This window comes from Nocardiopsis sp. N85, from assembly GCF_028882275.1.
Taxonomy (GTDB): domain Bacteria; phylum Actinomycetota; class Actinomycetes; order Streptosporangiales; family Streptosporangiaceae; genus Nocardiopsis; species Nocardiopsis lambiniae.
This window is the reverse complement of sequence record NZ_JARBUT010000033.1, coordinates 1-41,346: the sequence shown is the minus strand read 5'-3', so window position 1 is coordinate 41,346 and position 41,346 is coordinate 1. Positions and strand designations below refer to the sequence as shown.

Here is a 41,346-nt window from a genome sequence, read left to right as displayed (position 1 = left end):
CGCCCACGATCTGGCGGTGGTGCGTCAGGTGAGCGACCGCGTCGCGGTCATGCGCAAGGGCGAACTGGTGGAACTCGACGACAGCGACGCCATCTACGAGAACCCGCGGAGCGACTACACCCGTCGACTCCTCAACGCCGCCCCCGTGTTGGACCCCGACGAGGCGCGCGAACTACGCGCCGCACGGGTCCGCGAACGCGCGGCCGGGGTCTGAGGCCCCGCGCCGGTCGGGTCTCCCCGACCGGCGCGGACGGTCGGAACGGGTCGCGGCGCCCGGCCGGGCGCCGCGACCCGGTGGCGCGGTTCCCCGGCCCGGTCCAGCCGGGCGACCCGCTCGTGGGTCACGTCGAAGCCCTCGTGACCATTCCGTCCCTCGGCGAACGACGGGCCGGGGCCCTCGTCCGGTCCGAGGAGCACGTCCATGTCGCGCTCGTCGGTGACGAACGGCGGCTCCAGGTCGGTCTTCTCGAATTCCCGTGGGGTCGAGGCTCAGGTCAGGCCTCGCAGCAGGGCCCGCAGGCCGTAGTGGAAGCGGGCGGCGGTCTCGGCGGCGCCCGGCGCGTCCTCGTCGTCCTGGTGGCGGACCTGGTGGACGACCGCGCCCAGGCAGTAGGAGTACAGGGCGTCGGTGGCGCGGTCGAGGTCGTCGGTCGGCACCCCGGCCTCGGTGAAGGCGCGGTGCGCCAAGGCGCGGGCCGCCGTGTCGGCGGGGGTGGCCGGGGCGCGGTGCACCAGGAGGGACAGCGCTCCGGAGTACTCCAGCAGCCGTGCCCGGTAGTCGTCGGCCCAGGAGACCAGGCGTTCGTCCCAAGGACGGGTGTCGGTCTCCTCCTCGGTGGTCTCCTCGGGGATCTCCTCCTCGGTGTCCTCGACGCCCTCGACGGGGGAGTCGCCCGTCGAACCCGGCGAGGTCACGTAGGCGGCGATCGCGTTGAAGAGCTGCTCCTTGCCGAGGGGGAAATGATGGTAGATGGCCATGGCCTCCACCTCCAGGGCATCGCCCAACCGGCGCATCGACAATCCGCCCAGGCCGCGTCCGGCGATGATGTGGAGCGCTTCCAGGATGATGCGTTCCCGGCTGAGCCCCGCGTAGTTCCTGCTCACTTGTGTCCTTTCGGAAGTATTCGTCACCCAATGTGGCTGTTCCGGCGCGTGGAGGCCGTCATCGACGCGCGATCCGGGTCGCCTCATGATCTTCGTCACGGCTAGAGTGCCCTGCAACGGTGTACCAGGTGATCGGAGTGGGCGATGGGACTCGGCGGACGCAGCGCGGCGCAGGTACGGGAGAGCCTGATGGCCGACCGTGAGACGGCCGCGCGGTTGGACGATCTGTTGCGGGAGGTGGCGGCGGCCCAGACGGCGTTGGACGACGCCCGGGCGGCGGACGCCCCCGTGGAGGAACTGCACGAGCGAGGGCTGGTGCTGGACGCCGCGCTCACCGAGGCGATGCGGGCCGCCTACGCCCGCGAGCGCGTACTGATCGGCCCGAAGGGCTACGAGGACCGCCTCCAGCGGCGCAAGCGACTGGCCCGCCCCGAGGTGCGTCAGGCCACCGAGGTCGCCGAGCGGCTGCTCACGGTGCGCGAGACCCATCGCCTGCACGGCGTGCAGCGGGTCCCCCCGCAGGTCCGCCGAGCCTGAGACGACCGGCCCCGCGCCCCCGGGGGCGCGGGGCCGGACACGCACGGTAGTTTGGGGCCGGAACGGGTATGGGGCCCGCAGTCACGAACACCGAACGTGGGGAGCGCAGGAGGAGATGGCGGATTTCATCCGCGTCGACCCGACGTCGAAGGTACCGCCCTACGAGCAGATCCGGACGACCGTGGCCATGGCGGCCGCCGCCGGTGAACTCCCGGTCGGGTACCGGTTGCCGACGGTGCGCGCGCTGGCCGGACGACTGTCGGTGGCGGTCAACACCGTGGCCCGCGCCTACCGCGAACTGGAGCAGGCCGGGGTGGTGGAGACCCGGGGCCGCTCGGGGACGTTCATCGCGGCGGCCGGCGACGACCAGCGCGCGGAGGCCCTGGCGGCCGCGCGCGCCTACGCGGAGGTGATCTCCAGGGTCGGCTTGGACCACGACGAGGCCGTGGAGATCCTGCGCGCCGCACTGGGTTCCGTCCAGCCCCAGGGGTGAAGGCCGTCCGGGTGAGGCCGATCAGCGGCGCAGACCCACCACGGAGATGATGTAGAAGACGATCAAACCGAGCCAGACGGCGGCCAGGGAAGCGGCCCCGCCCACCACACCGGCCGCGATCCCCGTGATGGGTATGCTCACCCCCAGGCAGACCAGGGACAGCACCATGCGCGCCGTGTTGGAGGGCACTCCCACCTTGGCCGGGCGCTCCTCCCGCCGCCTGTGGTCCAGGTGACGACGGACGCTGGTGTCGATGGCCTCGTCGATCCGCTCGACCAGGGAGGCGGCCAGGGCCTCGTCGTATTCGGGCCCGAGTTCGCGCCCGGCGCGCAGCGTGGCGGCGATGTCGGCCTGGTGGCGGGATGTGCTGTCGGTCATCCGTCCATGGTGGCATCCCCGGTGTGCCCGGATCGATCCACCGGAGCCGATTCCAGGGATCGTTCCGGGAAAACCCTGAGGACACGTCCGAAGGGCCGCCCTCCACGCGGGAGGGCGGCCCTTCGGACGTTTTCGCTCAGCTCGCGAAGTCGAGCAACTGCTGGGCCCGGCTGGGGTGGCGCAGCTTGGACAGCGACTGCTTCTCCAGCTGCCGGATCCGCTCGCGGGTCAGTCCCAGGTGTTTGCCGATCTCGTCCAGGGTGCGCGGTCGGCCGTCCATGAGGCCGAAGCGCAGGGACATGATGGTCGCCTCGCGGGGTTCCAGGTCCGACAGCGCGTTGCGCAGCTGGTCGGCCATGAGCTGACGGTCGACCACCTCGGAGGCCTCCGAGGCGTCCACGTCCTCGATGAGATCGCCGATGCGGGTCTCACCGTCCTCACCGATGGTGGAGTCCAGGCTGATGGGCTGACGGGTGACCCGCAGCAGCTCCTCGATCTGGGCCGGGGTCTTGTCCAGCTCCAGGGCCAGTTCCTCGGGGGTGGGCTCGCGGCCCAGGGCCTGGTGCATGTCGCGTTCCAGGCGGCTGACCTTGCTCAGCAGTTCGAGTACGTGGACGGGCAGCCGGATGGTGCGCGCCGAGTCGGCGAAACCGCGCTGGATGGCCTGGCGGATCCACCACATGGCGTAGGTGGAGAACTTGAAGCCCTTGGTGTAGTCGAACTTCTCCACGGCGCGGATGAGGCCGAGATTGCCCTCCTGGACCACGTCCAGCAGGGACATGCCCCGATCGCTGTACTTCTTGGCCACCGACACCACCAGGCGCAGGTTGGCCTCCAGCATGTGGGACTTGGCCGCGCGCCCGTCCTCGGCGATCCACTCCAGCTCCGCGCGTTCGACCTCGGCCATCTCCACGGAGGAGGAGTCGATCTCGCCGTGCAGACCCAGGCGGTACTCCGCGTAGAGACCGGCCTCCACCCGCTTGGCCAGCTCGACCTCCTGCTCCGCGTTGAGCAGCGGTCGACGCCCGATGGCCTTGAGGTAGGTGTGGACGGAGTCGCCCATGGCGGGGGACTGGTCGTCCAGATCGGCCTCGCCGGTCTCGGGATCGACGGTGGCCTGAGTGGTCTCGGTCTTCTGGGTGCGCCGTGTGGTGCGGGTCTTCCTCCGGGGGGAGGGACCGGTGCGCGGTGCGACCTTGCCGGATACGGCCTTGGGTGCCTCGTCGGTGTCGGGCACCGTCGCGATGAGAGTGTCTTCGAGCACGTCGTCCTCGGCGTCGGGTTCGGCCACCGGCACGGAATCCTCGCCCCCGTTGGCGAGTCGGACCCCGTTCTCGGTGAGTTCACGCAGGATGGCACGGCCGTCGCCGGCGGAGACTCCGGCCGCGGAGAAGGCGGTGCGCAGTTCGGAGAGGGACACGTGTCCCTGGGCGCGTCCGCGGGTGAGCAGGTCGGTCAGTGCCGTGTGGTCGGCCGCGAACGGAGCGGTGCCGTCGGTGGCCGTGGCGGTGGGTGCCGAGCGGGTCCGGGCAGTGCTCGTCATCTGGGCACCTCCCTCCCTTCCATGACGTGTGGCACGTGGCGGAGGATTCCCGCCGACTGGACGCGCCAATATGTCCAACGTGTCGGGGTGTCAAATGTTCCCCGTCTCGATTGGATATCTTTCGAAGTGACATGGATCACCGCGCCTTCGGTGGCGAACGGTGGGAGGAAGCGAGTATGAGAACCCGCTCGGGCCGCCGTCCGCCGACACGCGGAGCCGGTCGCGGTGGAGGGCGCAGGGGCGTGGACGGGTGGACTCGTGGCTGTCGCCAACTGCGGACCTCCTTGACAGAGGGGCCGTGGGATCCGGGCACTCGGCCGACCCGGATACACAGGTAGACGCAGGGCGGGCCGGGGAAGTTCCCCGACCATCGGATATGTCCGATCTATCGGTTCCGTTCGGTGCCCTCGGCGTCCACTCCGCGCCCGCGTCGCAACGCCACCAGGTCCGGTTTGCCCGAGGCCAGCATCGGCAGCCGGTCCCGCACCTCCACCTCCCGCGGGGCGGCGTAGGCCGGCAGCCGCTCGCGCACCAGGGCGCGGACGCGCTCCAGGGTGGGCGGGTCCGCCGGGTCCGCCGCCACCACCACCGCGCACACCCGTTCGCCCCACTCGGGGTCGGGCCGTCCCACCACCACCGACTCGGCCACCGCCGGGTCGGCCGCGATGAGCGCGTTGACCGGGCCGGGCACGACCTTGTGGCCTCCGGTGTTGATCACCTCGTCCATCCGGCCCAGGACCGTCAACCGGTCCCGTTCCCACCGGCCCAGGTCGTTGGTGCGCAGTACCCGGCGTCCGTCGGCGTCCGTGATCGGGCCCTCGACCGGGGCGACCCCCGGCGCGGTGCGGTAGCGGGTGAGCAGGGTCGGGCCGGACAACAGCACCCGACCCGAACCGTCCCCCGCGGGCTCCTCGATCTCCACCCCCACACCGTCCAGGGGGACCCCGTCGTAGACGCACCCGCCGCAGGTCTCGCTCATGCCGTAGGTGGTGACCACGCGGCCGCCGGCGGCGCGGGCCGCCGCCAACAGCCCCGGGTCGGCCGCCGCCCCGCCCAGCAGGATCACCCCGAACGCCGACAGGTCCACCCCGGCCGCCACCAGCCGCCGCAACTGGGTGGGCACCAGGGACACGTGCGGGTGGATCCCCGCGGCCAGGGAGGCGGCCTCCGAGAAGGGGGCGTGCACCGCCTCGGTGCCCATGACCAGGGCGCGCAGCATCACCTGGAGGCCGGAGATGTGCCCGGCGGGCAGCACGCACAGCCAGGAGTCGCCCGGTCGGGCCCCGATCCGCGCCACCGACGCCTCCGCCGATGCGCGCAGGGCCGCCGCCGACAGCTCCACGCCCTTGGGCGCACCGGTGGACCCGGAGGTCGTGACGACCAGGGCGGTCCCCGGGGCGGCGCGTACGCCGTCGGCCAGCGGGCTCTCGCCCCCGGGTGTCAGGATCGAGGAGGGGCGCATCGCCGTGAGCAGTTCCCCGACCCGCGCGTCGGGGGTGCCGGCCGGTACGGGCATCAACGCGGGCCCTCGACCGGCCAGTGCCTCGGCCAACAGCTCGGACAGTCTGCCCGGTTCCAGGCCGACGGCGGCGCGCAGGTCGGGGCCGTCGCCGGGGACGGGTTTCGGGTTCGGGACCTCGGAAGGGTTCGCGGATGCCACGGGGCACAAGACTACGCCCGACGTGCCGTCGGGGGGCGTACCCGGTCATCGCGGTCGGCCTGGCAGAATGCGTAGGGTTGACGCGGGGTTCGCCTCCGGATTCCCACGAATCCGGGCGTCCATCCGTCCCAGTGTCCCGTGAGGAGAAGCAGTAGCCGTGAGCAGCGTGATCGACTGGCAGCGGTCGGGCGAGTATTCCGACATCATCTACGAGACCGCGGAGGGCATCGCCAAGATCACGATCAACCGGCCCGAACGGCACAACGCCTTCCGGCCCCAGACCCTGTTCGAGTTGCAGCAGGCGTTCAACATCGCCCGCGACGACTCCGAGGTCGGCGTGATCATCTTCACCGGTGCCGGGGACCAGGCGTTCTGCTCCGGCGGGGACCAGAAGATCCGTGGCGACGACGGCTACATCGGCGACGACGCCGTGGCCCGCCAGGGCATCGGCCGGCTCAACGTCCTGGACCTCCAGGTGCAGATCCGTCGCCTGCCCAAGCCGGTCATCTGCATGGTCGCCGGATGGTCCATCGGCGGCGGCAACGTCCTCCAGGTGTGCTGCGACCTGACCATCGCGGCCGACAACGCCAAGTTCGGCCAGACCGGCCCCAAGGTCGGCTCCTTCGACGGCGGCTACGGTTCCTGGCTGCTGGCCGAGACCGTGGGTCTGAAGAAGGCCCGCGAGATCTGGTACCTGTGCCGTCAGTACAGCGCCCAGGAGGCGCTCGACATGGGCATGATCAACACCGTGGTGCCGCTGGCCGACCTGGAGAAGGAGACCGTCTCCTGGGCCCGCGAGCTGCTGGAGAAGTCGCCGCTGGCGCTGCGCATGCTCAAGGGCGCCATCAACGCCGTCAGCGACGGCGCGGCCGGCATGCAGCAGTTCGCCGGTGACGCCACCATGCTCTACTACATGAGCGAAGAGGCCCAGGAAGGCCGGGACGCCTTCAAGGAGAAGCGCCGTCCGGAGTTCGAGAAGTTCCCGCGCCGCCCGTGACACCGATCGCCGATCCCCCCGCGGAGACCGGACCCGGAGCGGGCCGGGCCTTCGCCGTCGGTCTGCGCAACCGGTTCCGCGGCATCACCGTGCGCGAGGGCATGCTGGTGCGCGGACCCGCCGGGTGGGGCGAGTTCTCGCCCTTCGCCGAGTACGGTCCGCGTGAGTGCGCCCGCTGGTGGGCGGCCTGTCACGAGGCCGCCCATCACGGGTGGCCCGCCCCGGTGCGCGATCGGGTCGCGGTCAACGTCACCGTCCCGGCCGTGGACCCCGAGCGGGCCCGCGCGATCGTCGCGGCGGGCGGTTGTGCCACCGCCAAGGTCAAGGTCGCCGAGAAGGGGCGGGATCCGGCCGAGGACCTGGCCCGGGTCGAGGCCGTCCGCGACGCCATCGGCCCCTCGGGGAAGGTGCGCGTGGACGCCAACGGCGCCTGGGACGTCGACACCGCGGTGCGGATGATCCGCGCCTTGGACGCCTACGACCTGGAGTACGTCGAGCAGCCCTGCGTCACCCTGGACGAGCTCGCCGAGGTGCGCCGCCGGGTCGACGTGCCGATCGCCGCCGACGAGTCGATCCGCCGTGCCGAGGACCCCCTCAAGGTCCGCGCCGCCGACGCCGCCGACATCGTCGTGCTCAAGGTGCAGCCCCTGGGCGGGGTGCGCGCCGCGCTACGGGTGGCCGAGGCGTGCGGGCTGCCCGTGGTGGTCTCCAGCGCGGTCGAGACCTCGGTGGGTCTGGCCGCCGGGGTGGCGCTGGCCGCCGCCCTGCCCGAACTGCCCTACGCGTGCGGGCTGGCCACCATGCAGATGCTCACCGCCGACGTCACCGCCGAGCCGTTGCTGCCCGACAACGGGTACCTTCCGGTACGCCCGGTGAAGGTGGACGAGGAGCGGCTGCGCGCGGTGGAGATCGCCCCCGCCGGCTGGCGCGCCCGCGCCGAGGCGGCCATCGCGGCGGCCGACGGCGGCTGACCCGCCCGGGACGCGGATCACAGCCCGGGGCGTTCGCCGTTCGCCCCCGAACGGGGTTCACTGGAAGGTGCGCTCCCGTGAGATGAGGGGTGCGATGCGGTACATCGGCACCCTGCGGTGATACTTGGTACACACCTTGACGAACGAAAGCGTTGTGGATGAATCCGTCTACCGCCCTGGCGCGGGTCCTCGTCGATGAACTGGCCCGCTGCGGCCTGGCCGAGGCCGTGGTCGCGCCGGGGTCGCGCTCGACGCCGCTCGCGCTCGCCCTGGTCTCCCACCCCGGGATCCGGGTGCACGTGCGCGTGGACGAGCGGTCGGCGTCCTTCCTGGCGCTGGGGCTGGCCAGGACCTCCCGGCGCCCCGTGGCCGTGGTGTGCACCTCCGGCACCGCCGCGGCCAATTTCCATCCCGCGGTGCTGGAGGCCGACGAGAGCGGTGTCCCGCTGCTGCTGCTCACCGCCGACCGGCCGCCGGAGCTGCGCGCCACCGGCGCCAACCAGACCGTGGACCAGATCGGCCTGTACGGCGGCGCGGTGCGCATGTTCGCCGAGGTCGGCACGCCCGACCCGGTGCCGGGCATGGTCGCCTACTGGCGTTCGCTGATCGGTCGCGCCTGGGGCGCGGCCCGGGGAGGACGGCCGGGGCCGGTCCACCTCAACGTCGCCTTCCGCGACCCGCTCACCCCCGACGGCCTCGGCGGGGAATGGATCGAACCGTTGGAGGGCCGTGTCGACGGCGCGCCGTGGATCTCCCGTCCCGGTCCCGTCGCCGAGCCGGTCCCGTTCGTCCTGCCCGACGTCGAACGCGGCGTGATCGTCTGCGGGGACGGGGACTACGACCCGGTGCCGTTCCTGGCCCTGGCCGAGCTGACCGGATGGCCGCTGCTGGCCGAACCCACCTCCAACGCCCGGCGGGTGGGCGCGGTCTCCACCTACCGCCACCTGCTCGCCTCACCCTCGATCGTCTCCGGTCCCGTCCCGGACCTGGTGGTCAGCGCGGGCCGCCCCAACCTGTCCCGGCAGACCCTGGCGTTCCTGCGCCGGGCCCGGCGTCACGTGGTCGTCACCGCCGGCGTGCTGGGCGACGCCCGCGCGGCGCTCGCCGACGGGTTCGCCGACCCGGCGCGCACCGCCACCGACGTGGTGGCCGCCGTCGAGGCCCCGGCCGACCTGTCCTTCGACGAACCGCGCCGTACCGACTGGTCCCGGTGGTGGTGGCGCGCCGAGTCGGCCGCCCGCGCCGCCCTGGACGCGGTGCTGGACGAGGAGGAGACGCTCACCGAGCCGCGTCTGGCCCGCGACCTGTCCTCCCATCTGCCCGCCGGGTCCCTGCTGTTCGCCGGGTCGAGCATGCCCGTCCGCGATCTGGACTCCACCATGCGCGCCCGCTGCGGGGTGCGCCTGGTCGGCAACCGGGGCGTCAGCGGTATCGACGGCACGGTGTCCACGGCGATCGGCGCGGCCCTGGCACACCAGGCCGCCGACCGGTCGGCCGGGGCGTTCGCCCTGCTGGGCGACCTGGCGGTGCTGCACGACCAGAACGGGCTCATCATCGGCCCCGGCGAGCCGCGCCCGGACCTGGCGATCGTGGTGGTCAACAACGACGGCGGCGGTATCTTCTCCGGTCTGGAGCAGGCCGGGCACCCCGACTTCGAGCGGGTCTTCGGGACCCCGCACGGGGTGTCGATGGAGCGGGTGGCGGCCATGGCCGACGTGCCCTACATCCACCTGGAGTGGGCCACCGACCTGCCCAAGGCGCTGCTCGGGGAGGGGGTGCGCGTCGTGGAGGTGCGCACCGACCGCGCCGAGGCCGCGGTGCTGCGCCGCCGCCTCCAGGAATCGGTGGACACCGCCCTCGCCGAGGCCCTGTAGCCCTGTGTTCTTCGCGCCCCGCCGGACCCGGTCCGGCGGGGCGTTCCGTACGAGGTCCCGGTGCTCCTTCGGCGCATTCGGGCGCCGTGGATGAGGGTGAGGGGGAGAAGGGCCGGGAGGGGTGGCGGACCGGGCCCGTCCGCTTGCGTGAACCGACGGTGCGTCGGACCGCGCTAGCCTGGGCGGTACGAGCGCCGACGGCATCGGGAGAAGGAGCCGTGGAGTCCAAGGACGGGCAGGGCACCGGTACACGGGCGGGTCCGCGTATCTCCCTGCTCGGAGGGTTCGGCCTCTCCGACGGCCATGTCGACGTCGCCATCGCGGAGGGACCCCAACGGCTGATCGCGTTCCTGGCCCTGCGCAAGAAGCCGGTGCGGCGCACCCTCGCCGCCGGGGCGCTGTGGCCCGGATCCAGCCCGGACCACGCGCACTCCAGCCTGCGCTCGACCCTGGCGCGGCTCGACGACGCAGCGCGCTCGGCCCTGGAGGTCACCGCCTCCAAGCTCGGGATCGCCGACCGGATCACGGTCGACCTGTGGGAGTCGGAGGCGCTCGCGCGTCGGCTGATCGGTCCGCACGAGTCCCTGAAGGTGCACCACTCGGCCGCCGCCGACGTGAGCGCCCTGTCGTCCGACGTCCTTCCGGACCGGTACGAGGACTGGGTGATCGTCGAGGCCGAGGCATGGCGCCAGCGGCGCCTGCACGCGCTGGAGGCGCTCACCGACGACCTGCGGGCCGAGGGTGCTTTCGGCGACGCGGTCGCGGCCGCCCAGGCCGCCATCAAGGCCGACGGTCTGAGGGAGAGCCCGCGCGCGGCGCTGATCCGGGTCCACCTCGCGGAGGGGAACGTCTCCGAGGCGCTGCGGGAGTTCTCGCGGTACCGCGAGCTGTTGCTGAGGGAGCTCGGCCTGGAGCCGACACCCCGCCTGCGGGACCTGCTCGACGGGAGCGGGTAACGGCAGGGTCACGCCCGGCCCCGCACGATGGGTGCATGGACATTCACCGGACGGGTCTCATGGTCCTCAGAGTCTGGGTGGAGGAGGGCTCCGAGCGACCTCTGCGCGTCGACGTCCGCCAGACCTCCGATCCGGCACTGGGTTTCCGTGGTGAACGGACCCTGACCGACGTCGACCACGTCCTCGCCGTCGTACGCAGGTTCCTGGAGTCGGGTGGGTCGAACGCCCCCGTCGTGCCAGAGGGGGACTGACGGCCGACCGGCCGACCTTCGGTTCCGTCACCCGTGTCGCGCCACCGTCACGCCGCTGTCACGCCCGTCACGGACCATGGGACCGGGCCGGTGGTCGAGGACCGAGAGGTCCGGCCGGGCCGCTCACCCCCGTGACGGCCGCCCCCTCAGCCCCTTGCAGGCAGGCGGGCGGGCCGCCCCGGGAACGCGCCCATGGGGGACACGACTGTTTCGCGCCCCATCGTCACACGGCCGAGTGCGAAGGAGGGACGGTGCAGGGTGAGAACACAGGACGCGCACGACCGGACGCGCGACGCCCCGGGTAACGCCGCAGCGCGACCACCCCGGATCCCGACGGCGGGTCGGTATGCCGTCGCGGCCCGGGTCTGGCTGGAACTCAAGGAGGGGCATGTCGGCCTGCTCGCCGCGGCCATGGCCTTCAAGGCGCTGCTCGCTCTGTTCCCCGCCCTGCTCGCCGCAGTCAGCGTCTTCGGGATCCTCGCCGATCCGGACGAGCTCACCGACCAGATCCGGGACTGGATGACCGTCGTCCCGGATGAGGTGGGCGTGCTGATCGGGGACCAGCTCACCGCCATCGCCGAGACCGAGACCGGAGCGCTCGGGTTCACGTTCGCCACCTCCCTGCTCGTCGCCCTGTGGAGCGCGTCGGGGGGCATGGCGGGCATGATGGAGGGGTGTAACACGGCCTACGACGAGGTGGACGACCGTTCCTTCGTCGTCAAGCGCGGCATCGCCCTGCTCCTGGCCCTGGGCGTGGGTACCTTCGCCTTCGTCGTGGTCGGCCTGATCACCGTGCTTCCGACACTGCTCGACACCATCGGCCTGGGCGGCGCCGCTGCGCTCGCGATCCGGATAGGCCAGTGGCCCCTGCTCGCGGCCGTGACCGTGGTAGGGCTGGGCGTCATCTACCGGGTGGCGCTCCACCGCCGGTCGCCGTCGGCGCGCCGGCTCACACCGGGTGCGGTCATCGCCACGGCCCTGTGGCTGGCCGGTTCCGGGCTGTTCGCGTTCTTCGTGCAGCGGTTCGGCGACTTCGGTGCGACCTACGGAGCGATCGCCGGGGTCATCGTGCTGATGATGTGGCTGTGGCTGTCGTCGCTCGTCATGCTGCTCGGGGCCACGATCAACGCGGAGCTCGAACGCCGGCCCGGAGCGGACACCACCACCGGTGACCGGCACACGATCGGTGAACGCGGCGCCGAGCCGGCGGACGCCACGCCGGGCGGGTGCCGGCTCGAAGAGCACTGACCGGACACGGCCGACCACGACCGACGCCACGGCCTGTCAGGCCGTGGCGTCGCGGGACTCTCACCCGAACCGCTCCGGACGGCTCGACGAGCCGTCCCCGGAGAGATGACACAGGGTCATCAGGGGCGCCGGAGGCCCCTGCTGCGGCTGACGGCCCACCGCTCGGGACAGAGGCCCGTCGGGTGGGCTGAGGAGGGTTCGCGGCCGCCGCGCTCACGCTTTTCGGATCTCGGAGGTGATGCCTCCGGGCGTGGCCGACGGGACGTCTGTGACTACCGGCGCCGTCTGCTCAGGCCGTAGCCGCCACCGCCGAGTAGGAGGAGGACGACGACGATGAGGATGATCCAACCGAGGGTGCTCATGAGACTGTTCCTGTCCGTACAGGTGAGACCTGTAGCGATCTGCGGTCGTGTGGTTCCGGGTGCCCGGGGCGTTCTCAGTGTCTTCCCTCTGCCGTGACCACGCCGTGATCGTCGCGTGACCGTGTCCGTGCCGTCGCGCTCCGGTGTCCCACCGGAGCGCGCGCCCGGGCCCCCGACCTCCGTTTTCCGGCGATCTCGCGCGTCGCGATGAGTTCCGCGGTGTTCGGTGGTCATACCGTCGAACCCGGAACCGAGGAGGACCTCCGATGCGCAACGTGATCTGCTCCATGGCCGTCTCGCTCGACGGCTACATCGTCGGGCCGGACGGCGGATTCAACTGGTCGGTGCCCGACCGGGAGGTCTTCGAGCTCGCCACCGACGAGGTGCGCCGGGTCGGCGTCCACCTGCTGGGGCGGCGGCTGTACGAGACGATGGTGTACTGGGAGACGGTCGACCAGAACCCGGAGCACGACCACTCGACGCGTGAGTTCGCCGAGATCTGGCGGGCGCTGCCCAAGGTGGTCTTCTCCACCACGCTCTCCGAAGTGCGGGGCAACACCCGCCTGGCCTCGGGAGGCCTGGCGGAGGAGATCGAGCGGCTGAGGGCCGAGCCGGGGGAGGGCGACATCGCGATCGGCGGCGCCACCCTGGCCGCCGAGGCTGCCGCGCTGGGACTGATCGACGAGTACCGGATCCGGGTCTACCCGGTTCTGGTCGGGGGCGGTATCCCGTTCTTCCCCCGGGCCGAGCGCCACGTGGACCTCGACCTCGTCGAGTCCCGCACCGTCGGTTCGACGGTGGTCTACCTCCGCTACCGCGTGGTCCGCTGACCGGCTCCTCCGCTGAGCCCGGGGGAAAGCACGTCGGCCGCCGCGGGTGTTGGTCGAAGAGGTGTCGCCGGTTTCCTCGGCTCACCGGATCTTCGTCTTGTCCTCGGCGCGGCTGTCGATCACGCTAGGCTTCGTGGGGTGACCGACACCTTGATTCGCACCAGGTTCGCGCCTTCCCCGACCGGCATGTTCCACGTGGGCAACGCCCGGTCCCTGCTGCTGAACTGGGTGGTCGCGCGACAATTCGGCGGCACCATGGTGCTTCGGGTCGAGGACACCGACGCCGCCCGCTCCCGCCCCGAGTGGACCGAGGGCATCCTGTCCGCGATGGCCTGGCTCGGTGTGGACGCAAGCCAGTACGAGGGTCCCTACTCCCAGACCGACTACGCCGACAAGCACACCGAGGCCGCTCAGCGCCTGTTGAAGGAAGGGCTGGCCTACTACTGCGACTGCACCCGAGAGCAGGTTCAGGCCCGCCGCGATAACCCCAATCTGGGCTACGACGGCTTCTGTCGCGACCGGGCACTGGAGGCCGGACCCGGCCGCGCGCTGCGCTTCCGTGTCCCCGAGGGTGAGCCCACGGTCGTGGACGACCGGATTCGGGGCCGCGTGGAGTTTCCGCACGAGGCCTTGGAGGACTTCGTGATCGCCCGTGCCGACGGCACTGCGCTGTTCGTGCTGGCCAACGTGGTCGACGATGTCGAGATGGGTATCACCCACGTCATCCGGGGTGAGGAGCACCTGTCCAACACCCCCAAGCAGCAGCTGTTGTGGGAGGCGCTGGGGCACGCTCCGCCGGTGTGGGCGCACGCCCCGGTGCTGGTGAACGAGAAGCGGCAGAAGCTGTCCAAGCGCCGTGACAAGGTCGCCATGGAGTCCTACCGGGACGAGGGATACCTGCCCGAGGCGATGATCAACTACCTGATGTTGCTGGGCTGGGCACCGGGCGAGGACCGGGAGATCATGCCCATCGAGGAGATGATCCCGCTCTTTTCGCTGTCGGATGTGAACTCCTCGCCCGCGTTCTTCGACGAAAAGAAGCTGCGCGCTTTTAACGGCGACTACATCCGTGCCTTGGCCGTGGAGGAGTTCATCGCTTGCTGCGCCCCCTATCTGGAGGAGGAACGGGCGCCGTGGAGGGGCGAGGACTTCGACGCCGAGGTGTTCGCGCAGATCGCCCCGCTGGCGCAGAGCCGGGTGGCGGTGCTGAGCGAGATCGTGCCGAACGTGGACTTTTTGTTCTTGGACGCTCCGGTCTTCGATGAGAAGAGCTGGGACAAGGCCATGAAGCCCGGTATCGGTGCGGAGATGCTCACGTCCGCGATCGCCTCCTTTTCCGATGCGTCGCTGACATGGGAGGCGGAGCCTCTGAAGGGGGCTTTGGAGCAGGTAGGTGCCGCTCACGGGCTCAAGCTCGGGAAGGCTCAGGCCCCGGTTCGGGTGGCGGTCACTGGCCGCACGGTCGGATTGCCGTTGTTCGAGTCTCTGGAGCTGCTGGGCCGCGAGCGCACGCTGGTGCGGTTGCGGGCGGCGTTGGAGCGGCTCAACTCCTGAGCGGCCGAGGCCAGACGGCAGGCCACCAGATGTGAGGGGAAAACCTCCAGAAGGTCACGGGCGCGGGGTCCGTCGCGCTGACCGGTGAGCACCCAGCGCACCGTGTTCGGAGGCGGGCCCGGGGGTGCTCCGCGTGCCCAGGCGTCCAGCCATGGCCAGGTGTCCTCAGCACGGTCGGGCGGCGACTCGTATTCGATCTGCTCTTCGGTGAGCGCCCGGCACAAGCGGGTCTGCTGCAGGAGTGGGCGCGGGTGGTGCCGGACCACCCACTCGATGACATGCGCTGGGGCACTCGGGCAGTACTCGTCGAGTTCTTGCCGGGCCAGAGCCGGGGCGAGGGCGGCGGACAGTTTCCGGTCCAAGGAAGCCAGGCGAGGTTCGTCCAGCAAGCCGTCCCCGTGCCGGGGGAGGACCGGACGGAGCTGTTCCACGAGCCCGGGAAAGTCGGTCGACTGAGCCGCCGGCTGTTGCCGGGTCAGATACGGTTCGACCAGGAAGCAGCGCAGAGCCGAGGGGCGCACGCCCCGTTCGAGCAGGTCTGCGACCCGCGTCACGGGGGTCTTCTTCTCCAGCAGTTTGGGCAGGAACAGATGAGCTGGAGCCGATCCGCCGTCGGTCAAGGCCCAGTGCAGGCGGGCCTGGACGGCCGTGGCGTCTTTCTTGTCGGTGCCTCGCACGATCAGTGTTGTGCGCTGGTCGATGTCGTCGACGACCGTGGCCAGGTGCCACAGGACCCGCCCGTCACGGCGTATTAGAGGGATCATCCGCTGTGCCGGTGAAAGGGGCACGGACTTGTTCACGGTCGCGGAGGCTGTCAGTGCCTCGGGGGAGACACCTCGCGCGGTCATCCACCGGTCCACGGCGGTCACGTCGAGACAGGGAACTCCGCCCCTGGTCACGAGAACTCGCCTGTCTTCCAACCTCTGGAGTGCTCGCCGATATCGGTCACCGCGGTGACTCTGGCGCAAGGCCGACTCTGCGGACGCGGTGGGTATCCGGGCCACCCGCCGGATCTCGTGGAGGAGCGCGCTCCGATGTTCGTCGCGTCTGCGCAGACCATCGCTGTCGTCCCAGCGGATCGCTACGTGGACCGGGACACCGAGGTTGCGGGCGGCTCCGTGAGCCAGGAGCGCCGTGAGCAGGTGGGTGCGCAGCACCCCGACACGGAAGGAAACGTGGTTGGGGGAGATGCCCAAGCGTGTCCGGACGCCCCGGGAGAACACGGCGCTCATCGCCGGATGTGTGAACCAGGGGGGTGAGTCCGCCATGGGTCACCCTCCGTCCAGAACGCCGCACCACAGGGGCACGGTGGAGACCGTCCGGTGGGGGTGCCCGTGGCCGAACCTGCCGCCTTCCCCGAACTCCTCCCCGTGGTCGGCGCAGACCACCACCAGCGGGCGCCGCGTGCCCAGACGGGAGAACAGATCTCCCAGACGTGCGTCGGCCCATTCCAGAGCCCGTTTCTGCATGGCCAGGAGAACCCCGATGTCCTCGGCGGTCAGGCCTTCGTGCCCGGATGTGTTTCTCTGGGAGTCGTGCAAGCGGTAGAGGACTTCGAGTAACTTTTGGGCGCGGTCCGTGAGCGGATTGTCCGGTGTGGTGTAGGGGATGTGGGTGCTGGGGCAGTTGACGAACAGGAAGAACCGGTCGGCCTCCAGGCACAGGTCCGTCAGCGGGCCGGTGTAGGCCAGAGTGAGGTTCGCGTCGCGGTCCACCACCCGTGTCGCCGGTGTGACCGGGGTCCGGGAAGGCCGACCGAAGTAGTGGAACTCTGGGAACAGGGCCGGAAGGCTGTTGGCGGGGTCGGAGGAATCGAAGAAGGTGACCCCGCCCGCCCCGACTACCCGGTAACCCTTGTGCTCGTAGTGCTCCATCAGAGTCGACCCCTCGAAGGGGACGGCCACGCGGCGCTCGGTGGAGCGAGCCGCACCGGAGCGCCAGATCATGTTCCAATGGCGCCCGTTGATGGAGAAGGGTCCCGAGACGGGCCGGGGGAGGAACCCGTTGAACAGTCCTGCGTGGGCGGGAAGCGTGTACGTTCCTGGGCTCTCGGCCCGAACCAACGGGCCCAGACGGTCGAGATTCGGTGTGTGCGCCTGCACCGCGACGTCGTACCGGCAGGAGTCCAGGGTGACGAGGATGACGCTGCGTTGGGCCAGATCGGTGCCGTTCATCGGCTCTCACACTTCCAGGACGAGCGCCGGGTCGCGGAACCGCTCGATCGGAGACAGCGAGAGCAGACGCTCGGAGAGCGCGGGGAGCCCGCTCAAGGTCTCGGCCGCCAACCCCTCGATGCTGGTGCGGTCACGGCTACCGGCCCGGTACGCCGTACGCACACCCACGAACGACGGGTCGTCCAGCCGGTCCCCGTTACGCGACACCAGTACCACCGCATTGGGGATACCGAGTTCGCCGTGGATGCGGGAGGCCAGCTGTTCGGCCGCGAGCGTGTAGAGCTTGCCGGTGTGATGCATCGGGTTCTTCCCGGCCGGAGCCTCGATTCCGCCGCCTCCCCGGGAGGAGATGACACCGTTGGCCTTGTTGCCGCGCCCCACGAGACCGCAGTCGCCCTTGCCCAGCGAGGTCCCGAAGGGGGCCAGGTAGGCACCCTGGCCGTGGTCCTTGGTGTTGACGCTCATCCGGGTCAACCAGGGGTGCTCGCGCACGACCGGGTGAGCTTCGACGAACGCGGTCAGTCTGTCCTGTGCCTCTGTGATCAGGGCCCGGTACTCCTGCCGGGAGGGGGCGGCTTCAGGGCGTACCGGAAGGCAGACCGTCGTCTCCAAGACGTCCGACGCCCGGACGATCATGACCTTGACGTCGGACCCCAACCCGTCCAGGTCCGCCTTGAACGCAGGACTGTTGACGTGGTTCTCGATGTCGATGGCCAGCAGATCGACGGGGTCCGCCGGGGCGTAGGCGTTACAGAACGCGGTGTCATTGGCCACCTCGTTCTTTCCATGGACGCCGCTCTTCCCTGCCTCAGCAGGGCGGTAGAACGAGGCCGGGTGGTCCGCACCGACACCGGCGGTGTTCTCCGAAACAGTGCGCAGGTACAGGAGGATGTCTCTCCCGACCGACTCCACCAGGACCTCCTCGACCGTTGCCGTGAACAGATCCTCGATCGGGAGGGCCTCAGCGCCGATCGAGCGTGTCATCTTGCCGAACAGGTAGGCGGTGACGGGCTTGCGTACCGTGTAGGTGCCAAAGGTGACCTCGGACTCCGCTCCGATCAGGGCCACCTTGTCCACCCAATGGTTGGGGACGAATCCGAAGCGATTGATCCCGTGACGTGAGTAACGTCGGGAGAATTCCTCAGCGATGAGGTCTGCAAGGGAATCCGGATGGCCGATTCCCTTGCGTTCGACCACGTTGAAACCTGTGGTGGTCGTGGTCAAGGCGTTATCGCAATGCCAGGTGATGCGCATGATCTTCTCCAGAACGTGAACACCTATGGGGGAAGCCTCCTGAGAAGGGGAAAATGATCCTTCTCCGGGATCCGACGGGATGTTAGGAAGGTAAGGCCGAGATCTTCGAGGGACCCGGAAAGAAAATCCGGGGTCTTTCGAGAAGGAGATCCATGACCTCCCATCCCCTCCACCAGTTCAGTCCCGGCCAGCGTGTCGCCTGGTACAGGATCCGCCGCGGTGTCTCTCAGGAGGTTCTTGCCGGCTTGGTCGGACGCACCGCCGACTGGTTGGGCAAGATCGAGAACGATCGGGCGCCGCTGGACAGGCTCTCGGTGATCAGGTCGCTGGCCGATGCCCTCGACGTATCGGTGATCGACCTCATAGGTGACACGAGGGAAGACCGTGACGCGTGCCAGCGGAGCCGTCAGGTGGAGGCCGTTCGCTCTGTCCTCATGGACTACAGGTACGGAGTCGCTCGATTTTCACTGGATCAGCGCGATGAACGACCACCCGAACTGCGTTTCCTTCGCCAGGAGGTGGAAACGGTCATGGACGCCTATCAGGCCTCCAACTATCAGCGAGTGTTGCGCAGGCTTCCGGACCTTCTGGCGCGGACCCATGCGGCGGAGCGTTCCTACACGGGAGAACGCCGGAAGACGGCGCAGGCGCTGCTCGCCCTCGCATCACAGTCCTGTGCCATGGTCCTCACGAAACTCGGCGAGACCGATCTTGCTTGGATCGCGACCGAACGGGGACTGAACGCGGCCTTCGATTGTGGAGATCCGGCTGTACAAGGTTCCCTGATGAGGTCGGGTGTGCACTCGCTCCACTCGCGCGGGCAGTACCAGACCGCGATTTCCATGGCGGACGATGCCGCTTCGTACCTGCGGGGTGCACAGTGCCGCCATACGAGGACCCCTCGCATGCTCTCTGTTTACGGCACCCTGCTGCTACCGGCGGCCGTGGCCGCGGCGCGCAGCGGCGACCGGGCAACAGCCAACGCCTATCTGGAAGAAGCCGGGAAGATAGCCGGGCGGCTGGGAAGGGACGCCAACCACCTGTGGACGGCCTTCGGGCCGACCAACGTTGCTCTCCACCGTGTGACCATCGCGGGCAGTTCGGACGATCCTTACGCCGTTCTCAGGTTGGGAAGCGGGATCGACACGGCCGGGCTGCCGACCGAGAGACGAGTCCGACACCTCTTCGAACTCGCGCAGGCCATGACCGCCGTCAACAGGATCTCTTCGGCCGTCGAACGCTTACTGGAAGCGGAGGGATTGTCCATCTTCCACGTTCACCACCACATGATGAGCCACCAGATCGTAGTGCGCTTGATGCGCACCAAGGACGGTCGCAGGGATCGGCGGCTGGCTGCTCTGGCACACCGGATGGGCGTTGTCTGACGCGGGCCCGTTAGTGTCGGGGCATGGTCTCTGATCCCACGGAATCCTTCTCCCGCCCCCGGGTCGCAGCCGGTGTCCTGTTCTTCGACCATCTCGACAGAGTCATGATGGTGGTCCCCTCCTACAAGGACTACCGGGACATCCCCGGCGGCTACATCGAGCACGGAGAGACACCGAGCCAGGCCGCCGCCCGGGAGGTGAAGGAGGAACTAGGGATCACCCCACCCCTCGGACGACTCCTGGTCGTCGACTGGGCACCCAACCGGTCCGAGGGGGACAAACAGCTCTTCGTCTTCGACGGGGGAGTCCTCGACCAGGAATGGTTGGACCGGATCGTCCTCGACCCGGGCGAACTGACCGGGTACGGATTCCACGACGTGGACTCGGTCGCAGGGGCGACGATTCCCCGGCTCGCACGCAGGATCACCCACGGTGTGCGCGCCCGCGAAGAGGGCACGATGGTCTACCTGGAGAACGGAGAGGTTCTCCCGTAGGACATCGCTGATGGCACGTATTTTGTTCGCCCTACGGGGCTCACCCGGGTGTGAGCGCGGATCGCCGAAACATCCCGCCATGCCCGGTCGTATCGGCAAAGGGAGGTCAGGGGCGCGTAGAAGAGCGACGTGACGGATTTCCAGGAAACCGGTCCGTGGACCCGGGCGCGGTGACCCGAGAGAGTGTCCCCGGTCTCGGGGGCGAGGAACGTCGGGACTCCGAGCCGGATCATCCCGCCGACCAGTGCGACAGTGAACGCGTCCTGACGCCCAAGGCCGTTTTTTGGGTGTTGTTGGACGACCAGAGGCGTGCCGGGGCCGCGTCCGGCGGAAGCAGGCTCACACCGGTGCCGAGCCGGCGGAGATCCACGCGCACCGGCTCACGGGTCAGCTCCTCCAGCACGTCGGCGCCCCGCCGGGTCGGACCCGACGGGACACCGCCGCATCAACCCCGCTCGAAGTGGCGGCGCCGCTCGAAGTCGCTCACGGTGGCCGAGAACGCCGCCAGCTCCGCCCGCCCCGCCGCGGCGTAGTGGCGGACGATGTCGGGACCGAACACCGACCGGGCGATCTCACTCTCCTCCCAGGCGAGGACCGCCTCCTCCAGGGAGGCGGGCAGCCGGGGCAGATCGGCCGCACCGGCGTCACCCGCCGTGGGCTCGGGCAGCGGTAGCTCCCGGTCGATCCCGTACAGCCCCGCGGCGATGATCGCCGCCACCGACAGGTACGGGTTGGCGTCCCCGCCCGGTACCCGGAACTCGATGCGCGCCGACTCCCCCTGCCCCACCACCCGCACCGGGCAGGTGCGGTTGTCCAGCCCCCACGCGATGGAGCTGGGCGCGTACGCCTGCGGCGACAACCTCTTGAACGAGTTCACGTTGGGCGCGTGCAGCAACGAGAACTCCCGCATGCACGCCAACTGTCCCGCCACGAAGTGCTCCATGTGCTCGGACATCCCGTACCGGCCCGACCCCGACCCGTCGTCGGCGAACACCGGCGTGCCCGTCCCGTCGCGCAGCGACAGGTGCACGTGGCAGGAGTTGCCCTCGCCCCCGTCGTACTTGGCCATGAACGTCAGCGCCACCCCGGCCTGGGCGGCCAGCGCCTTGGCCCCCGCCTTGTACACGACGTGGTTGTCGCAGGTGCGCAGCGCGTCGTCGTAGCGGAACACGATCTCGTACTGCCCCGGATGGCACTCGCCGCGCGCCGACTCCACCCGCATCCCCGTGCGCTCCATCGCGGTCCGGATCCGCCGTACGAACGGGTCGATCTCGGTGACCTCGGGCAGCGCGTAGTCGGAGTTGAACCGTGTCGCCGTGGTCAGCCCCCGGTAGTCGCCCTCGAACGCCTCCTGGTAGGAGTCGCGGAAGACCAGGAACTCCAGCTCGGTCCCCGCCAGCGCCCGCCATCCGCGTTCGGCCAGCCGGTCCAGCTGGGCCTTGAGCACCTGGCGCGGCGCCACCGGTACCGGTCGCCCGTCGGCGTCCAGGGCGTCGCCGAGCACGAGCGCGGTGCCCGGGTCCCAGGGCAGGTACCGCAGGGTGCCCGGGTCGGGCACGATCGCGAAGTCGCCCAGGCCGCCGCCCCACGGATCGGTGGCGTACCCCGGCCGCGATTCCATCTCCACGTCGGTGGCCAGCAGGTACAGGCAGGCGTCGAAGCCGTGCTCCAGGACGCGTTCGGCGAAGTCGCGCGGCGCCACCCGGCTGCCCTGGACCCGTCCCTGGAGGTCGGGCAGGGCGACGATGACGTCGGTGATCCCCCCCGACTCCACGTCGGCGCGCAACCGCTCCAGGGGGACCGGGAACGGCGGCGGGGGAGGGGAGGGTGGCAGCGTCTCGAACAGGGGCGGCAGGCCGTCGCCGATCAGCGGGTTCACGCCGTCTCCTCGGTGGTGAGCAGCGGGTTGGGGATCGCCGGGGCGTCCAGGTGGAACTCGGCGTCGCGTTCGGCGCGGTCGTGGTAGCCGCCGCCGAGCAGCCGCTCCCGGTTCAGGCACACCCGCTCGAACTCCGGTGCGAGCAGGTCGAACAGCGCGAACCGGTCGGCCAGCTCGGGGAACTCGGCCTGGTAGCGGTCGACCTCGGCGCGCGCCAACGCCCAGAACCGCTCCTCGGGCAGTCCCAGGTGTTCGTCCATCAGCGGTGCCAGGTAGCGGAAGTGGCCGACGAACAGGGACTTGACCACCGAGGAGGTGAGTTCGCGGGCGTCGAAGCGCATGAGCACGCCCAGCGCCTCGTCGGGCAGACCGGCGTATTCGGGCAGGTCGGTGTCCAGGAGCTTCATGTCGTCCACGAAGTCCTTGACGGCCAGCCGCGCCGGCCGGTCGTGCGCGTCGTAGACGACGATCGCGTTCTCCCCGTGCGGGTTGAACGCCACCCCGTACCGGTAGAGCAGGTGCAGGATGGGCGGCAGGACCGCGCCGAACAGCGCGGCCGTCCACGATTCGGCGTCCAGCCCGGAGCGCTTCACCAGCTCGGCCGTGAACGCACGGCCCTCCCCGTCCACGTGCAACAGGGCGGCCAGGGTGCGGGCCCGTTCGCCGGTGTCCAGGCGTTCGCCCACCGGTTCGCGCCACAGGGCGCCCAGGAGCTGCCGGTGCCGGTAGGGGGCGTCGGGGATGTCCTCCAGCACCGGGTGGCGCACCGCGACGGCGGCCACCTCGCCGGGCAGGATCACCCGGTGGCGCTCGGCCAGGAACGCGTCCCGGGCGTGCAGGGCGTGCACCCACCCGGTGCTGACCGGGGCGGCCCGGCACAGCTCCGTGGGGATGCCCCGGTAGACCATGGTGTTGAGGATGGCCAGCGACAGCTTGACGTTGAACCGGTCCGGGCGGGTGAGGTTGGTGAACGTGCGGATGGACTGCTGGGGCAGGTAGTCGTCCTCGGCCTCGCCGAGCGGGACGATCAGTCGGTGGGCGAGTTCGGCGGCGAACAGCGGCACCACCACCTCGTCCCACTGCCAGGGGTGGACCGGCAGCCACACGTACTCCTCGGGCCGCACCCCGGCCGCCGTCAGCCGTTCGGTGAACCGTGCGGTGACCGCCGCGCCCAACTCGCGCGAGCGCAGCGTCTCCGCCTCCAGGCCGGACACCCCGTGGTACTCCGCCAGGGAGGTGTGCACGGCGATCCACGGCAGCCGGGCCGGGCGTCGCGCCTCGGGTGGGAAGTCCGCGCGGTCGCGGGCCGAGAACCCCACCCGGCCCTTGTTGGCGAAGATCCACGGGTGGCCGGTCTGGTGTCCCTCCAACGCGGCGTAGGGCAGGTCGGCCAGCTCGGCGGCGCCCACCCGCTCCACCGCCAGGCGGGCGTCGGCGGACAGGGTCGCGTTCAGCTCCCCGACGGTGAAGGCCTCCACGGCCGGGTCCACGATCCCGGCCCCGCCCAGGTCGCGCAGGAGCGCGAACGGGGACGCCGGGGCGTCGTTCCCGTCGGGGCCGGTGCGCACGGCCGTGCCGGGCCGCACCCGCCACCCGTCCATGGTGGTGCGCCGTCCCGCGAACCGGTAGCGGGCACCGCCCACGTCGGCCCGCCATCGGCCGGGTCCCTCGGCCACGGGGGCCAGCGCGTACTCGAAGCACAGTTCGGCGAGCATCTTGGCGACCAGGTGGTCGCAGGCCCGGTCCCAGTGCTCGGCGGTGAGCTCGGCGGGCACCGGCAGGGGTGCGGCGGACGTGTCGGTCAAGGGGTTCACTCCTGCTCCTCGGGGACGGCCAACGGGTTGTCGACCAGGCCGTGCATGACGTCGAACTCGGCGTCGCGTTCGGCGCGCTCGTGGAAGCCGCCGCCCATGAGCTGCTCGCGGTTGAGGGCCACCCGACCCACCTTCGGGGCCAGCAGGTCGAACCAGGCGAAGCGCTCGGCCAGCTCGGGGAAGCGCGCGTGGTAGGCCAGTACCTGCGCGCGGGCCAGTGCCCACAGCCGTTCCCCGGGCACGCCCAGGTCGTGGTCGACGATGTCGGCGAGGAAGCGCAGGTGCCCGGCGCAGATCGCGGACAGCACCGAGTGCGCCAGCTCCTCCGGCTTCCACCGGTGCAGCACCGACCGCACGTGCTCGGGGATCTCGGCGTACTCGGGCAGGTCGAAGGGGAGCAGTTCGACGTCCGAGCCGAAGTCCTTGAGCGCGATGCGCACCGGTACCTCGTTCTCGTCCAGGATGAGCACCACGTTCTCCCCGTGCGGGGTGAAGGAGGCGCCGTACCGGTACAGGTAGTGCAGGACGGGCGGGAACAGGGCGGAGACGAACCGCTCCAGCCACGCCTCGACGCCGAGCCCGGAGCGTTCGATCAGTTCGGCGACCAGGGGGCGGCCGTCGGAGCCCCTGAGGAGCAGGCAGGCCATGGTCCGGGCGCGCTCGCCCTCGCGCAGGTGCAGGTGGATCGGCTCGCGCCAGATGGTGCCCAGGAGTTCGTGGAACCGGTAGGGGGCCTGGGGCATGGCGGCGAACACCGGGTGCGGCACGGTCGCCGAGGCGCGCTCGGCCAGCATCACCACCCCCGTCTCGGCGAAGAAGTCGTCGCGTTCGGCGAGGTCGCGCAGCCAGGCGCTGGTGTGCGGGGCGCATCCGGTCTGGGTGCCGGACAGGCCGCGCCACACCAGGGTGTTGCGGATCATCAGCGGCACCTTGACGTTGAGCCGGTCGGGCCGGTCCAGGTTCATCAGGGTGCGGATGGACTGGAAGGGCCGGTAGCGGTCGCGGCTCTCGCCCAGCCGGACGACCCGGCCCAGGGCGAGTTCGCCGGCGAACAGCGGCGCGATGACCTCGTCCCACTGGAAGGGGTGGACCGGGACCCACAGGTACCGGTCGGGGTCGCCGCCGCGCTCACGGATCCTCGCGGCGAACCCCGCGCGCTGGTCGTCGTCGAGTTCGGCGGCCAGGAGCGCGGCCCGGTCGGTGCCCGCCATGGCCTGGAACCGGCCCAGGTCGGGATGGACGGCGATCCACACCAGACGGAACGCGCCGCGGGCCTCGGGGGTGTAGCGGGCGGCGTCGTCGGCGGAGAACCCGAGCCTGCCCTTGTTGACGAAGATGCAGGGGTGGCCGGTCTGGTAGCCCTCCAGGTCCTCGTAGGGCAGGTCGACCAGGTCGGCGGCCGGGAGGGCGGCGGCCAGCAGGCGCGCGTCGGCGGCGTGGGTGGCCAGCAGGTCGCGCACCACCTCGGCCAGGGAGTCGCCGGGCAGGCCCACGGTCCGCTGGGCGTCGGTGACGAACCGGGTGGGGTCCCAGGCCGGTTCGGCGCCCTCGTCGTCCACGCGGACGAAGGAGTCGGGGTCCGCGTGCCAGGACCCGAACCCGCCGCGCCGGGCGGTGAAGGTGTAGACGACGCCGTCGTCCACGGGCAGCCGCCAGGCGGGGGAGCCGCCGGGGGCGTCGCCGGTGGGTGAGGGGACGATCATCTCCTCGTAGGCCATCTCGCCCACCATGTGGGCGAGCAGGCGACGCCCGGCCCGGCGCCACGGGTCGGCGTCGTGGGTGTGCTGTGCGTTCTCAGACATGGTGCGGTCTTTCGGTGGGGTGCGCGGTGGAGGGGACGGTGGTCGTCGGCCGGCCGGTGAAGGACAGGAGGAGGGCCAGGGCGGCGAACAGTCCCGCCCCGGCCAGCAGCGGCAGCCCCAGCCCGGCCCCGGCCAGGGCGGTGGCGGCCACCGGGCTGATCAGGGTCGCGGCGACCCGCACGGTGGCCACGATCGAGAACGCCGGCCCGGCCGTGCCGGTGGCGGAGAACACCCGCAGGTCCAGGGCGATGTGTCCCAGGCCCAGTCCGACGCCGAAGACGATCCGGCCCAGGGCCAGCAGGGCGAGGTCGTCGGTGAGGAACTGTCCGGCCAGCCCGGCGGCGGCCGCCAGGCACGCCACCGGTAGCAGGGCCCGGCCCAGCAGGGCGTGGGCCCGGCCGGCCAGCGGCAGCACCGCCAGCACGGAGATCTGCGGCAGGAGGAAGAGGAGGGCGGCGGCCGTGGTGCCGATGCCGCCGTCCTCCACGTAGAGGGTGAAGAAGGGCCGCACGATGAGCCGGGCGATCTCCACCGCCAGCACGATCGCGCTCACCGTGACGATCGCCGTCACGGCACCGGGGGCCGTGCCGGGGACCGTCTTCGTCCCGGCGGTCGCCGCGTCGGCGGTGTCGGTGACGGCGGGACCGGTCCTCCCCCCGGGCAGCCGCCGGTGACACAGCACCGCCAGGGCGACGTACAGCAGCGCGCAGGCGGCGATACCCCACCGGGGCTGGGGCAGGGCCATGATCCCCGCGCCGATGAGGGTCGCCACCACGGTGCCGCCGTTGATGACGTAGGCGAACACGGTGACGTCGCGGACCCGGTCGGTGCCGGTGCCCACGAACGCCGGGTAGGCCAGGGTGAACGCCATCGTGACCGCGACCTGCGCCGCCGACAGCACCAGGAACACCGGGTAGGTCGGCGAGACGGCCAGCGCCACCTCCAGTACCGCCGCCACCCCCAGGGACCCCAGCACCAGGGACGACAGGGAGAACCGCCGGGCGATCAGCCCCCACAGGGGCATGGCCACCAGCGCGGTCACCCGGCACACCCAGATGTACACGCCGGTGGCCGCCGGGTCGGTGACCCCGAACAGGCGCTCGAACAACTGCGGATAGAACGGGCTCAACGCCACGTCGCCGACGAGGTGCAGGAGGACGACCAGCAGGTACAGCCGGCGGAAGGCCGGCCCGCTCACCGCCCCGCCCCGGTCGGTGCGCCGAAGGACGTGAACGCCGTCCGCTCCGGCAGCCGGTACACGGGACGTCCGGCGATGGAGTTGAGGATGACGGCCGCCCGCCAGGCGCCGAGCCCCAGGTCGGGGGCGCCCACGCCGTGGGTGTGCAGTTCGGCGTTCTGCACGTGGACGGGCGCGGTCAGCGTCGGGTCGGTGACCAGGCGCAGGTCCTCGTCGATGAGCGGACGTCCCCGGTCGTCGGTCTCGATCAGCTTGGCGATGGGCGCCAGGAAGTCGGGGGAGCGCTGGGCGTACCCGGAGGCGGAGATCACCGCGCCGGTGCGCACGGTGAACTCGGCGTCCTGCTCGCGGTGGCGGAAGCGCAGCGCGAACCCGTCCCCGTCGGCCTCGGCCGCCAGCAGCTCGCAGTGGGCGCGCAGGTCGACGCCGACCTCGGCGCCGGCGATCCCGCGCTCGTAGAGCACGTCGTGGATCTCGGCGATGGTGTCGCCGCTGATGCCCTTGTACAGCTGCCACTGGGCGGGCACCACCCGGTCCCTGGTCTCCTGGGGCAGGCCGTGGAAGTAGCGGGTGTAGTCGGGGGTGAAGTGCTCCAGGCCGAGCTTGGAGTACTCCATGGGCGCGAACGCCGGGGAGCGGGTCAGCCAGTGCACCGCGCTCTCGCGGTGATCGGCGGAGCGCAGCAGGTCCAGGAACACCTCGGCGCCGGACTGGCCCGATCCCAGGACGGTGATGTCGTCCACCCCGGCCAGGTGGGCGGCCTTGTCGAGGTACTCGGCGGCGTGGAGGACCCGGTCGCCCACCAGGGGGCGCAGCGGCTCGGGCAGGACCGGTTCGGTACCGATGCCCAGGACCAGGGCGCGGCCGCGCGTGCGGGTCACGGTCCCCTCGCCGTCGACGTGCTCCACGGTGAACACCCCGGCCTCGTGGTGGACGGCGGTCACACGGGCGTCGAACCGGCACGAGTCCAGCGAGCGGGCCACCCAGCGGCAGTAGTCGTCGTACTCGCGGCGCGGCACGTGGAAGTGCTCGGAGAAGTAGAACGGGAACAACCGGTCGTGTTCGCGCAGGTAGGACAGGAACGACCAGGGGCTGGTGGGGTCGACCAGGCTGACCAGGTCGGCGAGGAAGGGCACCTGGAGGCGGGCGCCCTCCAACAGCAGGCCCGGGTGCCAGGAGAACGTGGGTCGGGCCTCCAGGAACCGCGCGTCGAAACCGGGGACGCCGTCGGCCAGGGCGGCCAGGGCCAGGTTGAACGGGCCCAGTCCGACGCCCACCAGGTCGTGCGGCACGTCGTCCCCGGGGGTGGGGGAACGGAGATCGGTGCTGGTCAACGGGACTCCTTCAGGGCGGCCGCCTCGGTGTCGCCGGCGGTGACGACCTCGGCGAGCAGGGCGGCGGTGTCGTCGACGGTGGTGTCGGGGTTGAGCAGGGTGAGCTTGAGCCACACCCGGCCGTCGATGCGGGTCCGGCCCACCACGGCCCGACCTTCCTCCAGGAGGCGACGGCGCAGCCGGGCGTTGACCTCGTCGGAGTCGGCGCCGGCGTCGTAGCGGAACACCACGGTGGTCAGGGAGGGGGTGGTGGCCAGGTGGAGGCGGGGGTGGGCGGTGACCCGGGCGGCGGTGCGCAGGGTCAGGTCCCGGCAGGCGTCCACGAGACGTCCCAGTCCGTCGGTGCCCAGGACGCGCAGGGTGACGGCGATCTTGAACACGTCGGCACGGCGGGTGGTGCGCAGCGAGTAGCCGAGCAGGCTGGGGTAACCGGCCTCCTCGTCGTCGGTGGGGTTGAGGTAGTCCACCGACCGGGACAGCGGCGCGAACAGGGCGCGTTCGCGGGTGAGCAGAACGCCGGCGGCCACCGGCTGCCAGCCGAGTTTGTGCAGGTCGAGGCTGACCGAGTGGGCCCGGTCCAGCCCGGCGAGCAGTCCGCGCAGGCGGCGGGAGAACAACAGCCCGCCGCCGTAGGCGGCGTCCACGTGCAGCCACACCCCGTACTCGCGGGCGATGTGGGCGATCGCGCCCAGGGAGTCGATGCCGCCCAGGTCGGTGGTGCCGGCGGTGGCGACGATCGCGACGGGGAGGTCGCCGTCGGCGCGCAGGGTGTCCAGGGCCTCGCGCAGGGCGCGGGGGCGCATCCGGTGGTGGGAGTCGACGTCCACGGTGACGACCGCGTCCTCGCCCAGCCCCAGCAGGGCCGCCGAGCGTTGGACGGAGAAGTGGGCGGCGGCCCCGCACAGGACGCGCGGGCGCGCGCCCGCGGCGGCCCGGGCGACCCCGTGCCGGACCGGGTCGCGTTCGGGGCCCGCCAGGGCGTGGTCGCGGGCCAGCAGCAGGGCGGTGAGGTTGGACTCGGTGCCGCCGGAGGTGACGACGCCGCCGGCGATCTCGGGGTCGTATCCGGCCAGTCCGGCGAGTTCGCCGATGACCTGGGTCTCCATGGCGGTCGCGGCGGGCGCCTGGTCCCAGGAGTCCATGGACTGGTTCAGGGCGGAGGCGACGGCGTCGGCGGCCACGGCCACGGCCAGCGGCGGGCAGTGCAGATGGGCGGCGCAGCGCGGATGGGCGGGGTCGGCGGCGTTGACCGCCAAGGCGTGGGTGAGCCGGGTGAGGACCCGTTCGGCCGGGCCGGGGGCACGCGGGTCGCCCCCGGGGGTGGAGGCCGGGGGGCCCAGGGCGGCCCGCACGGCCTCGGCCACCTGGTGGGGGGTGCGGGCGGGCAGCGGACCGTCGCGTTCGTCGCGGGCCCGGGTCAGCGCCTCGGCGGCGGACGCCACGAGCGCGGCCACGGCCTCCGGGCCGCCGGGGGCGCCGGCCAGGCCGTCGGCCAGGAGGGTGGAGGCGTCGGTGGGGACGGTGAGGCCGTCGGGCCTCCAGGTCACGGTGTCGCCACCGGGAGTGAGGGTCATGGGGCGTCGGGCTCCTGTTCTCTCTCCGAAGCGGGTCGGGACGCGCGCGGACGAGGACGTGGTGGGGGAGTCCCGGGCCACGGGGCCCGGTGATGGGGTTCGCCGGACCGAGGGGTCAGCGCAGGGGCATGATCAGGGCGTGGTGGCGGCGCCAGCCCGGGTGGGGCTCGACGTCGCCGACGTGGGTCCAGCCGTTGCGCAGGGTCAGGTCCAGGGCGTGGGCGTTGGTCTCGGCGACCAGCCCGGCGACGCGCTCCTCGGTCCGGCCCCGGATGAGGAAGGGGAAGGCGCGTTCGACGATGCCGCTGCGGCGGAAGGCCGTGGGGACGAGGGCCTCGCACATGGCGAAGGTGCGGCCCGGGCGCTCCGCGGTCATCTCATCGGCGTCCACCCCGGGCAGCGGGGTGAATCCGTTCCACCAGCCGGTGGACGCGGGCAGCGTGTATCCGTAGGCGAACCCGGCCAGGACGCCGTCGGCGTGGCAGGAGGTGAGCCGGAAGCCCTCGCGGCCGGCGCTGAAGGCCAGGCGTTCGGCGAAGGTCGGGTCGTTGTGGTCGGGCAGGTGCAGGGCGTGGGCGTAGACCTCCTCGTAGGCCTTCACCCAGGGGGTGGGGTCGGCGAGCACGTCGGCGCCGGTGTGGTCGTCGATCCGCCAGGTGACGGAGGTCGTCTGGGCCGCGATGGCGGGGGACACGGACACGGTGGGTGCTCCTCGGTCGGGGCGCGGGGCGGTGACGGAACGCGGTCGCGCACGACACGACCGCATTAATTAGGACAGGCTAACCTAAAACTGTCAAGGGGTGTGCGTACGGCCCCGCCACGAGCGGGGCGACGCTCAGGGCGACCGGGTGTCGACGGTGGTGCGCGCCGCCGCCGGATGCCCCAGGAACGCGGGCATGGCGAACTCGAACCCGTAGGCGCCGGCGTTGGGGAAGACCAGCACGTCCCCGGCGCGCACCGATGCCACGCGCACGTCCCGGGCCAGCACGTCCTCGGGTGTGCAGAGCTCACCGGACACCGTGACCGACGCCCCGAGCGCCTCGGGACGCGGCAGGGGGTCCGGCCACGACTCCTCCTCCAGCACCGCGAAGGTGTGGCGGATCTCCCACGAGGTGGGCAGCTGGAAGTGGTTGATCCCGCCTCGCACCACCGCGAAGGTCCCGCCGTGGGCCGACTTCACGTCCGTCACCCGGGTGGCGTACCACCCGGCCGGGGCCGTGATCCAGCGACCCGGTTCGAACACGAGCTCCACGCCCGGGTCGGGCACGTCCGCGAGCGCGGCACCGAACCCCTCCAGGTCGAAGGCCTCGTCGCCCTCTTCGAACGGCACGCCCAGACCGCCGCCCACGTCCACCGTGCGCAGGTCCACCCCGTGCCGGTCGGCCGTGCTCCGCGCCCACTCCAGGCACCACAGCACGTAGGCCGCGTGCGCCCGGGCGTCGGTGTTGCCGCTGACCGCGTGCACGTGGAACCCCGTCAGGTCCAGACCGGGCAGGGACGACACCGTCGCCACCACCTCGGGGACCTCGTCCTCGGGAACCCCGAACGGGCCGGGGGCGCCGCCCATCACGAGCGAGCCGCTCACCGGAACCCGGGCGGGATTGACCCGGATCGTCACCGGCAGCACCGTGTCCGCGGCGACCGCCGCCGCCGAGGCCCGGTGCGCCTCCAGGGCGCTCTCCAGGTTGACCACCACGTCGGCACCGTGCTCGCCGCGCAATCGGGCCAGCCCGGCCAACAGCTCGGGCGTCTTGCCCGGACCGCTCACCGCGATCCGCGCACCCGGACCGCCGCGCCGTTCGCGCAACGCCGCCAGGGAGGCGCGGGCCTCCCGCAGCGAGGCCGCCTCGAAACCGTCCACCGACTCGGCCAGGTGCGCCAGCATCGGCTCGAACCCGTTGGCCTTGACCGCGAAGTACACCCGGGCCCATGCCGGCAGCACCTTGCGCAGCGTGCGGACGCGATCGGCGGCCAGCAGCGGGTCGTAGACGTACCCGGCGCCGGGGTCGGCGGCCAGACGCAGCGCCGCCTCCCGTACGGGAGCGGGGATCCGGTCGATGCCCAGGGCGGGGGCGTGCTCGAAGGAACGGGGTGGTTCCACGGGGGTTCTCCCGGTAGGTCGTGATCACGCGGTCGCGCGGCGGGAGGGGCCGCCGCGCGACCGTACGAGCGAGAGCGGAGCGGTGAGGAGGGACTCCGTCAGCGCTGCGGGTCGACGTCGAAGATCTCGGCGACGTCGTCCAGCACCGCGTGCGCGGCGATCAGGCCCACGCCGGAGATCCAGTACTCGTCGTTCACCTCGGTGATCCCGCCTTCGAGCTCGCTCCACAGGGGAGCGGACATGTACTCCTCCTTGCTCTCCTGGACGCCGTCGGCACCGCCGTCGTCGTAGGTGGCGACGAAGATGTACTCGGCGTCCAGGTCGAGCAGGCGCTCCTGGCTGTGGTAAGTGACGATGTCCTCGGCCTCGGTCTCCACGCCCGGACCCGGCTCCAGGCCGAGGTCCTCCAGGATCACGCCGATGTAGGACTTCGGGGTGTACAGGCGCACGCCCTCGGCGTCACCGGCGAACCGGGCCACCGACACGGTCGGCGCCTCGCCCCCGTTGGCCTCGACGATCGCCTCGCCCAGGGCGGCGGCGCGCTCCTCGAACTCGGTGACGAGGCGCTCGGCCTCCTCCTCGGCGTCCAGGGCCGCACCGGTCAGGACCAGGTTCTCCTTCCAGGTGGCACCCGTGGTCTCCGACATCACGGTGGGGGCCACCTCGGAGAACTGCTCGTACCCGTCACCGTGGCGGACCTGGGCCGACAGGATCAGGTCGGGGTCGGTGGAGGCGACCAGCTCCGGGTCCAGGTCCCACAACAGGCCCACCGGGACGGCCTCGTCGGAGGTGCCGACGTTCCAGTCGCTGTTCACCAGGTACTCGGGCAGCGAGGTGACGTCCTCGGCGAAGGTGGTGAAGCCCACCACGTCGCCGCCCAGGGCCAGCGTGGAGTCCACGTAGGCGGCGTCCAGGGGCAGGACCCGCTCGGGGGCCGCCGGGATCTCGGTCGACCCGAGGAAGTGCTCCACCGTGCGGGGGTAACCGTCGGTGGGCTCGTTGGTCGCCTCGGGGTTCCCACCGGGGCCGGAGGCCCCGCAGGCGGTGAGCATCGCGACGGTGGCGACCGCCGCGATGGACGGCAGGGTCAGGCGACGCATCCGAGTGGGAAGGGTCATTCAAGGGCTCCATCAGGTCGGGGAACGGCCCCACGGTCGGGGAGGGCGGGGTACGCGGACCGCGGGGCGGTGTGTCGTTCCAGGCCAGAACGTGGCAAACTTAGATCATCCAGATGCGGCTAGGCAAACCTAACTAAGGATTGCCTGGCCTTCGTCATGATAGGAGTCCGGGTGTACGACACCTCCGGGCCGCCCCCCGTTACCGCGACGGCGGCCCCCATCGCGACCGCCGGTGCGACGGTCGCCGCCCGTCGCACCCGACGCCTGGCCGGGCTGCTGCTCCTCGTCCTGCTGCTGGGCGCGGCCGCGCTCGCCAGCGTCCTGATCGGCGCCCGGGGCCTCACCCCCGACATCGTGTGGCGGGCGCTCACCGACACCGCCGGCGCCGAAGCCGACATCATCGTCCGCGACATCCGCCTGCCCCGCACCGCGTTGGGCGTCCTCGCCGGGATCTCCCTGGGCATGGCGGGGGCCCTCATGCAGGGTCACACCCGCAACCCCCTGGGCGACCCCAGCATCCTCGGCGTCACCTTCGGCGCCGCCCTGGCCGTGGTCGTGGGCATCGCGTTCTTCGACCTCACCGCCGTGCACGTGCAGACCTGGCTGGCCTTCGCCGGGGCGGGCGTCGCCGTCGTCGTGGTCTACCTCATCGGATCGGTCCCCGGACGCGGGCCGACCCCCCTCACCCTGGCCCTGGCCGGGACCGCCGTGAGCTGGCTGGCCTACTCCCTGACCTCGGGGTTGGTCCTGCTGGACCGCTCCACCATGGACGACTTCCGCTTCTGGCGGGTGGGCTCCCTCATCGGCCGCGACCCCGAGATCCTCGGCCCGATGCTGCCCGTCGTCATCGTGGGCGTCGTGCTCGGCCTGGCCAACGCCGGGGCCCTCAACGCGCTCGCCCTGGGAGAGGACACCGCCCGCGCCCTCGGGCACCGGGTCGGCCGGGCCCGAGTGGTGGGTCTGACCGCGATCACCCTGCTCACCGGCGTCACCGTCGCCGCCTGCGGCCCCATCGCGTTCGTCGGCCTCATCGTCCCCCACCTGGCCCGCGGGCTGGTGGGCGCCGATCACCGGTGGCTGCTGCCCTACTCCGCCCTCATGGGCGCGGTCCTGCTGCTGGCCGCCGACGTACTGGGCCGCTTCCTGGCCCCGCCCGGCGAACTCCAGGTCGGCGTCGTGCTCGCCCTGGTCGGGGCGCCCTTCTTCATCCACATCGTCCGTCGCCGGAGACTGCTCTCGCTATGACACCCCTCGCCCCCGAACGCGGCGCGCGTCCGGAACAGGTACGCGACCGACTGCGCCGCAGCCACCGCACCCTGACCCTGGGCCCGGTGGTCCTCCGCCTGCGACCGCGCCTGATCATCGTGTCCCTGATCACCTCGACGGTCCTGGCCGCCCTGGTCGCCCTCAACCTGTCCCTGGGACAGACGGCCCTGAGCCCCGCCCAGGTGTGGGCGCACATCATCGGCACCGACTACGAGCACTACTTCACCGTGTGGCGGGTGCGGATGCCGCGCGTGGTGGTGGGCCTGCTCGCCGGGGCCGCCCTGGCCGCCGCCGGCGCCATCACCCAGACCATCATGCGCAACCCCCTGGCCAGCCCCGACCTGCTCGGCGTCACCCACGGCGCCAGCGCGGGCGTGGTCGCCCTCCTGGCCTTCGGCGGCAGCTACGGCATCCTCACCGGCGGCCCCTCGGCCTCGCTGGGAGTGCCCGCCGTCGCCCTGATCGGCGGGCTCGCCGCGGGCGCGTTGTGCTACACCCTGTCCCTTCGCAACGGGATCGACGGCTACCGGCTGCTGCTGGTGGGCGTGGGCGTCTCCACCATCCTCATGAACCTCACCCTGTGGATGCTCACCCTGGGAGAGGTCACCGACACCGGCCGGGCCATGGTCTGGGTCGCCGGCAGCCTGACCATGCGCACCTGGGAGAACGCCGCGCCCGTCGCCCTGGCCCTGGCGATCCTGCTACCGCTCGCGCTGGCCTCCTCGCGCACCCTGGACGCCCTGGCCCACGACGACGACGTGGTGCGCGGACTGGGCGTGGACCTGGGGCGCGCCCGCACCGCCATGCTGTTCCTGGCCGTGCTGTTGGCCGCCTTCGGGACCTCCGCCGCCGGCCCGATCCTCTTCGTCTCCCTGGCCTGCCCGCAGATCGCCCTGCGCCTGGCCGGCGCCTCCCGGCCGCCCGTGCTGCTGTCGGCCCTGGTCGGCGCCGCCCTGGTCTGCGCCGCCGACCTGCTGGCCCGCACCATGCTCGACAACATCCAGCTCCCGGTGGGCGTCGTCACCGGCTGCCTGGGCGCCCTGTACCTCATGTACCTGCTCGTCCGCGCCAACCGGAGGACCCAAGCATGACCGCCCCGCAGACCACCGGCATCGACGCCGTCCCCGCCGGCGGCCCGGTCCGCCTGAGCGCGCGCGGCCTGACCCTGGCCTACGACGACCATGTCATCGTCGACGGGCTGGACGCGGACATCACCGAGGGCACCATCACCTGTGTCATCGGCCCCAACGGGTGCGGCAAGTCCACGATGCTGCGCGCCCTGGGCCGGTTGATGCGGCCCAGGGCCGGACTGGTGGAACTGGACGGCCGCGACATCCACCGCACCCCCACCCGCGAGGTCGCCCGGGTGCTGGGCGTCCTGCCCCAGCAACCGGTGGCCCCCGACGGACTGACCGTCGCCGACCTGGTCGCGCGCGGCCGCCACCCGGCCCAGCGCTGGTACCGCCAGTGGTCGGGAGACGACCACGAGGCGGTCGCCCGGGCGTTGGAGCAGACCGGGCTGGCCGAACTGGCCGACACCCCGTTGTCGGAGCTGTCCGGCGGGCAACGCCAGCGCGCCTGGATCTCCATGGTCCTGGCCCAGGGCACCGACCTGCTCCTGCTGGACGAGCCCACCACCTTCCTCGACCTGGTCCACCAGGTGGACGTGCTCGACCTGGTGCGCGAACTGCACCGGGAGGGCGGGCGCACCATCGTCATGGTCCTGCACGACCTCAACCTCGCCGCCCGCTACGCCGACACGATCATCGCGATGCGCGAGGGTCGGGTGCTGGCCTGCGGGGCGCCCACCGACGTGCTCACCCCCGGACTGCTCCGCGAGGCGTTCGGACTGGAGGCCGTGGTGGTGGACGACCCGGTCACCGGTGGACCCATGGTCGTCCCGATCGGTCGCAGCAAGGACGACTGAGGAGGAGAGGGGAGGAGCGGAACGGGGTCGCGGACGGGCCCGGGCGTGGGATCTGGACCGGGAACCGTCGGTGGGGGATCATCGTGGACGAGTGCCGACGGTGAGTGTTCCCACGGTGGCGATAAGTGATGAACTCAGCGATGCGCCGGAGTTGTGAGGGCGTTCACCTGGGTTTCACCCCTGCGAGTGGAACCTCGGCCAAGGTCGAGAGCGTCCGGCGGGACCACCCCGCCTGCCGCGACCCCGCGCGGCCCACCCCAGCCCCGTACCAGGGCGGAGCCGTTCGGGGACGTCACGATCCCCAAGGAGAAGGTGTGCCCGAATCCGCGCCCCACCGCCGCCCGCTGCCGCTCATCGGCACGGTCGGGGGCGGTCGTTCCCGCAGGACGTGCGAGTTGCGCTGCGGCGATGCCTGTTTCCACCCCGCGCCCAACACCAGCGACAACCCCTACTTCGGTGACGTCTTCGCCAAGGCGCTCTCCCGCCGCTCGATGCTGGGCGCCGCCGTGATCGGTGCCGGCGCCGGCGCCCTGGGCGTGGCCGTGCCCGCGGCCGCGGACCGAGGCCCGAACCGCCCCAAGCCGGCCCCTCGGCCCACCTTCAAGAGCGTCCTGCCCAACAACGACGACAAGGTCACCATCCCCAACGGCTACGACCAGCACGTCATCGTCCGTTGGGGCGACCCCGTGGTGCCCGGTGCCCCCGCCTTCGACGTCGAGAACCAGACCGCCGAGGCCCAGGCCGAGCAGTTCGGCTACAACTGCGACTACGTCGGCTTTCACCAGCTCGACGAGAACCGCGGCCTGCTGTGGGTCAACCACGAGTACACCAACGAGCACATCATGTTCCGGGGCTACCGGGGCGGAGCCTCGGCGACCGCCGAGCAGATCCGCATCGCGATGGCGGCCCACGGCGGTTCCCTCGTCGAACTCGACCGCGTCGGCCGCACCGGCCAGTGGCGCCTGTCCGGGGGCGAGCGGCGCTTCAACCGGCGGATCACCACCGAGACCCCGCTGACCCTCACCGGGCCGGCGGCCGGTCACGACCTCCTGAAGACGGCGGAGGACCCCACCGGGACCAAGGTGCGGGGCATGCTCAACAACTGCGCCGGCGGCTACACCCCGTGGGGCACCTTCCTCAGCGGTGAGGAGAACTTCAACCAGTACTTCGCCAAGGCCCCTGCCAGGCCGGAGTACTCCCGCTACGGCCTGCCCACCGGTTCCTCCGGTCGGCGCTGGGAGGGGGTCGACGAGCGCTTCGACCTCTCGCGTCACCCCAACGAGGCCAACCGCTTCGGCTGGATCGTCGAGATCGACCCGCTCGACCCCTCCGCGCCCCCCGCCAAGCGCACCATGCTCGGCCGCTTCAAGCACGAGGGCGCCACCATCCGTCTCGCGAAGGACGGCCGCGCGGTCGCCTACATGGGCGACGACGAGCGCTTCGACTACATCTACAAGTTCGTCAGCGCGAAGAAGTACCGCGAGGGCGACACCCGGCACAACCTCACGCTGCTCGACACCGGCGTCCTCTACGTCGCCCGCCTCACCGGCAACAGCCCCGAGGAGGAGATCGACGGCAGCGGAGCACTGCCCTCCGACGGTGAGTTCGACGGTTACGGCGACTGGATCGCGCTGACCAGCGACACCACGAGCTTCGTCGACGGATTCACCGTCGCCGAGGTGCTGATCCACACCCGGCTGGCCGCCGACACCGTCGGCGCCACCAAGATGGACCGCCCGGAGGACATGGAGGCCAGCCCCGCCACGGGCAAGGTCTACGTGGCCCTCACCAACAACTCCGCCCGTGAGCCGGGCCAGGCCGACGAGCCCAACCCGCGCGGGCCCAACAAGCACGGCCACATCCTGGAGATCATCGAGCACAACGCGGACTCCGCCGCCGAGGCCTTCGCCTGGAACGTCCCCCTGTTGTGCGGTGACCCCGAGGACGAGGACACCTACTACGCGGGCTACGACAAGTCGAAGGTCATGCCGATCTCCGCGCCGGACAACGTCGCCTTCGACAGGGACGGCAACCTGTGGATCTCCACCGACGGCCAGCCCGGCGCCATGGGGTTCAACGACGGCCTGCACGTCATGCCGGTCGAGGGCCGCTTCCGCGGTGAGCTGAAGACCTTCGCCACCGTCCCGGTGAGCGCCGAGGCCTGCGGTCCGCTGATCAGCGAGGACAACAAGACCGTGTTCCTCGCCCCGCAGCACCCCGGCGACAACGGCACCTTCGAGGCGCCCACCAGCGTGTGGCCCGACGGCGACTTCCCGCGCCCGTCGGTGGTCTGCATCTGGCACAAGGGCGGTCGCGACGTCGGTCAGTGATCGACGTCCCCGATCACCGGCCCCGGGACTCCATCGTGGGGGAGCCCCGGGGCCGGTTCACGCGCGGGGACCTACAGGACCTTGCCGAAGCACAGCGACGAGGGCGCGTCGGCGTAGGCGCCGAAGGGCTCCACCGGCTCGTACCCGGCCTTGGTGTAGAAGCGCACCGCGTCGGGCTGGCGGTCGCCGGTCTCCAGCCGCAACCGCTTCCACCCCCGTTCGAGGGCCCACTCCTCCAAGGCGAGCAGCAGGTGGGCGGCGGCCCCCGAGCCGCGGTGCTCGGGGAGCACGTACATCCGCTTGACCTCTCCGCCCTCGCCCTCGCCGAGGTCGCGCAGGCCTCCGCAGGCCACGGCGGTTCCGTCGGCGGCCCGGGCCAGGGCGAACACGGCGATGTCGGACGCCGTCGGCGGAGTGCCCGGTTCGGAGTCGGGGGTGCCGTACCGTTCGGCGATCTCGGCCCGTTGGCGGGCCCGCAGGGCGGACCCGTCGGGGTCCTCCCAGTTCACGAAGTCGATGCGCATGGCGAAACGGTAGCGACATCGTGTTACGGGCCCATGTCCCGCACCGCTCACCGGTCGATGAGGGCTTCGCGCACCGCCCGGAACTTGGAATCGGTCTCGGCGATCTCCGACTCCGGCTCGGAACCGGAGACGATCCCGCCGCCGGCGAACAGGCGGATCGTGGAACCGTCCACGTACGCGCTGCGCAGGGCGATGCCCCACTCGGAGTTGCCCGCGCCGTCCACCCAGCCGACCGGCCCGGCGTAGCCGCCGCGGTCCATGCCCTCCGACGCGTCGATCAGCCGCATCGCCGTGGCGGTGGGGGTGCCGCCGACGGCGGCCGTCGGGTGCAGGGCGGCCACCGCGTCCAGGGCGGACACCCCCGGACGCAGCCGGGCGTGCGCGCGGGTGGCCAGGTGCTGGACGTTGGCCAACTGGAGCAGGTGCGGCCAGGCGGGGACGACCAGTTCCTCGGCGAGCGGCGCCAGGGCGTCGCGCAGGGAGTCCACCGCCAGTCCGTGCTCCTCCACGTCCTTGGCCGAGGACATCAGCTCCTCCGACAGACGCCGGTCCTCCTCCGGGGTGGCGCCGCGCGGCCGGGTCCCCGCCAGCACCAGCGAGGTCAGGTCCGTGCCCTCGCGACGCAGCAACAGCTCGGGGGTGGCGCCGACCATCCCCGCCACCGAGAAGGTGAGGCACTCCGGGTAGCGCTCGTTCAACCGCCCCAGGAGGGTGCGCACGTCGATGGGGGAGTCGGCCTCGGCGATCAGGTCGCGGGCCAGTACCGCCTTGTCGAGCTCCCCGTCGCGGATGCGGGCGATGGTGGCGGCGACGACCCGGCCCCACTCGGCGGCGGTCCGGGCGCCCGTGCGCCAGGAGAGCGGGCCGATCGGGCGCGGGACGGGGGTGGGGTACAGGAGTTCGTCGGGATGCGCGCCGGGTTCTTCGGTGATCGTGGTCAGCCACGCCCGGTCGCCTCGGCGGCCCAGCACGACACGGGGGACCAGCATCGTCGACCCCGCGGAGGTGGGCGAGAACGTGAACGTGCCGAAGGAGAGCATGCCGGTGCCGGGCAGGCGGACCTCGTCCTCCACCTCGGTCCGTTCCAGCAGCCCGTTGAGCCACCGGGCCGCCTCGGTGAACCGTGTGGTGTCGGTGGGCGCGGTCCCCTCGGGCTCGGCGTCCGGGGTCCACTGGGCGGCCCGTCCCCAGCCCACGAGTCCGTCATCGCCGTTCAGCCAGGCCAGTGGTGTGCCGGCGGGAAGTCGGCGCACCAGGGAACCGGCGTGTCCGCGTAGCGGAACGGTCCGGACGAAGAGCTTGGAGGGGCACACAACGGCGTTCACGACTCTCGATTCTAGGCCGCTTTGTGCCCCGAAGCGTCCCGTTTCGGGTGAATGGACGCGGGCCGTCAAGGACCCCCGCGCGCGAAGGGGTTGCCTCTTCTGCGGTTTCCGCACCCGGACCAGGTGAATCGGTGGACGTTCGGGGTGCTTCGTTGACCTGCGGAGATGTTCCCCTTCTCGAAGATGTGCGAGGTTATCCACAGATTGCCCTAATCGTGTCCGAAAGTTGACATTGTCCTCTACTCTGGTCCACGGCGCGCCGTCACGGGGAAGACGGCGCGCGACCGGCCACAGAGGAGACGTCGTCGTGATGGGTTCAGTGACACGGACCGTGACCGCGCCGCGCGCCGCGCGATGGGCGACCGCCGCCGTCGTGTCCACCGTCCTGCTCACCGGGTGCACCGCCGGCGGCTCGGGGGGCGCGCCGACGAGCGGAGCCTCGGGCAGCGGGAACGGCGACGCCGGACGGGCGGCGGCCGCACCGTGTGCGACCGACCCCGACCGGCGGATGCGCGGGGCCTGGCTCACCACGGTCCGCAACATCGACTGGCCCTCCGAGCCCGGCCTGTCCGCCGACGAGCAGCGGGCCGAACTCGACGCCTACCTCGACGACGCCGTCGCCATGGGCCTCACCTCGGTCTTCCTGCACGTGCGTCCCACCGCCGACGCCGTCTACGCCTCCGACAAGGAGCCGTGGGCCCGCTACCTCACCGGCGAACAGGGCGGCGACCCCGGTTACGACCCGCTGGAGTACGCCGTCGCCGAGGCGCACGCGCGCGGCCTGGAGATGCACGCCTGGTTCAACCCCTACCGGGTGGGCTTCCAGGACCCCGACGTCGAGAACCTGGCGGACGGGCACCCCGTCGAGCGCAACCCCGAGTGGCTGGTGGACTACGGCCCCGAGGCCTACGTCGATCCCGGCAACCCCGAGGTGCGGGCGTGGGTCACCGACGTCATCATGGACGTCGTGGAGCGCTATGACATCGACGGCGTCCACTTCGACGACTTCTTCTACCCCTACCCCAAGGACGGCGAGGAGTTCGACGACGACGCCTCCTGGGAGGCCCACGGCGGCGACTTCGACGACCG

General features: G+C 71.5%; 36 protein-coding genes. 18 read left to right on the top strand and 18 right to left on the bottom strand.

Annotation, left to right across the window (positions count from 1 at the left end):
- The coding region (locus PWG71_RS28285; RefSeq protein ID WP_446725113.1) for an ABC transporter ATP-binding protein at positions 1 to 214 on the top strand (214 nt) is incomplete at its 5' end.
- 275 nt (positions 215 to 489) lie between these two features.
- Here the strand turns inward: PWG71_RS28285 and PWG71_RS28280 are convergent.
- Positions 490 to 1,104 carry a TetR/AcrR family transcriptional regulator gene (locus tag PWG71_RS28280; protein ID WP_274813128.1) on the bottom strand — a complete coding sequence of 205 codons (615 nt, stop codon included), beginning with the start codon at positions 1,102 to 1,104 and terminating at the stop codon, positions 490 to 492.
- Positions 1,105 to 1,248: 144 nt separating this feature from the next.
- Between PWG71_RS28280 and PWG71_RS28275 the strand changes: the two genes are divergently transcribed.
- Positions 1,249 to 1,641, top strand: a complete 393-nt coding sequence (locus PWG71_RS28275; protein WP_274813127.1) for a hypothetical protein — start codon at positions 1,249 to 1,251, stop codon at positions 1,639 to 1,641.
- A gap of 115 nt (positions 1,642 to 1,756) precedes the next feature.
- The gene (locus PWG71_RS28270) at positions 1,757 to 2,134 is read left to right on the top strand and encodes a GntR family transcriptional regulator (protein ID WP_274813126.1); all 378 of its coding nucleotides are present in this window, start codon (positions 1,757 to 1,759) and stop codon (positions 2,132 to 2,134) included.
- 21 nt (positions 2,135 to 2,155) lie between these two features.
- Here PWG71_RS28270 and PWG71_RS28265 read toward each other — a convergent pair whose 3' ends face one another.
- The 3 genes from PWG71_RS28265 to PWG71_RS28255 form a co-directional block, all read right to left on the bottom strand.
- Positions 2,156 to 2,512, bottom strand: coding sequence for a hypothetical protein (locus tag PWG71_RS28265; protein WP_274813125.1), 357 nt, complete (start codon positions 2,510 to 2,512; stop codon positions 2,156 to 2,158).
- A 136-nt stretch (positions 2,513 to 2,648) separates the two neighbouring features.
- Positions 2,649 to 4,055 carry an RNA polymerase sigma factor gene (locus PWG71_RS28260; RefSeq protein ID WP_274813124.1) on the bottom strand — a complete coding sequence of 469 codons (1,407 nt, stop codon included), beginning with the start codon at positions 4,053 to 4,055 and terminating at the stop codon, positions 2,649 to 2,651.
- 385 nt (positions 4,056 to 4,440) lie between these two features.
- On the bottom strand, positions 4,441 to 5,652 hold the full coding sequence (locus PWG71_RS28255) for an AMP-binding protein (protein ID WP_446725114.1): 1,212 nt from the start codon (positions 5,650 to 5,652) through the stop codon (positions 4,441 to 4,443).
- Positions 5,653 to 5,872: 220 nt separating this feature from the next.
- Here PWG71_RS28255 and menB point away from each other — a divergent pair, with 220 nt between their 5' ends.
- The 6 genes from menB (at position 5,873) to PWG71_RS28225 (ending at position 12,012) form a co-directional block, all read left to right on the top strand.
- Positions 5,873 to 6,712: a 1,4-dihydroxy-2-naphthoyl-CoA synthase gene (gene menB / locus PWG71_RS28250; protein ID WP_274813123.1), complete on the top strand. Its 840-nt coding sequence runs from the start codon at positions 5,873 to 5,875 to the stop codon at positions 6,710 to 6,712.
- Positions 6,709 to 7,683 carry an o-succinylbenzoate synthase gene (locus PWG71_RS28245; protein ID WP_446725112.1) on the top strand — a complete coding sequence of 325 codons (975 nt, stop codon included), beginning with the start codon at positions 6,709 to 6,711 and terminating at the stop codon, positions 7,681 to 7,683. The genes menB and PWG71_RS28245 overlap by 4 nt, the downstream gene beginning before the upstream one ends.
- A gap of 158 nt (positions 7,684 to 7,841) precedes the next feature.
- Positions 7,842 to 9,557, top strand: coding sequence for a 2-succinyl-5-enolpyruvyl-6-hydroxy-3-cyclohexene-1-carboxylic-acid synthase (gene menD, locus PWG71_RS28240; protein WP_274813122.1), 1,716 nt, complete (start codon positions 7,842 to 7,844; stop codon positions 9,555 to 9,557).
- Positions 9,558 to 9,775: 218 nt separating this feature from the next.
- Positions 9,776 to 10,513 carry an AfsR/SARP family transcriptional regulator gene (locus PWG71_RS28235; RefSeq protein ID WP_274813121.1) on the top strand — a complete coding sequence of 246 codons (738 nt, stop codon included), beginning with the start codon at positions 9,776 to 9,778 and terminating at the stop codon, positions 10,511 to 10,513.
- A gap of 35 nt (positions 10,514 to 10,548) precedes the next feature.
- Positions 10,549 to 10,764 (top strand): hypothetical protein, encoded by a 216-nt coding sequence (locus PWG71_RS28230; RefSeq protein WP_274813120.1) that lies wholly within the window; start codon positions 10,549 to 10,551, stop codon positions 10,762 to 10,764.
- A 258-nt stretch (positions 10,765 to 11,022) separates the two neighbouring features.
- Positions 11,023 to 12,012, top strand: coding sequence for a YihY/virulence factor BrkB family protein (locus PWG71_RS28225; RefSeq protein ID WP_274813119.1), 990 nt, complete (start codon positions 11,023 to 11,025; stop codon positions 12,010 to 12,012).
- A gap of 272 nt (positions 12,013 to 12,284) precedes the next feature.
- Here PWG71_RS28225 and PWG71_RS28220 read toward each other — a convergent pair whose 3' ends face one another.
- The gene (locus tag PWG71_RS28220) at positions 12,285 to 12,374 is read right to left on the bottom strand and encodes an LPXTG cell wall anchor domain-containing protein (protein ID WP_274813118.1); all 90 of its coding nucleotides are present in this window, start codon (positions 12,372 to 12,374) and stop codon (positions 12,285 to 12,287) included.
- Between the two features lie 266 nt (positions 12,375 to 12,640).
- Between PWG71_RS28220 and PWG71_RS28215 the strand changes: the two genes are divergently transcribed.
- Together PWG71_RS28215 and gltX are read left to right on the top strand one after the other, a co-directional pair.
- Positions 12,641 to 13,204 (top strand): dihydrofolate reductase family protein, encoded by a 564-nt coding sequence (locus PWG71_RS28215; protein ID WP_274813117.1) that lies wholly within the window; start codon positions 12,641 to 12,643, stop codon positions 13,202 to 13,204.
- A gap of 138 nt (positions 13,205 to 13,342) precedes the next feature.
- On the top strand, positions 13,343 to 14,758 hold the full coding sequence (gene gltX / locus PWG71_RS28210) for a glutamate--tRNA ligase (RefSeq protein WP_274813116.1): 1,416 nt from the start codon (positions 13,343 to 13,345) through the stop codon (positions 14,756 to 14,758).
- A gap of 1,271 nt (positions 14,759 to 16,029) precedes the next feature.
- On the opposite strand, the gene PWG71_RS28205 is transcribed toward gltX, so the two are convergent.
- Both PWG71_RS28205 and PWG71_RS28200 read right to left on the bottom strand, forming a co-directional pair.
- Entirely contained in the window at positions 16,030 to 16,932 is a 903-nt protein-coding gene (locus PWG71_RS28205) for a sulfatase-like hydrolase/transferase (RefSeq protein WP_274813115.1), read from the bottom strand.
- Positions 16,933 to 16,938: 6 nt separating this feature from the next.
- Positions 16,939 to 18,186, bottom strand: coding sequence for a methionine adenosyltransferase (locus PWG71_RS28200; protein WP_274813114.1), 1,248 nt, complete (start codon positions 18,184 to 18,186; stop codon positions 16,939 to 16,941).
- A 152-nt stretch (positions 18,187 to 18,338) separates the two neighbouring features.
- Here PWG71_RS28200 and PWG71_RS28195 point away from each other — a divergent pair, with 152 nt between their 5' ends.
- The gene (locus PWG71_RS28195) at positions 18,339 to 19,571 is read left to right on the top strand and encodes a helix-turn-helix domain-containing protein (protein ID WP_274813113.1); all 1,233 of its coding nucleotides are present in this window, start codon (positions 18,339 to 18,341) and stop codon (positions 19,569 to 19,571) included.
- A 23-nt stretch (positions 19,572 to 19,594) separates the two neighbouring features.
- On the top strand, positions 19,595 to 20,065 hold the full coding sequence (locus tag PWG71_RS28190) for an NUDIX domain-containing protein (RefSeq protein WP_274813112.1): 471 nt from the start codon (positions 19,595 to 19,597) through the stop codon (positions 20,063 to 20,065).
- Between the two features lie 445 nt (positions 20,066 to 20,510).
- Here the strand turns inward: PWG71_RS28190 and PWG71_RS28185 are convergent, their stop codons facing one another.
- From PWG71_RS28185 to PWG71_RS28145, 9 genes are all read right to left on the bottom strand, one after another.
- Positions 20,511 to 21,944 (bottom strand): glutamine synthetase family protein, encoded by a 1,434-nt coding sequence (locus PWG71_RS28185; protein ID WP_274813111.1) that lies wholly within the window; start codon positions 21,942 to 21,944, stop codon positions 20,511 to 20,513.
- Positions 21,941 to 23,749, bottom strand: coding sequence for an IucA/IucC family protein (locus PWG71_RS28180; protein ID WP_274813110.1), 1,809 nt, complete (start codon positions 23,747 to 23,749; stop codon positions 21,941 to 21,943). Before PWG71_RS28180 ends, PWG71_RS28185 begins: the two co-directional genes overlap by 4 nt.
- 5 nt (positions 23,750 to 23,754) lie before the next feature.
- Positions 23,755 to 25,560: an IucA/IucC family protein gene (locus PWG71_RS28175; RefSeq protein WP_274813109.1), complete on the bottom strand. Its 1,806-nt coding sequence runs from the start codon at positions 25,558 to 25,560 to the stop codon at positions 23,755 to 23,757.
- Positions 25,553 to 26,758: an MFS transporter gene (locus tag PWG71_RS28170; protein WP_274813108.1), complete on the bottom strand. Its 1,206-nt coding sequence runs from the start codon at positions 26,756 to 26,758 to the stop codon at positions 25,553 to 25,555. The genes PWG71_RS28175 and PWG71_RS28170 overlap by 8 nt, the downstream gene beginning before the upstream one ends.
- The gene (locus PWG71_RS28165; protein WP_274813107.1) at positions 26,755 to 28,092 is read right to left on the bottom strand and encodes a lysine N(6)-hydroxylase/L-ornithine N(5)-oxygenase family protein; all 1,338 of its coding nucleotides are present in this window, start codon (positions 28,090 to 28,092) and stop codon (positions 26,755 to 26,757) included. Before PWG71_RS28165 ends, PWG71_RS28170 begins: the two co-directional genes overlap by 4 nt.
- Entirely contained in the window at positions 28,089 to 29,666 is a 1,578-nt protein-coding gene (locus PWG71_RS28160) for a pyridoxal phosphate-dependent decarboxylase family protein (RefSeq protein WP_274813106.1), read from the bottom strand. The genes PWG71_RS28165 and PWG71_RS28160 overlap by 4 nt, the downstream gene beginning before the upstream one ends.
- A 115-nt stretch (positions 29,667 to 29,781) precedes the next feature.
- A complete protein-coding gene (locus PWG71_RS28155) occupies positions 29,782 to 30,366 on the bottom strand; it encodes a GNAT family N-acetyltransferase (protein WP_274813105.1) in 585 nt (194 codons plus the stop codon).
- Between the two features lie 135 nt (positions 30,367 to 30,501).
- Positions 30,502 to 31,767, bottom strand: a complete 1,266-nt coding sequence (locus PWG71_RS28150) for an alanine racemase (protein ID WP_274813104.1) — start codon at positions 31,765 to 31,767, stop codon at positions 30,502 to 30,504.
- A gap of 98 nt (positions 31,768 to 31,865) precedes the next feature.
- Positions 31,866 to 32,885, bottom strand: a complete 1,020-nt coding sequence (locus PWG71_RS28145) for an ABC transporter substrate-binding protein (RefSeq protein ID WP_274813103.1) — start codon at positions 32,883 to 32,885, stop codon at positions 31,866 to 31,868.
- A gap of 171 nt (positions 32,886 to 33,056) precedes the next feature.
- On the opposite strand from PWG71_RS28145, the gene PWG71_RS28140 reads away from it, so the two are divergent.
- The 4 genes from PWG71_RS28140 (at position 33,057) to PWG71_RS28125 (ending at position 38,408) form a co-directional block, all read left to right on the top strand.
- On the top strand, positions 33,057 to 34,130 hold the full coding sequence (locus PWG71_RS28140; protein WP_274813102.1) for a FecCD family ABC transporter permease: 1,074 nt from the start codon (positions 33,057 to 33,059) through the stop codon (positions 34,128 to 34,130).
- Complete coding sequence (locus PWG71_RS28135; RefSeq protein ID WP_274813101.1) at positions 34,127 to 35,242, top strand: FecCD family ABC transporter permease; 1,116 nt, start codon at positions 34,127 to 34,129, stop codon at positions 35,240 to 35,242. The genes PWG71_RS28140 and PWG71_RS28135 overlap by 4 nt, the downstream gene beginning before the upstream one ends.
- A complete protein-coding gene (locus PWG71_RS28130; RefSeq protein WP_274813100.1) occupies positions 35,239 to 36,078 on the top strand; it encodes an ABC transporter ATP-binding protein in 840 nt (279 codons plus the stop codon). Before PWG71_RS28135 ends, PWG71_RS28130 begins: the two co-directional genes overlap by 4 nt.
- Before the next feature lie 314 nt (positions 36,079 to 36,392).
- The gene (locus PWG71_RS28125; RefSeq protein WP_274813099.1) at positions 36,393 to 38,408 is read left to right on the top strand and encodes a PhoX family protein; all 2,016 of its coding nucleotides are present in this window, start codon (positions 36,393 to 36,395) and stop codon (positions 38,406 to 38,408) included.
- A 71-nt stretch (positions 38,409 to 38,479) separates the two neighbouring features.
- Here PWG71_RS28125 and PWG71_RS28120 read toward each other — a convergent pair whose 3' ends face one another.
- A complete protein-coding gene (locus tag PWG71_RS28120; RefSeq protein ID WP_274813098.1) occupies positions 38,480 to 38,932 on the bottom strand; it encodes a GNAT family N-acetyltransferase in 453 nt (150 codons plus the stop codon).
- A gap of 47 nt (positions 38,933 to 38,979) precedes the next feature.
- Positions 38,980 to 40,257: an isochorismate synthase gene (locus tag PWG71_RS28115; RefSeq protein WP_274813097.1), complete on the bottom strand. Its 1,278-nt coding sequence runs from the start codon at positions 40,255 to 40,257 to the stop codon at positions 38,980 to 38,982.
- Between the two features lie 310 nt (positions 40,258 to 40,567).
- Here PWG71_RS28115 and PWG71_RS28110 point away from each other — a divergent pair.
- The coding region (locus PWG71_RS28110) for a glycoside hydrolase family 10 protein (protein WP_274813096.1) at positions 40,568 to 41,346 on the top strand (779 nt) is incomplete at its 3' end.

Coding starts and splice junctions, on each gene's coding strand:
- PWG71_RS28275 (WP_274813127.1), top strand. CDS start 1,249: ATGGGACTCGGCGGACGCAGCGCGGCGCAGGTACGGGAGAGCCTGATG.
- PWG71_RS28270 (WP_274813126.1), top strand. CDS start 1,757: ATGGCGGATTTCATCCGCGTCGACCCGACGTCGAAGGTACCGCCCTAC.
- PWG71_RS28265 (WP_274813125.1), bottom strand. CDS start 2,512: ATGACCGACAGCACATCCCGCCACCAGGCCGACATCGCCGCCACGCTG.
- PWG71_RS28260 (WP_274813124.1), bottom strand. CDS start 4,055: ATGACGAGCACTGCCCGGACCCGCTCGGCACCCACCGCCACGGCCACC.
- menD (WP_274813122.1), top strand. CDS start 7,842: ATGAATCCGTCTACCGCCCTGGCGCGGGTCCTCGTCGATGAACTGGCC.
- PWG71_RS28230 (WP_274813120.1), top strand. CDS start 10,549: ATGGACATTCACCGGACGGGTCTCATGGTCCTCAGAGTCTGGGTGGAG.
- PWG71_RS28220 (WP_274813118.1), bottom strand. CDS start 12,374: ATGAGCACCCTCGGTTGGATCATCCTCATCGTCGTCGTCCTCCTCCTA.
- PWG71_RS28215 (WP_274813117.1), top strand. CDS start 12,641: ATGCGCAACGTGATCTGCTCCATGGCCGTCTCGCTCGACGGCTACATC.
- PWG71_RS28205 (WP_274813115.1), bottom strand. CDS start 16,932: ATGAACGGCACCGATCTGGCCCAACGCAGCGTCATCCTCGTCACCCTG.
- PWG71_RS28200 (WP_274813114.1), bottom strand. CDS start 18,186: ATGCGCATCACCTGGCATTGCGATAACGCCTTGACCACGACCACCACA.
- PWG71_RS28195 (WP_274813113.1), top strand. CDS start 18,339: ATGACCTCCCATCCCCTCCACCAGTTCAGTCCCGGCCAGCGTGTCGCC.
- PWG71_RS28190 (WP_274813112.1), top strand. CDS start 19,595: ATGGTCTCTGATCCCACGGAATCCTTCTCCCGCCCCCGGGTCGCAGCC.
- PWG71_RS28175 (WP_274813109.1), bottom strand. CDS start 25,560: ATGTCTGAGAACGCACAGCACACCCACGACGCCGACCCGTGGCGCCGG.
- PWG71_RS28160 (WP_274813106.1), bottom strand. CDS start 29,666: ATGACCCTCACTCCCGGTGGCGACACCGTGACCTGGAGGCCCGACGGC.
- PWG71_RS28145 (WP_274813103.1), bottom strand. CDS start 32,885: ATGACCCTTCCCACTCGGATGCGTCGCCTGACCCTGCCGTCCATCGCG.
- PWG71_RS28135 (WP_274813101.1), top strand. CDS start 34,127: ATGACACCCCTCGCCCCCGAACGCGGCGCGCGTCCGGAACAGGTACGC.
- PWG71_RS28130 (WP_274813100.1), top strand. CDS start 35,239: ATGACCGCCCCGCAGACCACCGGCATCGACGCCGTCCCCGCCGGCGGC.
- PWG71_RS28120 (WP_274813098.1), bottom strand. CDS start 38,932: ATGCGCATCGACTTCGTGAACTGGGAGGACCCCGACGGGTCCGCCCTG.